This window comes from Pseudotamlana agarivorans (assembly GCF_001642835.1).
In the GTDB taxonomy this organism is placed as follows: Bacteria; Bacteroidota; Bacteroidia; order Flavobacteriales; family Flavobacteriaceae; genus Pseudotamlana; species Pseudotamlana agarivorans.
This window is the reverse complement of record NZ_LXEI01000009.1, coordinates 57,672-115,342: the sequence shown is the minus strand read 5'-3', so window position 1 is coordinate 115,342 and position 57,671 is coordinate 57,672. Positions and strand designations below refer to the sequence as shown.

The following is a 57,671-nucleotide window of genomic DNA, read 5'->3' as shown; positions in this document are numbered from 1 at the left end:
TACAGCGTTTTATTTTGGCCCAAGTATTTGGTATAGAATTAAAAAGACATATTGATAGTAGAATCATTCAAATTCTAACGGGGTTTTCTTCTACGAAAGTGGTCGATTATTTAAAAAGTGTTTATGATTCTGAGTACGTCGATTACTTCAAAACCGATTTTTCGTTAGAGTATGAGTATATCAATCAGAGTCATTTAAGCTGTTCGCCGAATGCTGAGGATAATGTTGCTACATTTCAATTAGTATCTAATTATGAAGAGTATGTAGCACTTCGAAATCAGAATATTATAGCAGGAATCCTTACTGTTGAAGGAGCTCATGCTTTGGGAGAATACAACTCTAAGGATTTGGTGGGAAATAAAATGATTGATGACTTATCAGAAGAAAATAAAGCGAAGCTTAAGGCCAGTTTCATTAGGAATATTTCAGCATTAAAAGATAAAGAAAAGTTCGAATTTACACCGTTTTTCATCACGTTTGCGCATCACTTTAATAATTTACTTACGGGACATGCTAAAAGTTTTGGTGAAGCAAAAAACAAGAGTGTGCCTGGGTTTTCCAATGTTTTTAATCAGAAAAATGGCTTAGACGTGGGTATTAGTGAATTTGGAAAGCAACTCATCAAATCACATTTACTTAGCCGACATAACGGACAGCGTATTCTTATAGACACCAAGCACATGTCGTTGCAAGCACGAAATGATTATGCAGCTATTGTGAAAGCCCTAAGAGATGAGGGCGATGCTGTGCCCATCGTTATTAGTCATACAGCAATAAACGGCATTTCAACACGAGAAAAAGCAGCAGAACGTCTGGATACCAATCAACTAGATAAAAACTCCTATGTAAGCCGATGGGACATTAATATTACCGATGAAGACATTCGTGAAGTGTTTGATTCCAATGGTATTATTGGCGTTTGTATGCATGATGGTAGAATGCCTGGCGGAAAGTTTAAAGACCTACTTAAATCCTATAAAAAACGCTGGCCACAAAAAGAGTTTATAAGTAAACTGCATACGCAGATGTTTTTAACCAATGTGTTTCACATTGTAAAGATTAATTTAGATCACATTCGAACATTAAATGCCCAGATACCGATTGAGGAAAATAAAATTCCAGAAGTTCAGGCTTGGAAAAGCATTTGTTTAGGCTCAGACAATGATGGCATCGTAGATCCTTTCGATAATTTTAATACAGCCAGTACGCTTAAAGATTTTAAAACACGGGTAAAAAATGCCATAGATATGAATTTTGATCCCTGTTGGAAGCGCTTTAAAATTTTAGCTATTGAAGAGGAAACTTACCGTTTTTTCAATGAAAATGAAATTGCGGAGTTAAAATTAGGACTGACATCAGAAGATATTGTAGATCGTATTTTCTCTGATAATGTTGAAACATTCTTAAGCACCTATTTTATAAGATCCTACTTAGAAGGCACCGAAAATTAAGCGTAATTTGAAAAAGTAAGCCGTGTTTTGTAATGAAACGACATTTCTACGACTAGCTTAAGGGTTATGATGCGATAATTAAAACAGTTAAAAATCTTTTGATTTTTGTTCATATTAACGCATAAAAACGCTTTAATTGCTTTATAAAATTAGTGCTATGAAAAAGAAACTAAAAATTGATATGGTATCCGATGTGGTTTGTCCATGGTGTACCATTGGGTTTAAACGATTGGAAAAAGCCATTGCCGAACTTGGTATTGAAGACCAAGTAGAGGTGGAGTGGCAGCCTTTCGAGCTTAATCCTCACATGCCTAAAGAAGGCCAAAATGTTACCGAACATATTACCGAAAAATATGGATCGACTTTAGAACAACAAAAAGCCTCCCAACAACAAATGACTGAAATAGGTGAGGAGCTTGGTTTTAAATTCGATTATTTTGAAAATATGCGTATGGTTAATACGTTCGAAGCGCATATATTATTGGATTATGCTAAAAAATATAACAAGCAAACCGATTTAAAAATGCGTTTAACTACGGCGTTTTTTAGCGAACGAAAAGATGTTTCCGACCGTGAAGTTTTAAAGCAAGCTTTGATTGATGTAGGTTTAAACGCTGAAGAAGGCATGGCATTATTAGACAATGATGAAGTGCGTTATAATATTAAAAGTCAGGAAGCTTTTTGGCAGAATGCCGGCGTTCAATCGGTTCCAACGGTGGTTTTTAACAGAAAAAGTGCGGTTACTGGAGCTCAGCCGGTTGATGTGTTTAAGGAGGTTTTAAGCGAGATGCTTGAAAACGTATAGCAAGGTGTTCGAGCGAAGTCGAGAACAATTTAGCTTCAATAAATTAAAACTTCTCGACTTCGCTCGAAGACCTTATTATGTGAGCACTCCAATTAATTTGTAGGCTCTGTGAAACTCAGTGTATTCTCTGAGCAACTTCTGTGTAAAAACCGTCATGCAGAACAAAGTGAAGCGTATTACAATTACTAATAAAGCTCTGATACTTTGTAGCTATGAAACTCTGCAACTTTCTATAAACAGATTCTTCAGTCGTACATCCTTCTGAATAATACACCCTTTTGGTCTTTAAGAAAAGTGGAAGTGGATGTCATTTTGAACGCATTGAAGCAACTAATTAATTCTGACTATCTTCCAATCCCCATTTATCCAAACTTCTTAAAATATGCTCAAGAGATTTCCCTCGAATGGTTAATTCGTATTCCACTTTAGGAGGAACAACAGGGTAAACTTTTCTAAAAATAAGGCCATCTTTTTCTAAATCTCTTACTGTTTGGGTAAACATTTTATTAGAAATCCCCGGAATTTTCTTTTGTAATACTCCTGAACGCAAACCGCCCTCTAATAAATGAAATAGAATTAAAGGTTTCCATTTTGTTCCTATTAAATTCATAGTGTAATTCAACGGACAACTATTTTCTTTATTCAAAATTTAAACTTATATTGTTGATATTCTTTAATTTACTCGTTTTGGTAACTATATTACTTTTTGGTATGTTATTGCCAATAAGACAAATATAGACTAATTTTGCTTTAAAAATATAACATATGACAAGTAGTAACAATTATCCAAAATCATTTTCTCATATCGGAATAACCGTTCCAAATATAAAAGAGGCCGTTAAATTCTATTCGGAAGTTATGGGCTGGTACATCATTATGGAACCTTCAACAGTAAAAAAGGAAAAAGAAACTGCCATTGGTCAAATGTGCATTGACGTTTTCGGAGACGATTGGACAACATTTGAAATTGCTCATTTAGCAACTTCCGATGGTATTGGAATAGAATTATTTTCTTTTCCGAATGGCATTAAAGAAGCACCAGAATTTAATCCTTTCAATACAGGGTTATTTCATTTTTGCGTTCAAGACCCTAATATTGAAGAACTTATTGATAAAATTTTGTCTTATGGAGGAAAACAAAGAATGCCCATTAGGTCATACTATCCAAATGACAAGCCATTCAAAATGTGTTATGTTGAAGACCCATTTGGAATTGTTTTTGAAATCTACACCCATAGTTATGAACTAACATATTCTTCGGGTGCTTATTCAAAATAAAACGATTTTTCATTCGTGCCTTCTAATGAATGATATACTTCTTTTTGAAAGTTAACGTTTAATGGAGGTAGTTGTCGTACAGAACGCAGTGAAGCATCTATCAATAATAACAAAAAACTCAAAATCATGAAATCCCTCATAAACTTTATAGCATTACAATTACCCATAGGAACACCAAATCCAGACGACAATCAGCCTCTGGATTTGTCTGACCCATTTGAGGTCATTGTATTTATCATTTTACCTATAATTATTGCAATTCTTTATCTTCTTTGGAGAAAACAAAAGCAGAAAGATAAAAAATAAGCGTTTATTTTTCGTTACCCGGATCGGTGTCCAACTCAATATTTTCTATAGGCTCTTTTTTAGGTTTCTTATCTTCTTTCTTCTGATCCTGATGCCTATCATTGGTTAAAGGCCTAGCCGTTCTTCCGCCAGGAATATCTAAATTGTCCTTGGCGCTTTCGGGTTCATTTTCACTTTTTTTAAGAATCTTATTGTTTTGTACATCTAAATCTACCTGTTTGGATTTATCTTTTTTGTCCTGTTCCTTTTTCATGAGTTTTTTATTTTAAACGTTATTATTACCGTCTTATATCAAAAATAACTTGAATAAAAATAGACGGTTAGCTTGATTAAAATAAAGTTTGATGCTTTCAGTAAAGAAAAGAAACTTGTAAAACTATAGGAGTAAACTTGTGTTTATAAGGTGTTGAATAAATTTAAAATTTCTACACGATGCGCTTTGCTAACAGGTATTTTTTTGTCGCTAATAAACAGTATGTTACCTTCAAAACCGCTAACGGCCGAAATATTGACTAAATAACTTCTATGTACTCTAAAAAACATGTTTTCAGGTAGTTGTTCTTCGAAATTTTTTAAGCCTGTAGAGTATAAAAATTGGTTAGATTCTGTATGGATAATGGTATAATTACTATCCGCTTCTAAAAATTGAATGTCTTTCATGGCAACCCTTTCGTAGTGATTGTTCTTTTTAAGAAACAGATCGTTTTTAATGCTTATGGGTAGGTTATCCTTTTCGGGAAGGGTAGTGGCATCAGCTAATTTTTCTTCCTTTTTATTTTGATTTTTTTGCTGCTTAGAAAAATTAGACAAGGCCAATTCAATGGCGATACTTATTTGTCTGTCGTTAAAAGGTTTCAGCAAATAGGCATCCGGTTCAACCTGCTTAGCACGATCAATCACTTTAGCATCGGTGAGTGAACTCAGAAAAATTAAAGGAATGTTATATTTTTCATTAATTAAATGCGCTAATTCAATACCATCTTTATCGCCTTTAATCATGATATCCATAAGAATAAGATGAATATCGGTTGTTTTCTCTAATAAGGCTAAAGTACTTTCGGCAGAATCTGTAACCCCTACAATTTCATAAGACATATCTAGAAGTCGCCATGAAATGTCCTGAGCTAAGAGTTTTTCATCTTCAACAATAAGGATCCTAATATTAGAGCTTAACGGATTCATAAAAAGTTAAATTACTAAATTTATTTTCCACAAGGTACCATGATCGCTTTCAACGGTAACATTTCCGTCTAGCTGATCAATTAATGAGTTAATTAATTGCAGTCCTAGTGAGTTCTTTTTGTTGCGTTGTGAAGGCCCAAATCCTTTACCATTATCTTTTACTTCAATGTGTAAGCCTTTTTCATTAGCATGTGCCAAGATGTCAAGCTTAGGGTCGGGATTGTCTTTAAAAGCATGTTTAATGGCATTGGTAACAATTTCATTAATAATTAAAGCAATAGGTATGGCTTTATCAACTTCAACAGTAATATGTTCAATATTAAAGTTTGTTTTTAACTCTGTACCGTAGCCATAAATCAGGTTTAAAACAAGCTCTTCAACATAATCTTTTAATTCAATTTTTGTTTCTAAACCATCTTGATATAACTTACTATGCACGAGAGATAGCGCTTCAACTCTGTTTTTTCCCGAAACAATAATTTCTTTATCCGAATCTTCACTTAGCGATCTGCTTTGCAAATTTAGTAAGCTTGCTACCATTTGCAAATTGTTTTTAACACGATGATTCAATTCTTTAAGTAGAAAAGCTTTGTCTTTTTCTCTTTTAGATAAATCAACATTAACAATACGCAGGCGTTTAGATAAGATGAACAACCAATAACTTAAAAGAATAAATATTAAAATGCCAATGGAAAGCCCAATAACAATGTTTTTTCTATTAGCACTAATCACATTAATACGTTCTATTTCAAGCTCTCTTTTATTAATAATGTATCCAGCCTTAAGTTGTTCTACTTTCTTTATGTTTTCTTTATTTACAAGGCTATCATGATAAACTTGATATATTTTCTGAAATTTTAAAGCCGCTTTATAATCCTGTTTTTCCTGATTAAATGAAACTAGCGTGTTACTAATATCTTGTATTTGTTCTTTTAAACCTGCCTTTTCGGCTATATTAAAAGCATTAATAAGGTGTTTTTCGGCCAATTCTTTGTTGCCTTCCTTGTTATAGATTTCACCCAGTTCTGCAAGACAAATAGAAACGAAATAATCATCTTCTAACACTTTTAGGATTTCAATACCTTTTTCTAAGGCTACTTTGGCTTTATCAAACTCATTTTTATCTGAATATACCATGCCTAAATTTCCAGAAGTATACCCTAAAACTGGCTCGTTATCTAGGTCTTGATTCAGCTCTAAGACTTCCAATAAAGTGCTTTCGGCAAGATCGAGGGAACCGCTAATTCTGTAAGTTTCACCAAGATTAATTAAGGTAAGGGAATATCTTAATTGGTCGTTAAGACGTTTATAAATAGATGCAGCTTTTTTTAAATAGGTAATAGAGGAATTAAACTCATGTAAAACACTATAAACCGTCGCAATTTGTGTTTGTACTGCAGCTTGATTTTCAGTTAAATGAAGCGCTTCATATATGGTTAAGGCATTAAAGGCAGCCGATAAGGCATTGCTATAATTACCCAACCCTTGTTCAAGCATGCCAATACTTTCTAAGGCTTCTGCCTGTAACTTTTTGGAGTTAATTTCTTTAGAAATCTTTAAAGATTCTTCAGCATAAAAAAGCGCGCTATCTAATTTAGGGTGGGAATAAGCAATTGACTCTAATAATGCAGCGCGCTCTTTTTTTGTGAGCTGTTTTGTTTTTAATAGATGAAGTAAACTATCCGATTTTTGTCTATCCTGACTGTAGCATATCATATGCAATAGACAAAGGAAAAAACAAAAAAAGAACTTTAGTTTACAATACATCTCTTAAATAATCAGTGGTCTTTTGAGTGAATTCTAACAAAAGGATCTATTTTGAAAAAATATTCTTTATTATCAATTTCGAAGGATAAAACAATGGTGTAGTAAAGGTATAACCCTTTGACGTCACAATCTGGTTTTGCTTTACTTTTAACTAAAAAATATTCTTCGTTACTATCTTTATAAGTTCTAGGCGTTACATAAAGCCCGCCATCTGGCGCTACCGAGGTATATTTGTTATTTTTTTTAAAGATGATGTATTCTTGCCAATCTTGTAAAGTCATAAAAGATTTAGAAGCCTTGCTTAGGTTAACAAACTTTAAATAGTGTAATTTAGGTTGAATATCGCTGCCAGAAAAGTTTATTTTAAACTCTACTTTTTCACCACATTTAAGATTAAAAAAGAAGCCTTTTGAATTACATTTTACAAAAAAGTCTAACAATATAGGGTTATGGTGGGAGCCTTCTCCAATATAAGTGTTTTGAATGGTTTCTTTTAGTTCGTGAAAATCTAAATCAAGATCTAATACAACTTCTTTAGTAGTAACCGTTTTCTGTGTCATAAATTTATATATGGTTTGGTTAAAGTATTCAAATATATAGAAATATTTAACGAATCTACAGTTAAAATTATTCACTGGATAAAAGGGTGCATTTACTAAAGTTTTTGGGTCATTCACACATTTATTTTTTTATTGCCTTGTAAGTACAGTATGTTTGATATAATCAAAGTTAAGAAGGGTGCTATCTGTAAACCAGAATGGAGTAGGAGTTAATTTAAATTATAAGACTATGAAATCATTGAGTTCAGAAGCCATCATAAACGTAAATGATTTTTACAATATTTGTATGAATGATATTGGTAAGTTAGTTTCGGGAGTATCAAAAGGATCTGCAATTATATTTAACGATACCGGAAAACCAGTAGATTTTTATGTTTATAATTCTATGGATTCCATGTGTTGGTTACCCACGCAAAAAATCAATATTACTCATGGTAATTATGGTACGATAACAGCATCTGGTAAATACTTCAAAATTCATCCAGATAAAAACAAAATTAATGAATTTTTAGTAGTTCCTAACGAAGCCTATATTTACAAAGGGCCAGGGGTGTTGGTTCACATTGAGAAAGTATAAAAATACTTTTAGATGGAAACGTTCCTTTCCTACAGCGGTTTATATTTAGAAGTCTCTCACATAAATATGTAAAGGAAGGTAGTGTTACACTAATCTTTGAAGTTATTTGATTTTTGTGTTTTTAAAAGTGTTGAAGGGATTAAATATTATTGCTAATTAAATTTTTTAAAAACACAGTTATTAACGAATCCCGAAGAAAACCGGTTTTGCTATTAACGGTTTCTTTGGGATTTTTTAGTATACTTATCTATAAATAAGTTACATAGTTTTCTCTTCCTGAATTTATAACATAATTTTATTAATTAGCACCTAAATGGTGTGACATAACAGATGTATTGTTATTGAAAGCCTAAGCTGTTGCGTTATAAAATTATGTAAAATCCGAAATTATTATCTGAATTGAGGATGAAAGTTAAAGATAAATCAACTATTGAGCGAGTTAAAACAAAATTAGCGTATTTACTAATGCAATCCCAGAATTAAGCAAATATGCTTTAGAGAATATGGTTGACAAACTTTAAATCATATCTATAAACATAGTGTATAGAAATTTTAAAGCAAGGATTTGAGCGATGGAAAATTTTATACTCTTGTGGCAAGTCAACGAGAATCTTCTGAAAAAAATTAAAGCAGGATTTTTCAAGTTTAAGAGAATTTCAATAACATCTAAAAGCTAGCTTTTTTTTGGCGGCTGCAAGCGATGGATAATTGAATTTTAAAAATGATTGCAATAACAATTATGTTTTAAATAAACAATCGAGCGTTTGAAGGCGGCAATTTTACATAACGACTAATTATAGTATAAAATTTGTAGTTACGATGTTTCTTGAGAATCGCGTATTTAAAAAAAGTTGAACAATTGTACAGAATATTAAAATTAAACGCTTAATAATATCTATAATTATGTTAAATACACAGTATTCGTCATTTTTATCACACAACACATTTGTACTATAATTTATATTATGTAAAATAGAATATTTCGTTCTCCATCTACTATCCTTCATTTATTTGATTTATGAATTAAAATGAAATATCCCATTGGATTCGAAAACGGAAACCATCTGCAGGATCAAGAAGCGAATTATCGTCAATTTGGAAATAAGTAATCTCTGAGGTTAATTTATTCCGGTGTCCATTAAAAAACCAATTAATAGCCAAGCCGAATTCTTGTTCTAAATCTTTTGGAATTTCTGTGTTCGGATTATAATTAGCAAATCTACCTGCAACTTCTAATGGCTTTGGTATAAAATCAAAAACATTTGAGAAAAAATAACCGGCTTGTACATACAAACCACTTAAATGGGTTTCAGTATGGTTTATGTTGTCAAAAATAGTTTTTCTATGTAGTTCACTTTGCCATGAAAACCCTTTGTATTTAAATGCACTTTCAATCATAAATTGATTCACCTTATATTGTCCAGCTACACCTTCAGCAAAACCCTCCAACTGACCACCACCAGCTTGAGAAAATCTGGTATACGGACTTGTATTGGTCGCTGCAGCAAAAGCGATTAAAGCTTCTGGTTTCTGTAAGTTTTCTAAATCGGAACCAGACATGGAGACTTCTCGTCCTAATAAGTTCCACTGAAAGCGTCCTACATACATCATTTTATTATCATCATTTTCTGTAGAACCTCTACCCGTTCCAGTTAAAAGCGATAAATGGTAAGTGATATCGGCTGGGGTTTCTTCAAATAATCGTCCGTAAAATGAAATCCCTTGTTGGCGGTCTAAAGTAAACGGACGGTTTATAATGGAACGATCAACCATTTGCTGTTTACCCGACGAAATAACGCGTTCTCGATTATAATAAGTTTTCCACTGACCAATTTTAATGTTAAAACCTTTCCATTTTTCAAACATGATTCTAAAGTCCAACAAGTTAGATTGAGATAACTCGTATTCAAAATAATATTTTAAATAAGGTTGAAAGGCATGCCCCCCTATTTTTAAACGCGCACGATTAATTTTATAAACGGCGTTATTTGTTGGAAATATATCATCGTAATCTAATGGATTTTGGTCTCCAGGTGTTGCAAAACGAAACTGTAATCGGGACTCAATATGAAGTAAATGTTTATTATCGGTGGTTTTAAATTGAAATCCTTTATTGGTGTAATCAATTTCAATCTTTTTTAATGAAATTGAATCCTTATTAACCTCTTGGGAATAAGCGTTATTAAAGATTATAATAAAAAGTAGAATAAATTTTATTGGGGTGCCTAGATGAAAAACAGGAATTCTAATTTGCATTAACTTTTTGGTATAACGTAAATTCAAAATATTTTGTTTAAAAAACTCAGTGTTTATAGTCCAATTATAAATGTTTGGAAAACAGAAAGGTAATCCAATTTTATACGTCAAAGTTACATATATAGTCATTAACATTTAACATAAAACACATATAAATGTACAGTTTAATTTATGTAAATATTAGAGTTAACTGTATATTTGCATCTTAATTTAAAGCATGAAAAACAGCTCGAAATCTAAAAGTGAAAAGTCTCGTATTAAGCTATTACATCAGTATTACAGCTATACGGGGTTTTATAATTTTGTTTGGCAAGCCGTTAAGAAAGCATTGCCCATTATTATTGGTGTCGTTGTTTTAGTTTATGTGATTAATCATTTTTTTGATATCAACAAGGCTTTAACCGAACTTACCGAAATTCTTCCTGCTTGGGGTGTTTTAAGTTTCTTTTTCGTGTCTGAAACCCTTTTAGGACTTATACCTCCCGAAATTTTTATTGCTTGGGCCGGAAAAATGTATAGTCCATGGTTTTTTCTCGGACTTTTAGCCGTGCTCTCTTATGTCGGTGGATTACTGGCGTATTGGATGGGCCGTACCATTACAAAAATACCTTCGGTGCATAACTACTTGGAAGTTAAAATGGAAAAACAACTTAAAAACTCCCGAAAATGGGGTGGTTTTTTAATTGTTGTTGGAGCTTTATTGCCACTACCCTTTTCAATATCATGTATCGCTGCCGGAATTATTAAATTTCCATTTAGAGCGGTAATCCTTTATGGTTCACTGCGCTTATTACGATTTGTAATCTACGGATTGGTTATTTTCCACGCCTTGTAATAGCTGACATTTAGTGTGGTATTGGTCAAAAATTAATAAAATTATTTAAAAAAGATATCATGTTTTCATCAATCAATATTTTCAGACTTATTGCCTTATTAGAAGGTGTTTCCTATATTTTATTGTTGTTTATCGCAACACCAATAAAATATCTATATCACGATCCGCAATATGTTAAAATGCTAGGTATGCCTCATGGTTTACTATTTGTAGCCTATGTTGCTTTTGCATTTATGTTTAAAAAAGAATTTGCTTGGAACACCAAGCAATTCCTAACCGTATTAATTGCTTCAGTGATCCCTTTCGGAACTTTTTATATCGATAAAGTGTACCTGAAAAAATTAAGCGCGAAATGAATATTTTAAAACGTCGTTTTTTTGATTATTTAATTTCAATGGGTTTAGATGAAAACTTAGCGCAATACATCAATGCCTTCGTTTTTCTTCTAGGGTTATTAATAATAATTTTCATAATAGATTTCATTATTAAGAAGATTATTATTCAAGCTTTTGCACAGTTATCAAGTCGTACTAAAACCAATTTCGACGATTTATTAATCGCTAATAAAGTGCCGCGTAACGTCGCTCATATTATTCCCTTTATTATTGCCTTAGAATTTATTCCAGATATTTTTGAAGATTTTTCAGATTTCGAAATAATTATTGAAAAAGGGCTTCAAGTTTTCGCTATTATTCTCACGCTTTGGGTGGTTAGAAGTGTTTTAAATACAGTTAAAGATTATTTTAAAACCTTACCTCGATTAAGAGATAAACCTATCGATAGCTACATTCAGGTTTTCATGATTTTTGCGTGGACCGTTGGTGTATTTTCGGCAATTGCCATTATGACCGGTATTCCGTTTATAAACTTTATTACAGGTATGGGAGCTATTTCTGCTGTAATTTTGTTGGTTTTCAAGGATACTATTTTAGGTTTTGTTGCCAGTATTCAAGTGGCTATCAACGATATGGTACGTATTGGCGATTGGATCACGGTTGAAAAATATGGTGCCGATGGTGATGTTATTGAAATCAATTTAGCTACGGTTAAAGTGCAAAATTTTGATAAAACCATCACCACCATTCCGCCTTATGCCCTAATTTCTGATTCGTTTAAAAACTGGCGTGGTATGTCAACTTCTGGTGGCCGACGCATTAAACGTTCTTTAATTATCAAGCAAAGTGGTGTTAAGTATTTGTCTGTTGAAGATGTGGAAGCTTTAAAGAAAATACAGTTGTTGACCGATTATCTTGAAACACGTCAAGGCGATATTGATTCATATAACTCGTCTAATCAAATCAATAAAGAGGTGTTGATTAATGGACGAAATCTTACCAATTTAGGCGTGTTTAGAAAATACATCGACTCGTATTTAAACAACCATTCTGCTATAAATAAGGATATGATGATTATGGCGCGACAATTAGCACCATCCACACAAGGTATTTCTTTAGAAATTTATGCTTTTAGTAGCGATAAACGTTGGGCAAATTATGAATACATCATGGCTGATATTTTCGACCACTTAATAGCGGCCCTACCCTATTTTGGTTTGGAAGTGTTTGAACTACCAAGTGATTCTAGTTTTAAACAAGCTTAGTAATCAATTTCAATGATTTTATAAGGTACTTTAAATTAAAGGTACAAGTTTCTTCGATTAAACAACTAAACATGTAAACGAATAAACAAGCAAAATTCTTATTCTTTAACTACAATCACCGTAGCTTTAACACCAGTAGCTAAATTCCATTGGTTATGCGTTACTACATTACCCATGTCGTCAATAACACGAAATTCGGCGGTATTAGGACCAGATTCTCCTTGATTAAGAGCTACAAAATCAATTTTATTTATTCCTGGTTTTAAGTCTAATTTAAATCCTTTAAATGAATTTGATAAAAACACTCTAGCATGTACAACATCGTCGTTTACACGAACCTGAATAATATCGCCGTCCATGTAACCATGATCACGGTATACTACATTTACAAATTTACCATTGCTATTAAAATCTCCTAAATATTGATCGACAGTACTGCCGTTTCGAAGTTCAATTTCTTCTTTACTCAACTTTAAATGATCTAGGGTTTTATTGATTTTATCGACGTATAATTCACCTGGATCTCCAAATTCCTCCTCTGCAAACATCGAAAATTCCTTTTTTGGAAAAGGTGTATTAGGTGTTGGTTTCGGTAAATCTAAATTTTCCTCAGGCTTGATTTCCGGAGTTTCAGTTTTTGTGTCTTGTGGGGCTTCAATAGCAGGAATATTAAAGGATTTTTTTCGACTATCAATCTGAGAATAAGCAGATAGTGAAAATAAAATCACAAAGAGATATAAGATGTAAGATTTCATTAATCTTCTGTATTTTATTTGAGAATTTTGCCTGTTATTGATAGCAAAGATATTTTTTTCTTTGAAAATCAAAAGGTTCTCATTCATATTTAGTAGATGTTTAACAATAAGTATTCCGAAAATAACGCGTTTAGGTACAAGGTTCGTATGTATTCAGGCTTTATATGAAGAGCATTGGATTAATAAGCTAGTAGTGCTAATAAAGCTTTTTCAAAACGTTCTTTAGGTAAATACTGATTTTCTAAATTTTTAGTAAAAGGTATAGGGGTTTCTAAACTCGCAACGCGTTTTACTGGAGCATCTAAAAACTCAAAACAATGCTCCATAATTAAGGCGGAAATATCACTCGCTATTCCTCCAAATAGTGAATCTTCCTGTAAAATAATGACTTTCCCCGTCTTTTTAACAGAATCGTAAATCGCTTCGGTGTCTAATGGTTGAAGGGTTCTTAAGTCAATTAAATCTGCCGAGATGTCTAGGTGTTTATCTAAAGTATTTAAGACCCAATGTACACCTGCGCCATAAGAAATGATCGTAACATGCTCCCCTTTTCTTACGACTGATGCTTTGCCGAAAGGTAAGGTGTAATAATCCTCTGGAACATCTTGCTGTATCGTTCTATAAAGGGCTTTATGCTCGAAAAACAACACGGGATTTGGATCGTTAATGGCCGTAGCAAGAAGGCCTTTGGCATCGTAAGGAAACGCTGGATAAACCACTTTTAATCCTGGAGTTTTAGTAAACCATGCTTCGTTGGTTTGTGAGTGAAAAGGTCCAGCGCCTACATCACCCCCGCAAGGCATTCTAATCACCACATCGGCATTTTGCCCCCATCGGTAATGCGATTTTGCTAATAAATTTACAACGGGGTTAAATCCTGACGAAATAAAATCTCCAAACTGCATTTCAACAACACTTTTCATTCCGGCTATAGATAATCCCATAGCGGCTTCAATGATGGCGGATTCGCAAATGGGCGTGTTGCGTATTCTGCCTTTTCCAAACTGCTCAACAAAACCCTTGCTGATTTTAAAAGCCCCACCATATTCAGCGATGTCCTGTCCCATCATTATGAGATTGTCATGACGCTCCATGCTTTGCTTTAAACTTTCTGAAATAGCATCAATAAATCTTATGTTGTTAAAATTATTTTTAACACTAACTTCTTGATATTTATATTGTTGATAAACATCATTTAATTCTAAACTTTCACTAGGTGTTATGTCACTTTCTTTAAAACTAGTCGCTATAGCTTCATTAATAATATGACTGAAATCGGTTTTAATTTCATTTTTTAAATCTTCCGTAAGCACAGATTTATTTTCCAAAAACTGCTCAAAATTATCAATGGGATCTTTGGTTTTCCATGTTTCAAAAAGGCTGTTTGGCACATAATCGGTTCCGCTAGACTCCTCATGACCACGCATCCTAAAAGTTTTAAACTCGATTAAAACAGGTCTGTGATTATGACGAATACTTTCGGCAATGGCTTTCACTTTAGTAAAAACATCTACAATATTATTGCCATCAATAATATGTGATTCCATGCCATAACCTATAGCCCTATCAGCTAAATCCTTACAATTATATTGCTCGTTGGTAGGTGTTGAAAGTCCGTAGCCATTGTTTTCAATACAAAATATAACAGGCAGTTGCCAAACCGAAGCGACATTCAAAGCTTCATGAAAATCACCTTCACTCGTACCGCCTTCCCCAGTAAACACCGCAGTAATTCGATTTTTATTTTGTAATTTATGTGCTAATGCTATGCCATCGGCCACGCCTAATTGCGGACCTAAATGTGAAATCATTCCAATAATCTTATGGGCTTGAGAACCAAAATGAAAAGAGCGATCGCGCCCTTTTGTAAAGCATGAAGCCTTACCATTCCACTGCGAAATTAATTGTTTAAGCGGTATTTTTCGAGTTGTAAATACACCTAAGTTTCGGTGCATAGGCAAAATATACTCATCAGACTTTAAAGCCATGGTCACGCCTACTGAAATCGCTTCTTGCCCGATACCCGAAAACCATTTGCTAATTTTACCCTGTCTTAATAAAATCAGCATTTTTTCCTCTATCATTCTAGGAAACAGCATGTTTTTGTACAATGCTATTAAATCATTTTCATGGAGATGTTCTGCTTGATATGGCATGTCAAATCGACCGTTAAAAGTGTTTTAAATTACTATTTTTAAGCAAATCAAAGATACCATAAAATGCACTGCTTTCTAAGGGTTTTAAGTCTCAAAAGCGAGCCTGAATTTTTCAATGTTTTTCTTACATTTGTTTAAATACACATCATAAAATAAAACTCATGAATAGGATTCCGAGTGTCGATTTAAAAGATTTTATTTCTAATGACGCTGCCAAAAAACAAAATTTTGTAAATGCTATTGGTAAAGCTTATGAAGAGATTGGTTTTGTGGCTTTAAAAGGTCATTTTTTAAACCAAGAACTTGAAGAAAATCTTTACAAAGAAATTAAAAACTTTTTTGACTTACCTATTGAAACCAAACAGAAATACGAAATTCCTGAAATTGGTGGACAACGTGGTTATGTATCTTTTGGAAAAGAGAGTGCCAAAGGTAAAAAAGAAGGGGATTTAAAAGAGTTTTGGCATTTTGGGCAATATGTTGAGGACGATGATGCATTGAAGGCTGAATACCCTGATAATGTTATGGTTGAAGAGCTTCCTGGTTTTAATTCAACAGGAAAAGAAGCTTATCAAATGCTTGAAAAAACCGCCAAATATGTATTGCGTGCATTAGCGATTCATCTCAATTTAGAAGAAACCTATTTCGACCAATACATCCATAATGGAAACTCTATTCTAAGACCTATTCACTACCCTCCTATTAGCGAAGAACCTAAAGATGCGGTACGTGCCGCGGCTCATGGCGACATCAATTTAATTACCTTATTAATGGGAGCTCAAGGGCGTGGTTTACAAGTTCAAAATCATAAAGGCGAATGGATTGATGCTATTGCAGAGCCTGATGAACTGATGATTAATGTTGGTGATATGCTGTCAAGACATACTAATAACAAATTAAAATCCACCATACACCGTGTTATCAATCCGCCAAAAGAACTTTGGGGAACTTCACGTTATTCCATTCCTTTTTTCATGCACCCCATAAGCGCTATGAAATTAGATGTCCTAGAGGATTGCGTGGATGCCGAAAACCCAAAAGCTTTTGAAGATATTACTGCTGGCGAGTTTTTAAGAGAGCGTTTAATTGAATTGGGCTTGATAAAATAATTAGCTTCCTGAAAAAGCATTCTAAAAAAACTACCTTATACCCTATTAAAAAATAGAAAATGGATTTACAAGATCAATTAAAAAATTTATTTCCAGATCACATTGAAGAAACTCCAGAAGACACTACAAATAGTGATGATAATATCTGGATGCAGGACGATCCTATTTTATGTAAATACGAGAAGCGTAAAGGTAAACCTATTACCATTTTAGAAGGTTACACCGGTGCTACTGAGGATTTTAAAATATTAGCCAAGGAAATAAAAACCAAGCTTAGTGTTGGTGGTAGTTTTAAAGATGATAAAATTATCATTCAGGGAGATTACCGTGATAAAATCATGCAAATGCTTAAGAAAAAAGGATTTAACGTAAAACGCGTAGGCGGTTAATTTATGGAAAAGAAGATACTTCACATTACCAATGGTTCTGTTTTAACCAACTTTTTAAATGAGTTGAAAGTTGAAGGTGAATTTCTAACATGGCAGGCGATGTTATGTGAAGGTCCTACTACTGAAAAGGTTTTTTCAGAAGAATTTTTAGAGTTGCGTAGAGTACATTTTAAAGACTTTTATGATGTTGAAGTAGATAATGATCTTATTAAAAGTGAATTAGAAAAACTTAATCATCCCGATGATTATTCTGAAATTGTATTGTGGTTCGAATACGATTTATTTTGTCACCTTAACATGGTAGCCATTATAAGTCTGCTAAAACAAAAAAAGTTGAAACTGCCCGTCTATTTGGTCTGTAGCGGCCGTGTAAAAGGTAGTAAAACTTTAAAAGGCCTTTCAGAACTTAGTTCGGAACAACTTCTAGCACATTATAAAAATAAGGTACGCCTTACCGAAGAAGATTTAGAACTTGCACGAAATGTGTGGAGTATTTATTGTGGTGTCGATCATAATTTATTAAAACCACTCATTGTAAAAAGTTCATCGTTTAATTATCTAAGCAATTGCTTAAAAGCCCATTTAGAGCGTTTTCCAGATTCAGTTTCAGGTTTAAATGACCTGGAAAAGAACATTCTTGAAATCATTCATAAAAACAAAATTACTTCTAAAAATCACCTGTTAGGTTATATTCTAAATTATCAAGGCTTTTTTGGTTATGGCGATCTTCAACTCTCTAGGATTATTGATGAATTGGAGGTTTTATATACTATTAAAAAAGATCATATTGAACTGAATAGAGATGGCTATTTGGCCCTTGAAAATCAGCTTAATTGTGCTGATAAAATTGAAAACCACATGATGTATGGCGGTGTTAAAAAAGCAGCATTCTATTTTAGTCGATCGGAAAATAAACTTATAAAATCTGTGCATTATGACGATTAAAGAGTCTGAACTGATTCTGAATCCAGATGGTAGTATATATCATTTGAATTTAAAACCTGAAAATATTGCGCATACCGTTTTATTAGTGGGTGATCAAAATCGTGTAGAAAAAATATCAAAACATTTTGATCATATCGAATTTACAACTCAGAAGCGTGAGTTTAAAACCCATACAGGCACCTATAAAGGAAAACGTATCACCGTGTTATCTACGGGAATTGGTCCCGATAATATTGATATTGTCTTGAATGAATTGGATGCTCTGGTAAACATCGACTTTAAAACCAGACAGGTTAAAGAATCGCTTACTAAGCTTGACATTATTAGAATTGGTACCTCAGGATCGCTTCAAGACAATATTCCGGTTGATGCTTTTGTTTTAAGTACGCATGGTTTAGATATTAATGGATTACTACGTGCCTATCAAATAGATCATATTGCAAATCCAGATATCGAAAAGGCCTTTATTAAACACACCAACTGGAGTTCTCATAAAGCGACACCCATAATTATTCGTGGTAGTGAAATCCTAGAAAAGAAACTAGAAAGTGACTTAATCCATAAAGGATTAACGGCTACAGCAGGTGGTTTTTATGGTCCACAAGGTCGTGTGTTAAGATTAGATATTCAAGATCCCGATTTAAATGCCAAAATGGATAATTTTAACTTTAATGGTGTTGTAATTTCTAATTTTGAAATGGAAACCTCAGCCATCTATGGCTTGTCAAAATTACTAGGCCATGATGCCTTATCTTTAAACGCCATAATAGCCAATCGTGCGAATGGTACTTTCAGTAAAAATCCTTTAGCGGCTATAGAAAAATTAATTAGTTACACTTTAAATAAACTTGTAGAATAGTTTTATCCTGATATGAAAAAAGTAAAGATTGGTGGCGTTCCGGAACATTTTAACTTAGCTTGGTACCTGACTATAAAAAATGGTGAATACAAAGCAGAGGATATCAATTTACGATGGCAAGATTATCCCGATGGCACTGGTGCGATGTGTAAAGGATTAAGAGCTGGTGATATAGATATGGCTGTCATTTTAACGGAAGGCATTGTCAAGGATATTATAGCAGGTAATCCTAGTAAAATTGTACAAACTTTTGTGCAGTCGCCATTAATTTGGGGCGTTCATGTGGCTAATGATTCTACTTTTAAAGTTGTTGAAGACCTTAAAGGTACTAAGGCTGCTATTAGTCGATACGGTTCTGGTTCACATCTTATGGCCTATATTAATGCTGAAAATCATCATTGGAACTTAGACAAAGATTTAAATTTTGAAATCATAAATAACCTTGAAGGTGCTGTAATAGGTCTTACTGAAAGTAAGGCAGATTATTTTTTATGGGAAAAATTTATGACCAAACCTATTGTAGATCAAGGTGTTTTTAGACGTATTTCCGATTGTCCAACCCCTTGGCCCTGCTTTGTTGTGGCTGCGAGAGAAGATTTTATTGAAAATCATTCTGATGAACTCAAAACCATTCTAGAAATTATTAATAATACTACTGCGGACTTCAAAGGTATTCCTAGTATCGACAAAACCATTGCAAACCGATATAATTTGCAATTGGAAGATGTTCAAGACTGGTTAAACCTTACGGAATGGTCTCAAGAATTAATTGATGAAAAAACACTCACCGAAATTCAAGAGCAATTACATAAATTAGGCATTATTTCTAAAATAGTTGGTTATGAGACCTTAACGCATAGTTTGTAATTTTCTTCTAAGTTTATACCATTTCACCTCATTTTTAAGGCTTTGATAATAAATTTTATCGTTTTCAAATGTACTTCCGAATAGCAATATCGTTGTCTGTTTTATTTAGATTAGTAGGGTTTCATTTTATTTAGTTTGTCTATTTAGCTTCTTTTATATAAATTCGCTACTTCACGAAAATTGGTAAACCAGTTTTCGTGACAAACCAATAACCCTAAACTATAACAAATGAAACTAAATTTACTTAAGATCATGCGATTGTTTACAATCTGTATGATGTTTTTTGCTTTTAACCCAGTGTTAACAGCCCAAACAATTCCAGCTGATTTGATGAATAATTGTAGTCAGTGGAAAATCACAAAACCTGATGGTTCAGAACAAAAACCATTGTGTCAATACCCCGAACAAGACTATTATTTTTTGAATACAGCGAAAGATGCTATTGTTTTTCGAGTAGAAATTAACGGAAGCAATGGTTCTACAGCCAACTCTAATTACATCCGATCAGAACTTCGCGAAAGACTACCTGATGGGAGTTTAGATGTGTATTGGACAACCGCTGGACAACATGTTATTTATGTCGAGCAAGCTATTACCCACTTACCTACTTACAAAAATCATTTAGTGGCTACTCAAATTCATGGCAACAAAGATGATGGTATTGATGATGCTATGGTGTTAAGATTGGAAGGTCAACACTTATTTTTGTCATTTAACGGTGGCAAATTAAGACCTGATTTTACTATTAAAACAAATTATCAAATAGGAACAAAACACGAAGTTATTTTTGAAGTTATTGATGGTAAACATTATTGTTATTATTCAGAAGACGGTAATCTAAAAGCAAGTTACGATGCTGGAACTGCATCCCAGTATTTAGTTAAGGATATAGCCAATGGGACTGATTATGTCATGGATTTAAACTATAACCAAACCTATTTTAAAGTTGGAAATTATACCCAATCTAATGTTTCTAGAGAAGAAGAGTACGCTAATAAAGCTGGACTAACTTACGATCCAAATGCCTTAAATTACGGTGAAGTTGAAGTTTATAACTTTAGTGTGATTCATGATGGTGTTGTTGATGGTGGTTCTGAAGGTGGTGTAGACCCTCCGGCTCCAGGAACGACTCCACCAGCAGAAGATGAAATAACTATTTTAGATGCAATAGGTGTAGGTACCGAAACAGGTAAAAATAATGTAGGTTCACCTTATGCCTTTGATGATGTTGTAACAGCAGATTTCTATTGGGCTGCTGATGCTTCAGTAGGTGAAGCTTCTATTACTTTCGATTTAGGTTGTAACCGTGACTTAACCGAAATAGGTATTCATTTCCTAAAAGCAGATGCTAGAACTACAAAATTTGATGTTGCTGTTTCAAATGATGAAGGTGCTACATATACAAATGTAATTACTGCACAAGATAGTTATGCGACAGGTTACACGGTTGATGATGAACAAAAATTTGATTTAACTGGTAGTAATGGTCGTTATGTTAAAATTATCGGACATGGAAACAGTGCGAATTCTGGTTGGACCAGTATTGCCGAGGTACATATTTATGGAGAAAATGGAAGTTGTTCAACATTAAGCACTGGTGATGTACATGCTAATAACAATGCATTATCCATTTATCCTAACCCTGCTAGTAATGTTATAAATATTGCTAATGCAAAAGATTTTGAAACTGTTGAAATTTACAACTTAGTAGGTAAATTAGTTTCAAAACAAGCTATTCCAGGAAATTCAATGGATATATCAAACTTAAAATCTGGTTTATACATCTTCAAATTTTCAGGAAAAAATAATACAGTAAACAAACGCGTTATTAAAAAATAAGGTTAATAACATACTTTTAAAAGCAGATGGAATTTTTCATCTGCTTTTTTTTATGCTTTAAAATCACCTTAGCAGTGATATTAAATTATGGTTTATAATATAATAGCTTGTCATTCAGTACTAACCATAAAAACAAAATGTTAATATAAATCTAAAATAGTAACAAGCCTATTTCAAATTATTACATTTGGGCAAAACCAATAAAAACAATGAAAAAACTCCTACTTTTAGCTTTAGCAGTATCTGCTTTCAGCTGTAAAACAGAAACAAAGCCAGATTATATTGTGATTTCTGGGAAAATAACAAATAAATTACCTGCAGAGTTATCAATAAACACCCAAGACCGTTCATTTACTGAAGTTATAGAGGTTGCTGCCGATGGAACTTTTACTGACACATTAACTGTTGAAAAAGGTTCTTACGTTTTATATGATTCTAAAAACCCTGTTTTTTTATACCTAGATTCTGGTTATAATTTAAACATTAATTATGATGCAGCCGATTTTAAAAATTCCTTAGCCATTTCTGGTGAAGGTGCTGCTGAAAATAACTACCTTAAAGAAAAAAGAGAAAAAACACCATTGTTAATGGGTGATAACGCTAGTTTTTATTCTTTAAATGAAGCTGATTTTAAAAGTAAACTGCTTAGTATAAAGGACTCATTATCGACACTTTTAACTAATACCCCTGGAATTTCTGAAAATTTCAAAACTTCAGAACAAAAGGAACTTCAATACAATTATTTAGCTGGTTTAAATGTTTATGAAAAAGCGCATAGATATTTTGCTAAAGACCAAGAATTTAAAGCCTCAGATGATTTCTTAAAAGAGTTTGATGGTTTCGACTATTCTAATGAAGCAGATTATAAAGGGTCTCCTAGTTATAAGAAAATTGTAACCGATCATTATGTTACAGAAATGACTGATTTAATGGCTAAAGATTCATTATCTCAAGAGGAAGCATTTTTCAAAACAGCAAAATCTATTCCATCAGAACTTATTAAAAACACCTTCTTATTTGATTTTGCAAATCAGTCTTTAGCACGATCAAAGGATATTGAGACGTTTTATAAAGAGTTTATGAGTATCTCAACAAATGAAGATAATAAAGCCGTAATTACTGAAAAGTACAACAAACTTACAGCTGTAGCTGAAGGTAAGCCTTCTCCTAAATTTGTAAATTATGAAAACTACAAAGGGGGTACAACTTCATTAGACGATTTAAAAGGTAAGTATGTTTATATCGATGTTTGGGCGACTTGGTGCGGACCATGTAAACGTGAAATACCTTTCTTAAAGGAATTGGAAAAAACATACCATGACAAAAACATTGAATTTGTTAGTCTTTCAATAGATAAAGTTTCAGATCGTGATAAATGGAAAAAAATGATTGAAACTGAAAATTTACAAGGTGTACAGTTATTAGCTGATAATGACTGGAAATCTAAATTTGTACAAGATTATCAAATTCAAGGTATTCCACGATTTATTTTAATCGACACTGCTGGAAACATTGTTGATCCTAATGCACCAAGACCTTCAGATCCTAAATTGGTTGAAATGTTTAGCGCATTGAATATATAATTAGAAACATTCTAATACTCTAAAAAGCCATTTTAAAGTGATATAATCCTTTAAAATGGCTTTTTTTATTGATACCAATTAAAATGTATCTAAGTCTATTTGAAATTTAATGGCGTTTCTTAACTTTCACCTGTTTTGGTGTACCTGCTTCTTCCTTTTCTGTAGGCGTTGGGTTAACAGGTTGTTCTGGTTGTTTAAATAAATCTATAAAAGCATCTCCTATATACGCTATAACATGGCTAGCGGTTAAACTCTCAAATCCGCATTGTAAAACAGCAAGATCTGCTGATTTTCCATGTAAGTAAGTTCCAAAAATGGCCGCAGAAGTTGGGTGGTATCCTTGCGATAATAACCCTAGAACAATGCCTGTTAGCACATCCCCACTACCTGCTGTAGCTAAGCCAGGATTTCCTGTGGTATTTACATAAAGCTTATCATTAAAAACAGTGATGCTAAAGGCGCCTTTTATAATGACAATCAGTTTGTATTTTTTTGTAAATGCTTTTACCTTACTAAGCTTATCGAAATCATCCGTCCATGTACCAATTAAACGTTCTAACTCTTTGGGGTGTGGTGTTAAAATACTGTTTTCAGGAAGTAATTTTAATAATGTTTTTTTCTTCGCTAATATATTTATGCCATCGGCATCAATCACTAATGGTTTTTTATTGGTTTTTAGATAAGCTTCTACAGCCTTTATAGTATCATCGTGGGTTCCCAATCCTATGCCTAAACCAATCACGGTGGGATTGATATCAAACTGAATATCACTAATTTTTTCTTCATCACCATCTGTAATCACCATGGCTTCAGGAAACGAGGCTTGTAAAGGGATATATCCGCATTTAGGTGTGTAGGCTGTCACCAACCCGGCTCCAGTCGTTAAAGTGGCTTTACTCGTTAAGGTGACTGCACCAATTTTACCATAACTTCCACCAATTACTAAAGCATGTCCAAAATCACCTTTATGGGAAAATTTTTCCCTTGGGATGTAGTTTGGGATCACTTCAACCTTGCTAATTAATTCGGCTTCAGTTTCTGTGGTTAGCAAATAGTCTGGATCTAGTCCGATATCCAATACTTCCCACTGCTCGGTATATTTAGCGGTTTCTGGTAAAAAGAAGACCAATTTAGGAGTAGCAAAGCTTAAGGTAAACCCAGCCCAAACTACATCATTTTCATCGGCTACAGGTTTATCTACAAAAAGTCCGGAAGGCACATCAATAGACAAAGTAAAAGCTTTTGTTTTTCTAAAATAAACGAACAATTCTTTAACCCAATCGGTAACCGGACGATTTAATCCAATTCCAAAAATAGCGTCAACAATAATGTCTTTTTCATTAATTTCAGGAAAATCATCACTGTCATCAATAGGTTCTGGCCAGGATTTTGTAACGCCTTTAAGTCTTTCATAGTGCGCTAAAAAATCATCGGAACGCTTGTTACTATAACCTACAATATAGGTTTTTACATGGTAGCCGTGTAAAACCAAATGACGTGCTAAAACCAATCCGTCGCCCCCATTATTACCTATACCGCAAAAAACATGTATAGGCACCGGTGCCCCTTGCATACGTAAATGCATCCAATTGAAAATTTGTACGCCCGCACGCTCCATGAGTTCAACCGAACTTATTTTTTGTCTTTCAACCGTTAATTTGTCTCCTTCGTAAATTTGTTCTTTAGAATATATTTTCATCTGTGATTTATTATTGTGGATTTTTCAGTTCTCACAAAGGTTTCTCAACTTTTTTCTACGAAAAACCAATCTATATAAGAATACTGTAAAAAAGTTCTTAAAGTTTTTTTATAAGGTTAAAAATAATACTTTTGAAATGCACTATGTAATTATAATGAATCATTTCAACCAAAATATTAACGGCATTAATTTCCTTTCAAACAAAGGAAACATGACTATTTTTGGTACAACTACAAACATTACAACCCTTTGGGGTTGCTAATTACATATTCTTCGGGCATTATTTGTGATTTAAAAAATCACATCATTTCAATTATTATTTTTAATTATCAATTCATTAAAAAATGAAGGTTTTAAAATTTGGGGGAACTTCTGTAGGTTCTTCAAAAAACATAAATAAAGTTATAAGTATATTAGAAAACTACGGTAAAAGTGACACGGTAATATGTGTAGTTTCAGCCGTTGGAGGTATAACCGACAAATTACTTTTAGCTGGAAAGCAAGCACAAAATAAAGAACAGGTATTTTTAAATACTTTTAATGATATCAAAGAAAAACATATCGATATTGTTAAAACGCTAAATCCTGAAAACAGTGCATCTATTTTAAACGAGGTTGAAGAAAAACTTAACGGTTTAAAAAGTTTATTAGAAGGTATTTTCTTGATTAATGAATTATCTCCAAAAACATCAGACAAGCTGGTAAGTTACGGGGAACTATTGTCATCTTACATTATTGCTGAAACGATGAGAAACCGTGGTATTTCAGCTGAAAGAAAGAATTCACAAGAACTTATTGTAACCAATTCAAACTTCACAAAAGCTGAAGTAGATTATAAGGCTACAAACAAAAATATTCAAGATTACTTCAAATCTGATTCCAAAACAGTTACCATTTTACCTGGTTTTATTTCGAAATCTAAAACAGGAGAAATAACAACTTTAGGTCGTGGTGGATCTGATTTTACTGCTGCTATTGTTGCGGCGGCATTACAAGTAGAGCAGTTAGAAATTTGGACAGACGTGAGTGGTATGTACACGACCAATCCTAAATTGGTAAAACAGGCCTACCCTATCGATAAAATTTCATATCAAGAAGCCATGGAATTATCACATTTTGGAGCTAAGGTTTTATATCCGCCAACGGTGCAACCTGTATTGAGTTTAAGTATTCCAATTCATATTAAAAACACTTTAGAACCTGAAGCAGCAGGAACTATTATCTCTAATGATGAAGTAACTTCAACAAAACCGGTAAAAGGGATTAGTAATATTAGCAACATCGCCTTACTTACTTTAGAAGGTAGCGGTATGGTTGGTATTCCTGGTTTTTCAAAACGTTTGTTTGAAACCTTATCACAGGAAAAAATTAATATCATCATGATTACTCAGGCTTCTTCTGAACATTCTATTTGTTTAGGAATTGAAGAGAAAGATGCTGAAAATGCCAAAGTAGCTATTGATGCCGTTTTTGAAAATGAAATCGCTCTAAACAAAATTGAACCTATCATTATAGAAACTGGTTTATCTATTATCGCTCTTGTGGGGGATAATATGAAAAATCACCAAGGCATTAGTGGTAAAATGTTTAGCAGCTTAGGAAAAAATAACGTGAACGTTAGAGCTATTGCTCAAGGGGCTTCAGAAAAAAATATCACGGCTGTTATTGCTGAAAAAGATGTTAAAAAGGCATTAAATACGCTTCATGAACAGTTTTTCGAGTCTAAAACAAAGCAACTTAATGTGTTTATTACAGGTGTTGGAAATGTTGGAGAGCGTTTGGTAGAGCAAATTCATCAGCAAAAGAAATTCCTTAAAGACAACTTAAAAATAAAAATGCGTGTTGTTGGTTTATCGAACTCTAGAAAAATGATTTTTGCTGAAGAAGGTATCGATTTAACCGACTGGAAAGCACAATTAGAAGAAGGTGAAGCTGCAACTTTACAAGGTTTCTTTGAAAAAACTAAAAGTTTGAATTTACGCAACAGTATTTTTGTTGATGTGACTGCGAATAAAAATGTAGCCGACCTTTATGCTCAGTATTTAAGAGAAAGTATTGGTGTGGTTGCTTGTAATAAAATTGCTTGTTCTAGTGATTTTGAAAACTATAAATTACTAAAACGTTTATCTCTAAAATATAATGCACCATTATTGTTTGAAACCAATGTGGGTGCTGGATTACCAATTATTGATACCCTAAATAATTTGGTAGCTTCAGGAGATAAAATACATTCTATTCAGGCCGTTTTATCGGGAAGTTTGAATTTTGTATTTAATAATTTTAATGATCAAACGAAATTCTATGATGTGGTTAAGCAAGCTGGAGCTGAAGGCTATACCGAACCAGATCCTAGAATTGATTTAAGTGGTGTTGATGTAGCTCGTAAAATCTTAATACTTGCTAGAGAAAGTGGTGTTGAGATGAATTTAGATGACATCGAAAACAAATCATTTTTATCTGAAGCTGGATTAAAAAGTGATACGGTTGATGATTTCTATGAAACTTTAATTGCTGATGAAGCACATTACCAGAGTTTATATGCTTCCGCGAAAGCGAATAATTGTCAGTTAAAATACGTAGCAAAATTCGATCAAGGAAAAGCAAGTGTAAGTTTACAAGAAATCCCAGAAGGGCATCCTTTTTATAACTTAGAGGGAAGTGATAATATTGTGATGTTCTACACGCAACGTTACCCTAAAAACCCTATGATTATTAAAGGAGCTGGTGCTGGAGCCGACGTAACGGCCTCAGGATTATTTGCCGATATAATTAGAATTGCAAACGACTAAATCATGTTACATAAAAAAGATTCTTGTTTTTGTTCTAGCGCCCCAGAGGGTTATTTGCTAGACAGTATGAACGAAATAAAAATATTTTCGCCGGCAACGGTTGCTAATGTGGCTTGTGGGTTTGATGTATTGGGCTTTTGCTTAGACAGCGTTGGCGACGAAATGGTGATAAGAAAGGTTGAGAAAAAAGGCATTCATATTACCCATATAGAAGGTTTTGATTTACCTAAAGAAGCCGAATTAAACGTAGCAGGTGTATCCGCTTTAGCGATGTATAATACCTTATGTATTAATTATGGTTTTGAAATTGAAATATACAAAAACATAAAACCAGGAAGTGGTATTGGAAGCAGTGCGGCAAGTGCCGTGGGGAGTGTTTTTGGTATGAATGAGCTTCTTGGAAGACCATTTAATAAAACAGAGCTTACGGAGTTTGCTATTAAAGGAGAAGCTTTAGCTAGTAAATGTGAGCATGCCGATAACTTAGCCCCTGCCCTTTTTGGTGGTTTTACATTAGTTAAAAGTGTATCGCCTTTACAAATTCTAGAGATTCCAACACCGGATGATCTTTATGCGACGATTATTCATCCGCAGATAGAAATTAAAACTTCTGAATCTAGAGCCATTTTACCAAAAGAAGTGGCTTTATCTGATGCCATTACACAATGGGCAAATGTTGGAAGTTTGGTACATGCATTACACACAAGCAATTACGATTTGATTCAAGATGCGCTCCACGATGTAATTGTCGAGCCTCATAGAAGTCAGTTAATTCCGCATTTTAGCGAGGTAAAAGCAGAAGTTTTAAAAGCTGGTGCATTGGGTTGCGGTATTTCAGGTTCTGGTCCTTCAATTTTTACCTTAAATAAAGGTTTGGAAACGGCTAATAAAGTTAAAGAAGCGATGGAAAATGTGTACGCAAAAACAGATATTGCTTTTGAAGTTCACGTTTCGAAGATAAATACTAAGGGTGTGAAAGCCATATATTAAGGTTAAAATAGCTATACTGCAATTTCTAAAAATACTGAGAAATTACAGCATAAAGATTACTAATAATTAATAAACAGATTCCTGCCTTCGCAGGAATGACAAACAATGAACTATTACTCACTAAACCATAAAGCCCCGAATACAACTTTTGAAAATGCTGTTGTAAAAGGTTTGGCTCCAGATAAAGGCTTATATTTTCCTGAAAGCATTACGCCATTACCAAAATCGTTTTTTGAAAATATTGATAATTTATCAAATACAGAAATTGCTTTTGAAGCGATTAAACAATTTGTTTCACCAGAAATTCCTAAGGATGTCTTAAAAACTATTGTTGAAGAGACCTTATCTTTCGATTTTCCTGTTGTTAAGCTGAATGAAAACATTTCAACTCTAGAATTGTTTCACGGACCAACCATGGCATTTAAAGATGTGGGAGCACGCTTTATGGCACGTTGTTTAGGTTATTTTAACAAGGATAACAGCAATGAAGTTACTGTTTTGGTTGCGACTTCTGGAGATACTGGAGGTGCTGTAGCCAACGGTTTCCTTGGAGTAAAAGGGGTTAATGTAGTGATCTTATACCCTAGCGGAAAAGTGAGTGACATACAGGAAAAACAACTTACCACGCTTGGTCAGAATATCAAAGCTTTAGAAGTTAACGGTACTTTTGACGACTGTCAGGCTATGGTTAAAGAAGCTTTTTTAGATGAAAGTTTAACGAGTAAAATGCAGTTAACTTCTGCAAATTCTATAAACGTTGCACGTTGGTTGCCACAATTATTCTATTTTATGTTTGCTTACAAGCAATTACATAACAAGTATGAGGATATTGTATTTTCTGTACCTAGTGGAAACTTCGGAAATGTATGTGCTGGCATGATGGCGCAACAACTAGGTTTACCAATTAAACATTTTGTAGCCTCAAACAATGAAAATAATGTGGTAACTCGTTATTTGGAATCTGAATTATACGAGCCAAAACCTTCAGTGCAAACCATTAGTAATGCTATGGATGTGGGGGCACCAAGTAACTTTATTCGTATTCAGGAAATATATAAAAATAACTTCGAAAGTTTAAAAAACAATGTGTCTTCTTATAGTTTTTCAGATGATGAAACTAGAGAAGCTATGTTAGAAATTTATAATAACTACAACTATGTAGCCGATCCGCATGGCGCTGTGGGGTATTTAGGTTGTAAATCACATTTAAAAAACAATCCTGAAGCGCATTGTGTATTTCTAGAAACGGCTCACCCAACAAAATTCTTGGATGTTGTAGAAGATGTTATTAAAGAAGAACAGCCTTTACCTGAGCAGATCCAAGCCGTAATGGGTAAAGAGAAAGAAGCTTCTTTAATTTCTAGTTACGAAGACTTAAAAACGTTTCTTTTAAAGAGATAACAGTATATAAAATAAAAAGGCTGTGTTAATGGTTTAATCAATCGTCATTCTGTGCTTGACACAGAATCTCATGATATTGGAATTCAATTATTATGAGAATCTGAAATAAATTCAGATTGACGTAAATTCAACTTTTAAGACAGTCTTTTTTTAATAGCTTAATTTTCAATATTCAGTTACCGACCCCCAATTTTCTCCTGATTTTATACGGTAAAGTTGCATTTCAGAGATTCCAAATTGTTTGGCAATCATTTTCAATCGCGTTCTTCTATTAGGATCATTTATTTTGCGTTTAATTAACCGCACTCTGGTTTCTGTCAGTTTTGAGTAAGTTCTTTTCCTAGGTTTATTTTTATATTCCGGATTACTGAATTGATGCGTTTCTTTTTCTCTTTTGGTTGCCCATCTTAAATTGTCAACATGATTGTCTGTTTTGTCATAATTTAAATGGATCACATAAATACCATCATTCTGTTCAAGGAAATGTTCTGCTACAAGTTTATGAACATATCTACTGGTCCATTTCCTTTTTTCCTTCAATTTTAAACGTATAGCTTCATAACCATTAACTAGTGATTTCTTTTGCTCGATATCTTCATCTCCTTTACAGTTCAAAATTCGACCGTAATTGGAAATCTTGTATTTCTCTTGATCAGAGATTTTATCGTCAAACACAATCTCTTTCCATGCTTCTTTCCAGTAGTTTCTAATCATTTTTCTGCAATTTTATCAAAAATACTAAAACTATTGGGTTAAACCTCTAATTTTCACTAGTTTGACTATAAAAATTTCAAAAGAGATAAGTGAAATTTCGTTTTTCAAAAAAATTGTAAAAATTTTCACCTCAAAAAAATGAAATGCTTTAGGAGTCAATATGTTAAGATTCTAGTTCAAAAAGTTATTTCCAAAGCCACCATTCTGCTTTAAATCCGAAATAATACCCCCATTGCTTTTCTCCTGCAAATTGTAAATAAGGTGAGTACAACGTCTCCTTTGCAAAATCGTTATAGTAAGCTAGAGAAGCTACAAAACGTAAATGTGGTCTCGCCCAGAAGTCGCGTTGTCCTGTAGGTACTAAAACAGGTGCAAAACTTAACTTAGTCATGCTTGCATAAGGATTAGTACCGTCTTTACGCTGTGAATAATGCAATTCGGCTAATAAAAGAAAATAATCTTTTAAATAGAATTGGTGTCGTGTTCCTACGGTAAAGTCGATCTTTTTATTATAAACCTCCTGCTCAAAATAGGTTGGTGCAAGATTATTGGATGCAGCACCACCTTTGCTATTTGTATAAATGACATAAGCATTTAAAGTGTAATTATCGGAAAAATTAAATACTGAATGGTTTACTAGAGCCACCGAATAGGCGTTTTTGTACCGTAATGTATTTTCATCAGGAGCCCCAAAAGTAAGCCAGGTTTTAGATAAACCGCCATCACCGCCATTAGCAATACCGCCGCCGTACCTTAATGTAAAATCATTAAATGAACCTGGCATCAATTTTTTTAAGTTACGGTGATATCGAACCCCTAAAACATATCCATAATCGGTTGGGAAGTTTTCGGCATCTGAAACATCAGGATTAGCATCTTCAGGAATGGTGTGGTCCTCACCTTCTTCCATGTGATGATATTCTGCTAGGGCCGTAATACTATTGTTTTCATCGATATCAAAATCGTGTTCACCAACAAACACGGTGCGTTGTCTTAATGCTGCGCTTGGCGTACCCGTTTTAAAATTGAGATAAAAATATGGTGGTAAGATTGAAGTAGTATCTACGGAAGCGACAAAAATAGTTGATAATCGACTCTTCTTATATTCTACACCAACCCCTTGTCCGGAGTGATCATTAAAATAAAAGTGATCGGCAATATGGGCATCAGGACCACGATAAAACCGAGAACCAATCCAAATATTTAGCCCAGAGCCTCTAATATTTCTAGCTTCGGCATAAATTTCTGGCATGGCAAAAGTTAAGCCCCCAACACTACTAGTGGTTGAGTTTCCAATGGTAGTTAAGCTTGTAGAATAAACTGCTAAACGTATTTGAACATGTATTTCTGTAGAGTCTCCTTTTTGAGGGTTGAAGGTTAAATTTGGGGCTAATTCTAAATAATCTTGTTCTTCCAATCGACCTCCGATACTTCCCATATTGTTAAGGTTTAATTTGCGTCCCACAGCGCCACCATTATCGAAGGACCAACCTACACCTACCCGACCATAAGATCCAATATTTAGATTCTTACTTTTGGCATACTCATAATTAATTTGAGAAAAACCATTAAAACTGGAGATAAAAAAAAGGAACATTAAAAATGAACTTCCAAAAAAACAATTGTTTTTTCTTCTTGCTGAGGGTAGTTTTTTGCTCATTTATTAGGTTGGTTTCTAACAAATATACAAGGAAACTTACTGATTAACAATGTGTTTTTTTAATAAATCTCTTACAATAGTAGCGGAATTTGTTTAAAGTATTCTTCGAATATCTTATTAAATACATTACTCCAATGATTTAATAATCAATATGATGTATGGATTTTTAAGAAACCGCTTCTTTCGAGTAATTTTTTAAAATTTCAAATAAGTCTTGTTTACTAAATGGCTTAGAAAGAATATCATCAAAACCTAGGCTATCTAATTTGGAAATAAACTCTGTACTCGGAATATTAGCTGTAAAGGCAACAACATTAATATTAGGTCGCAGCTTTTTAATATGTTTAATAGCTTTAAAACCATTCATTTTAGGCATTTCAAGATCCAACAGCACTAAATTTATTTTTTTATGCTCTTTAATAGATTCAATGGCTTCAATACCGTTGTTGGCTTCATGAATTTTTAAAACATGTTTTTCTAGTAGCTTTTTGGCATACATCATACTTACCATGTTGTCCTCAACCAATAGAACATTTAGTTTTAATAAAAAGTCATCATTAAAAGCATCTTCAAATTTTGAAGTTTTAGAAGTTAAAATACCGCGCTCTAAATTTAATGGAAATTGAAAACGAGTTCCTTTCTTTAAAACACTCTCTATTTGTATCTCAGAGCCCATGGCTTTAATTATGGATTGAGAAATTGACAATCCTAAACCAGTACCACCATAAACCGGATTCTTTTCATTTTTAATTTGATGAAAACTCTCAAATACCTTTTTTAAATTTTTCGGTGCAATTCCCATACCTGTATCTTGCACCATAAACTGTATACTTACCTTATCTTCCTCGGTATTATTTATTTGAGCAGAAAAGGTAATGCTACCTTGTTCTGTAAACTTTATAGCATTAGAAATAAGATTGTAAATAACCTGTGCTAACCTTTTTTCATCAATATTAACAACTAAATCTTTCAATTTAGGATCGATATAGGAATGTAACTCTAAATTTTTTTCTTCGGCTTTATTAATAAAAGGAACGGTGATTTTGGATAGGAAATCAAATAATACTTTGGGTTCATAGGATAATTCAAATAGCCCTGATTCAATTTTATGCATGTCTAACATGTCGTTAACCAACAATAGCATATTGTTATTACAATGATCTAAAATTTCAAAATAACGCTTGTTTTTAACCTCTTCCGATTCATTATCTAGAATAAGTTTTGTAACACCATTAATACTGTTTATTTGTGTTCGCAATTCGTGTCCTAAATTAGATAGCACTCGGGTTCGTCTGTCTTTTTCGCTTTCAGCATTGATTTTATCGAATGATATTTTATTTATAACCGATTTATTATAACTCAGTGCTTGCAGTGAAAACACCATCATCACACCAAAATTTACAGCCGAATTTAACATAAAACGATAATGAATTTGCTCCTCAGTTAAGTCTTTGTAATACTCCGAATACATTGGTGAAACTAAAAAGGTAAGCAGTATAAAAGCCAAAATTATGGCGTACAATGTACTGGTGTGTTTTTTAAAATAAACCTCCCTTCGAATAACATAAGGCAATGAAAAAAGGAGTCCGAATTGAAACCAATAATAACCAGCCATAATTCCCTCCAAGTAGGTCAATCCTAAAGTTGCAGAGCCTAAACAAACAAAAACGAAGTAAGGTCCGAAAAGGTAATTACGCTTAACTACAAAAGCATATATACTTAATGAAAATCCTAAAAGTGGTAACAGCATGAGTATGAAAGACTCGATATAGCCATTTTTATAACTCAAATAAGCATAATATAAATTAAATAGAATAGCAGCGATATAAACATTCATTGCTAATCTAAATGAAGTTTTCTGTAAAAGTTCTTTAAAGTTAAGGGTTCTAAGTGGCTGTGTCATTGAGAGTTTAAGAGAAATCAAATGTAATAATTATTATATTTTATTGATTCATAATGGACTTTTCTTTTTGTTAAAAATTTTAAAGGATAATTTCATTAAAACAAATAAACCTCTTAAAATCTTATGAAAAAGCTAAACAACGGATATATTATAAATAAATAATGGACATGCTTTTGATTCAATTCATATTTGAAATTCATTTTTTATAATCCCTTTTTACGCCTTTATTTAACGCTATTTAACAATTCATTCAATCTTTAAACCAGATTAATTTCTATACTTTTGTGCTGCATATAAAACTAAAACAATGAAAAATACAGCCTTAACAGAAACTCATACATCCCTTGGAGCTAAAATGGTTCCTTTTGCAGGATATAACATGCCCGTACAATATGAAGGGGTAAATATAGAACACGAAACCGTTAGAAAAGGTGTTGGTGTTTTTGATGTCTCTCATATGGGTGAATTTCTTATTGAAGGTGAAAATGCATTAGATTTAATACAAAAAGTATCTAGTAATGATGCTTCAAAATTAACGATAGGAAAAGCACAGTATAGCTGTTTGCCTAACGATGATGGTGGTATTGTAGATGATTTAATCATATATAAAATTAAAGATGAAACTTACTTGTTAGTAGTAAATGCAAGTAATATTGATAAAGATTGGGATTGGATTCAATCTAAAAATGATGTTGGAGCCAATATGCGTAATTTAAGTGACGACTACTCTTTGTTAGCCATACAAGGACCAAAAGCTATTGAAGCTATGCAAAGTATTACAAGTCATGATTTAGCAGCTATTAAATTTTACAATTTTGTTGTTGGTGATTTTGCTGGTATTGAGAATGTTATCATTTCGGCAACAGGATATACTGGTAGTGGCGGATTTGAGATCTACTGTAAAAACAGTGAAGTTAAGCAAGTTTGGGATAAAGTATTTGAGGCTGGAGCAGATTATGGCATTAAACCTATTGGTTTAGCAGCGCGTGATACGTTGCGTTTAGAAATGGGTTATTGTTTATATGGCAATGATATTGACGATACCACCTCTCCTATTGAAGCTGGATTAGGTTGGATTACAAAATTCACTAAAGATTTTACAAATTCTGAAGCCTTAAAAGCCGAAAAAGAACAGGGTCCTAAAAGAAAACTTATTGCTTTTGAATTGGATGAAAGAGGTATTCCACGTCATGGTTATGATATTGTGGATTCAGAAGGATCTGTAATTGGTAAGGTAACTTCGGGAACTATGTCACCAAGTTTAGGAAAAGGTATCGGTTTAGGGTATGTTCCTACGGAATTAGCAGGTGTCGATAGTAAAATTAGTGTTCAGATTAGAAAAAATGCAGTGCCTGCAACAGTTGTTAAATTGCCATTTTATAAATAATAATGGTTGATTTTCAAGCCATTTTAAATAGTATATATCAAGATGCTAGAGCAGTTAAGGATAAAGGTGTTGTAGCATCTTATATCCCGGAATTAGCTCATGTAGATCCTGAAGCTTTTGGAATTCATTTACGGACTTCCGAAGGTGAAAATTATGGTGTTGGCGATTTCGACAAATTGTTTTCAATTCAGAGTATCTCTAAAGTTTTTGCCTTATCTAAAGCCATGGCCTTAATAGGTGATGCTATTTGGAAACGTGTCGATGTTGAACCTAGCGGAAATCCGTATAACTTTTTGGCTTTATTAGAGATCGAAAACGGTATTCCTAGAAATCCGTTTATAAATTCTGGAGCTATTGTAATAGCCGATATTTTGCTTTCTAACTTAAAAAATCCGAAAGCAGATTTTTTAAATTATGTACGAGAGCTCGCTGGTGATTCTTCTATCAATTATAATGAGGAGGTTGCCTATTCTGAAAAGATTACTGGTTTTAAAAATTACGCCTCGGCAAACCTTTTGAAATCGTTTAATAATTTAGAAAACCCAGTAGATGCTGTTCTAGATTTCTATTTTCATCAATGCGCTATCGAAATGACTTGTAGTCAGCTGTCAAAAGCCTTTTATTTATTTGCAAATAAAGGCAGTTGTATGCAGCAAAAACAACATATTAGCAACCAGCAAGTTAAACGTATTAATGCATTAATGTTAACTTGTGGGTTTTATGATGAAGCTGGAGAATTTGCTTTTGAGGTGGGTTTACCAGGAAAAAGTGGTGTTGGCGGAGGCATCGTAGCCTTACTACCCGATCAATTTATTGTGAGTGTTTGGTCTCCCGGATTAAACAAAAAAGGCAACTCAAAATTAGGTATGCATGCTTTAGAGCAGTTTACTACAAAAGCAAAATTATCTATATTTTAGGTTGCTCCAAAGTGCCCTTGTTATATGATTGAACGAGAAAACAAACATACTATTTTAATTTTAGGAGCTAGTGGTTTTCTTGGTGGTGCACTTTACAAAGAGCTCTGCTCCTATTTTAGAACGTTTGGCACCTATAATATTAGTAACCGTGCTCTAGAAAAAAACAAACATTTTTTTCAATATAATTTTGAAGAGGATGATATCTATGAAATATTAGAAATTGTAAAGCCTACCATTATCATTTCTGCCCTTCGTGGTGATTTTTCAAAGCAAGTTTTACTTCATCAACATCTAGCCGATTATGTGCTTATAGAAAAAATAAAGCTTATATTTTTGTCTTCTGCCAATGTTTTCGATGCCTATAGCAAATACCCAAGTTACGAGTTAGATAAAACTTATAGCAATAGTATTTTCGGACATTTTAAAATTAAAATTGAAAACATGCTGCTGCGTTTGCCTAAAAAGCAAATCGTTATTATTAGACTCCCCATGGTTTTCGGAGCACAATCGCCAAGAATACAAGAAATTCTTCATTTCTTAAAAGCAAAAGAGCCTATTGAAGTATTTCCAAATTTGGTTATGAATGTTTCTAGCGATTCCAAAATGACGCAGCAAATTCATTATATCATCAACCGTAATAAATATGGTGTTTTTCATTTGGGAAGTGAAGATTTAGTGCATCATGACGATTTCATTAAGGAAATTATAGCCTCCTACGATTTAGAGCAAAAAGCCATTTTTAAACAGGTTTACACGACTAATGATGAACGTTATTTGGCTGTTTTACCAAAATTCAATAAGCTTCCGAAACATTTACAGTTAAAAAGCGAGGATATTTTAAGTGATTTGAAATTATAGTTGATAAGCCCCATACAATTCCTTAAATTGTCATTAAACTTTAAAAAGACATAAAATCATGAGTAAACTTTCTGAACAAGACATCGAAAAAAAATTATTACAATTTCCAGATTGGGATTATTATGATGATGCCATTCATAGTGAATTTGAATTTGAAAATTTCAAAGACTGCTTTAGTGCCATGAGCCGTATTGCTTTCGAATGTGAAGCACTAAACCATCACCCCAATTGGACAAATGTATACAATGTGCTTACAATCTCATTATCAACACATAGTGAAAATGGCGTTACAGAAAAAGATTTTAAGTTGGCCAAAGCCATTGAATTTATAGTAGAACCAGAAGAAGATTAATACTATTTATTTGTTTTTGATTTGAAGGTTTTTAAATTTGTCAAATCATTTAATTTAATACAATTGCTGCCACAAGTAGCATAACACATATAATTATGGGAAGAGCTTTTGAGTTTAGAAAAGCAAGAAAGATGAAACGTTGGTCTGCCATGAGTAAAGCATTCACTCGTATTGGCAAAGATATTGTGATGGCTGTAAAAGAAGGTGGCCCAGATCCAGATAGTAACTCGCGTTTACGTGCTGTGATCCAAAATGCAAAGGCTGTTAACATGCCTAAAGACAATGTGGAGCGTGCCATAAAACGTGCTAGCGACAAAAGTCAAGGTGATTACAAAGAGGTTATCTTTGAAGGTTATGCACCACATGGTGTGGCTGTTTTAGTTGAAACTGCAACCGATAATAATACCAGAACAGTAGCAAATGTTAGAAGTTATTTTAATAAATGTGATGGCAGCTTAGGGACTTCAGGATCTGTTGTTTTTATGTTTGATCACACTTGTAATTTTAGAATTAACGCTGAAGGACTTGATCCAGAAGAATTAGAGTTAGAGTTTATAGATTTTGGTGCAGAAGAAGTTTTTGCTGATGAAGACGGTATTTTAATTTACGCCCCTTTTGAAAGTTTTGGTGCTATTCAATCGGAATTAGAAAGCAGAGGTATTGAAATTTTATCTTCTGGGTTTGAACGTATTCCGCAGGTTACTAAACCTTTAACTCCGGAACAAGCCGCCGATGTAGAAAAGCTATTGGAAAAACTCGACGATGACGATGACGTTCAAAATGTTTATCATACGATGGAAGAAAGTGCAGAATAAAAAATTAAAAAAAGAGAGCTCAAAAAGCTCTCTTTTTTATTTGGGAAAATTACTGATTCAAAACTTCTCCATAGTTTTAATTTTATAAGAAATTTCTATAAAATCATTTTCTTGATTTTACTGAGTTTGTCTGTTTTTATTAGTATTTTAGTAGTTATAACTAACTAAACAACGATATGATTCTCCTTACCAACAGAATCATATAAACTATTTCTTGAAACTAACAAAAACTACTAAACAACAATGAAGTACGTATCTAAAGTAATTAAATGGGGCATTATAGGATGCGGTAATGTCACAGAAGTTAAAAGTGGTCCTGCTTATAAAATAACATGTGGGTTTACGATTTCTGCCGTAATGAGGCGCGATGCTAAAAAGGTAAAAGATTATGCAAAACGTCATCAAATTGATACTTATTACACAGATGCCGATCAACTTATTAATGATCCCAATGTAGATGCTGTTTACATTGCCACACCACCCGATAGTCATAAATATTATGCGTTAAAAGTAGCAGCTGCAGGAAAACCATGCTGTATTGAAAAACCTTTATCTCCAAGTTACGCTGACAGCCTTGAGGTTTATAATGCATTTAAAGACAAAAACATCCCCTTATTCGTTGCCTATTATAGACGTTCTTTACCTAGATTTTTAAAAATTAAATCTTGGATAGATACCGGACTAATTGGTCAAGTTAGACATATCTCATCCCATTTGAGTAAACCACCAAGCGAAAAAGATTTATCAAAGGCATACAATTGGAGAACCGATGCTAAAATTGCTCCAGGTGGTTATTTTGATGATTTGGCAAGTCATGAATTGGATTTATTTACTTATTACTTCGGCAATATTAAAGATGCCCATGGGGTAAGTGTTAATCAACAAAATTTATATTCTGCAAAGGATGCCGTTACTGCAAGTTGGGTACATGAAAATGGTGTAACAGGGTCTGGAACATGGAATTTTGGATGTAGCGAACACTTAGATAAAGTAATTATTTATGGTTCTAAAGGCACCATTAAATTTTCTGTATTTCACGATAACTCTATTGTGCTTAAATGTGAAGACAGAAGAAAAGAAGTGTATATTGAAAACCCAAACCATATTCAATTTCCTCATGTTGAAAACATGAGATTCTATTTTGACGACCCAGCTCAAACACATCCTTCAACTGGAGAAACAGCATTACATACCAGTTGGGTTATGGATAAAATATTAGGACAGATTTAATGTTTATTTTTTACATAAATCAATTTAAAACGACCATTCGTTTGATCGCGTTGTTCTAACTCAAATTGATCTAAAGATTTAAAAAGTGGTGTTAATTTTTGAAAACCAAAATTACGGGAATCAAAATTAGGCTGCTTTTTAATGATTAAAGAACCTACATCACCAAGAAAAGCCCAGCCATCGTCATCTGCACAATCATCTACAGCATGAGATAAAAACTGAATAACTTTAGGTGTAATATTGTAAAGGTTTTCTTTTGATTTAGTAGAACCATCAACTTGTTTAGGACTTGTTGTCTCCTTCTTTAAAATTTCAAGGTAAATAAATTTATCACAGGCTACGATAAAGGGATCAGGTGTTTTCTTTTCTCCCATGCCATAAACCACTAAACCTGCTTCACGCAATCGTGTGGCTAGTTTTGTGAAATCACTATCTGAAGAAACTAGGCAAAAACCATTTACTTTTTCTGAATAGAGAATATCCATGGCATCAATAATCATAGCCGAATCTGTAGCATTTTTTCCTGTGGTATACCCATACTGTTGTATAGGTGTTATAGCGTTTTCTAATAAAACGTTTTTCCATTTGGCTAAATAAGGCTTTGTCCAGTCCCCATAAATTCTTTTTATGGTAGGTGTTCCATATTTAGTGATTTCTTCCATCATTTCTGAAATATACTTGGCAGGGATATTATCGCCGTCAATTAATACGGCTATTTTAGTGTCTTTTATCATATTTTTTAAAAATAAACAAAATCGTAACCATTATCACGATTTTGCCTTTTAATATTTTTTAACTTTTTTTTATTATTTAAAAATTTATAACTAATTACATTTATAGCGACTAATTCAAATTTTATTCATACATAATCATTAATTTAAACCATGAGTTTACCAAAAAAAACCTTTAGACTTGTCTGTCTACTGTTTCTTTCTTTGTTGATTTTTTCGCCTCAAAATGCTGAAGCACAAAGAAAAAACAAGAAAAAAAAGAAAGACAAAACCGAAACCGAAGCGCCATCTTCAGAAAAAAAATCAAAAGAAAAATCTATTGCAGATTTAACCAAATCTAGTAAAAAATCGGAAGGTTTATTTACTATATACCAAGATTCCATAACGGGTTCTATAAAAATGCTGATTTCAGAGGACCAAATTGGAAAGGAATTTATTTATTTCAGCCAGATTGCCGATGGGGTTATGGATGCTGGAAGAATAAATAGAGGATCCTACAAAGGTTCAAAAGTATTTAAAATTGAGAAATATTTTAATAAGATAGAATTCGTAACTCAAAATACCTCTTTCTACTTCGATCCGGAAAGTCCACTTTCAAAATCTGAAAATGCTAACATTAGTAACGGTACTATGGCAAGCATTAAAGTAGAAAGCTACGATAAAGACAAAGGATTGTATTTAATTGATGCTAACGAACTATTTCTAGACGAGACCTTAGCCCAAATTAAACCTGCAGCACGCCCTGGACAATCTCCTACAGCTTTTAAACTTGGAAAATTAAGTAAGGATAAAAGTAAAATTAATGCTATTAAGAATTATCCTGAAAACACTGATGTCGCTATCGAATACGTATACTCCTCACCTTCCGTATTAAACAATGGTTCTGATGCTGTTGCCGATGGTAGAAATGTGAGTATTAAAATATATCATAGTTTTATTGCAATGCCTGAAAATAATTACCAACCTCGCTTTGACGACCCGAGAGTTGGTTATTTTTTAACTGAAGTTAATGATCAAACTGCTACAAATTCTACACCTTTTAGAGATTTAATACACAGATGGGATTTACAAAAGAAAAACCCTGAATTAGCGTTATCTGAACCTGTTGAACCAATTACTTGGTGGATTGAGAATTCTACGCCATTAGAGTGGCGTGAAACCATTAAAGAAGGTGTATTACAGTGGAATGTTGCTTTCGAAAAAGCAGGATTTAAAAACGCTATGGTTGTTAAAGTACAACCTGATGATGCCGAATGGGATGCTGGAGATATTCGATATAATGTTTTACGTTGGACGTCTTCTCCTAAACCACCCTTTGGAGGTTATGGACCAAGTTTTGTAAACCCTAGAACAGGACAAATTTTAGGAGCTGATATCATGCTGGAATTTGTACATTTCACAAACCGTGTATTCTATGATAAAGTTTATAACCTTGCTACTCCTGAAAAAGCTTATAATGCCGATGATCATGAGTTTGAAGAAGAAAGTATGCATTCTTGTGCTTTTGCCGACACCATGCATAATGAATTTATGATTGCTAATGCTGTGGCTGAAGCTAATGGTGCTTCAGATTTAGAGCTTGAAGGCATTAAAAAGGAGTCTATGTTAGCGCTTATCATGCATGAAATTGGACATACCTTAGGTTTAAATCATAACATGAAAGCAAGTCAGTTATTTTCTCCAGAACAACTTGCAGATGCTGAATTTATAAAAGGAAAATGTTTAACAGGATCTGTTATGGATTATGCTGCTTTAAACATAACAAGAGATCGTAGTAAACAAGGGCAGTATAGTGATGTTGCTGTAGGACCATACGATGTATGGGCTGTACAATTTGGTTACACACCGTTTAAAACCGCTAAAGAGCGTCACGATTTATTAAATGAATCGACTAAACCAGAACTTATTTTTGGAAATGACGCTGATGATATGCGTGCACCAGGAAAAGCTATTGATCCTCGTGTTATGATTGGCGACCTCTCTAACGATGCTATTAGTTATTCTATCGACCGTATTGAATTATCTAATGATTTGATGAAAACAGTAAAACATAATTTTACAAAGACTGATGAATCTTACCAAGAACTTCGTCGTGTTTACTATCTATTAAGTGGACAAAAATCGACTGCTGCAGGTGTTATTTCTAGATATATTGGTGGGGTTTATGTAGATCGTGCTATGGCAGGACAAGAAGGCGGTACACAGCCTTATACTCCCGTATCCTATGAAGATCAAAAAAGAGCTATGAAAGCTTTAAGTGATTATGTATTTGCTCCAGATGCTTTTACTGCACCAAACGATTTGTATAATTATTTAGCCATGCAACGACGTGGTTTCAATTTTAGAGAACCCGAAGACCCTAAAATTCACGAGCAAATATTAACTTATCAAAAGAATGTATTAACACACCTTTTACATCCACATACGTTACAACGCATTTCAGACTCCGAACTTTATGGTAATACATATAAATTGTCGGCTGTAATGAGTGATTTAAATAATGCTATTTTTAAATCGGATATCAGTGGTAATGTAAATTCATTCAGACAAAATTTACAGTTGGAATACACCCAAATGTTAATAGATATGTTGACAGGTAAACAAAGTGGTAGATATACTAACAATGCGAAATCTATGGCACTATACAACTTAAAAAATATTAGAAATTGGTCTGCACCTTCAGGTGATGTTTCTTCGAAAGCACATAAGCAACACCTAAAAACTTTAATAGACAATGCGACTAAAGAAGTGAAATAGTAGATAAAAATATATCACAAAAAAGCCACACATGTCGTGTGGCTTTTTTTTTGTTTACTACTTAAAATTACAACATTCTCCAAGCTGTGCTCGACTCGGTATCTCATCACATCAAAACTTTAGGTTATAAGGATCTGAAAAAATTATGATTAACACATAATGCAGTTTTAGTGTTAATTACTTGTTTTTTAGTAGTTTGCGTTGCTTTTGTGAAAGCCTTAGTTTAGATAGGTGTTTTGCTTTAAAATAATTTAAAAGGAATAATTCAACTAAGAATACTCTGAAATTTTCCCTTTCACATTTTCAAAAAAACTATAAATATATTTGAAATCAGCTTCCATATCATGTGTGGGATAAAAAGGCTCGGAAACTAAGTTTTGTTTGTTTTCGTAATCCAAGGTAAACATGATAATAGGTACATTGGCTTTTTTAGCGATATAGTAAAATCCTGTGCGGTATTTTTCAACTTTTTTACGTGTCCCTTCTGGAGCTAAAGCAATTCTAAACTCATCAGTTTCATCAAAAAGTTTAGCAATAGCATCGACCTTGTTTTCATTTTCATGACGGTTAATAGGACGCCCACCAAGCCATCTTAAAAACCAACCTAATGGAAACACAAACAATTCCTTTTTCCCTATAAAATGACTTTTAAGCTGTACTGAAGCTCGCATTAAAACACCAATGTAAAAGTCATGCCAACTAGTATGAGGTGCTGCTATAATAATGGCTTTCTTTACGGTATTTTTAGAGAAGTCTGTATTACCAACAATACGCCAGCCCAACCATTTAAAATAAATTAATTTAGCTAGCCGCTGCATGGTTTACATTTTTTGATAAAGTGCTTTTAACTTGTCTCGGGTAATAATTTTTTTCCAGTTTTTACCAACGGCATTTTCCCAAAGCGGTTCAAGTCCTAATGCCACGTTAATCATGATTTCAAATTCTTCATCGGTTAATTGAGCACATATGCTTTGAGGGAGCTCAATACCATGCAATGCTTTCATCTTTTTAAATAAAGCAACACCTTCTGGGTAAAATTCTTCCAAATGATCAAAAACAATACAATTCCCAATACCGTGCTTAGTCCCTAATAAATAAGACAAGCCATAACTCATGGCGTGTGCTACTCCAACTTGGGAATACGCGATACTCATACCTCCGTGCCATGAAGCCATCATAAGGTTTTCTTGAGCTTCAATGTTGGATGGGCCTATATTATCCTCCAGAAATATTTCCTTGCATAAGTCTAAAGCTTTTTCACCATAACTTTTACTGAAAGCATTTAAATAAGAACCATTTAATGATTCAATACAGTGAATATAACAGTCCATACCCGTATAAAACCATTGGTCTTTTGGTACATCTTTAGTAAGTTCGGAGTCTAACACCACTTGATCAAATGGTGTGAAATCTGAATTTATGCCCAGTTTTTTTTCTGGCCCTGTTAAAACAGTTGTTCTAGATACCTCTGCCCCTGTTCCAGAAATGGTTGGAATTCCAACATGGTAGATAGCTGGATTTTTCACTAAATCCCAGCCTTGATAATCTTTAGACTCACCTTCGTTGGTTATCATAATGGAAACAGCCTTTGCTAAATCCAAAACAGAGCCTCCTCCAATACCAATAATTCCTGAAGGACGTGCTTTTGTTTTTAAAATGATGTCTTCAACAAGTTCATCCACTTGAGTTGTTTTTGGCTCTTCTTTGGTAGATACAAAAATTATTTTATCGTCGTAAGACAAAGAAATTCTTGAAGTTAACCAAGTAGTGTTCTTAAAAACATCATCAACTAAATAGATAAATGGAGCGTTTATACTTTGGCGCTTTGGCGCTAAAATGTCGTTCAATTGATTAAAACTACCTCTACCAAAAATAACTCTTGGTACCATTGGAAAGTTCTTATAACTCATTTAATAGGTTTCTTTTTAGAATTGACAAAAATACTATAATTTTAAATTCTAAGGGTTCAAATTTAGTTTAAATAATAGACAACGTCTACTTGAAAATGGTGCGTCAAATCAATTAAAAAATTTTATTTTAAAAGTTTTAAAACATCCCTTATATTTTCTATGGTATGGTAAGATTTACCGTTTTTTTCCTTTTCTTCTACCTCTTCATGTGCCCAAGTGGTATGGAATGGCACATGAATCGCTTGAGCACCAATGTTTACTAAGGGTAAAACATCAGATTTCAAAGAATTTCCAATCATTAAAAATTCTGAAGAATCTACTTTTAAATGCTTCAATAATTTTGAATAATTGTTTTCTTTTTTATCACTTAACACCTCAATATGATGAAAATATGGGCTTAATTTCGACCTTTCTAATTTTCGTTCTTGATCCAGTAAATCACCTTTGGTAGCTAAAATAAGTCGGTATTTTTTTGATAAAACCTCCAAGACCTCCTCAACACCATCTAACACTTCTACAGGTTGATTTAACATGGTTTTCCCAATATTTAAAATGGCTTCAATCGTTTTTGGAGAGACATTTTTATTCGATAAGTCTAAAGCACATTCTACCATAGAAAGCGTGAATGCTTTTACTCCATAGCCATACAGACCAAGGTTACCGATTTCCATTTTAAATAACTCTTGGTCTATTTTATTAGGTGTCTCGTATTTGCTTAAAAGTTTAGAAAATTCTGCTTCCGCATCTCGGAAATAGGTTTCGTTAACCCATAAGGTGTCATCGGCATCAAAACCAATAACTTTTATGTTTTCGTAGTCTACCATATTTTTTTGGCACGTTCTAAATCTTCAGGAGTATCGATTTCAACACCTTCAACATCCGTTTCTACCATTTTTATACGTTTTCCATATTCCAAGTAGCGAATACATTCAATTTTTTCTGAAGCTTCTAAAGGCAACATTGGAAGTCTATAAAAATCTAAAATAGCTTCTTTTCTAAAGGCGTAAACGCCCTTATGTTTAAAGTATTTCGCACCCGCTTCCTTATCACGTAAATAAGGAATAGGACTTCTAGAGAAGTACAAAGCAAAATTGAATTTATCGACAATAACTTTTACGGTATTCGGATTTTGAATTTCCTCTTCATTAGTGATATGAACCATTAAAGAAGCTAAATCGATATTTTTATCAGTGTCCGTTTTAAAAACTTCAATAAGTTTACTTAAGGATTCTTTATCTGTAAACGGCTCGTCACCTTGTACATTAATGACAATATCAACATCCATAAACTCAACAGCTTCAGCAATGCGATCGCTTCCACAATCGTGTTCTTTTTTACTCATCATCGCTTTTCCGCCATTATTTACAATTTCTTGATAAATAATATCGCTATCGGTAACCACAAACACATCGTCAAACAAGCCAGTTGCTACTGTGGCCTCGTAAGTACGAAGGATAACCGTTTTACCACCAAGATCTTGCATAAGTTTTCCCGGAAAACGCGAAGCCGCATATCGGGCAGGAATCATTGAAATTATTTTCACAAGTTTAATTTTTAAAATTTGTTAATAGCCATCTAAATTCAAATCAAAAGTACTTAATTTTAAAGCTATTCTTCAAAAAAATCATCTTTAAAACCTATGAGGTATAATTTTTCTTTAGCTCTTGTAACCGCGGTATAAAGCCATCTCAAATAATCTTTATCGATACCATTCGGTAAATAAGGCTGCTCCACAAAAACAGTATCCCATTGCCCACCCTGAGATTTATGGCAGGTTATCGCATAGGAAAACTTTACTTGTAAAGCGTTAAAATGCTTAGAAGCTTTAACTTTTAAAAACTTTTTATAGTTACTCCCCTCGTTTTCAAAATCTTTAAGTACTTCTTGATATAAACGGTTAGAGTCTTCGTAGGTTAGTGACGGACTTTCAGCCTCAATAGTATCTAGAAGTAATACGGTTTCAATGGGAGCCATTTTAGGATAATCGACCATTCGTACTTTAACTTCAGCAAAACGAAATCCGTAAAGTTCTTCAATTTTAAAAATTTCTAAAACTTCAATAATATCGCCATTCGCAATAAATCCAGCTTCTGTAGTGGGTTTAATCCAGAAATAATTGTTTTTAACAACCATTAAAAAATCTCCTGCAGACAATTCATTTTCGTTAAATAAAATTCGACTTCTAATTTGTTGGTTGTATAAATTAGCACGTTTATTACTTCTTACAATAATTGCTGTTTCTTCATTACCTAACTCGCTATAAGCGTCGTTAATGGCTTCCATAATTTCATAACCATCAATCAACCTTATAACATCTTTAAAAGGTGCAATATCAAATTTAAAACTGTCAAAAAAGCTACTTGCTAAGGTTTCTCTTAACACCGTCGCATTAACGAGAATACCAGAATCTTGTTCCTGACGTACAACTTCATCCAGTTCCATTCTTGTGACTTCCTTATTGTAATTTAAAGCCAAGTTATTTTCATCTAACGCCGGGCTAACATCAACTTTTACCGGAGGTAACTGTGCGGTATCACCTATTAAAAGTAATTTACACTGATGTCCAGAATACACATATTGGATCAAGTCGTCTAATAAAGAGCCGTTTTCCATAAATTTAGATTCTCCAGGTGTGTCTGGAATCATCGACGCCTCATCTACTATAAAAATGGTGTTTTTGTGCTTATTAGGCTGAAGAACGAACTTAACCCCTCCTCCCTTTTCTTTTTTAGGAAAATATATTTTTTTATGAATGGTAAAGGCTTCTTTTCCTGAGTAATTTGAGATGACTTTTGCAGCTCGACCCGTTGGTGCTAGTAAGACGGCGCTCTTTTTTACTTTCCATAAATTGGATACAATGGCGCCTACAATTGTTGTTTTTCCGGTTCCGGCATACCCTTTAAGCAAATAAAGCACATCTGTAGATTTATTTAAAATAAATTCAGAAAGTTGCTGTAGAACAATATTTTGTTTTAGCGTTGGTTGGAACGGAAACTGCTGTTTTATAAGCAAATAAAATTGAGAAGCATTCATTAAGGAAGGGGGCGCGTTTTTTTTTATTCAAAGATAGAAATGATTTTTACTCTCTTTGTTTTTACGGTTAAAAAAAAATTGTAGATTTGCTAAATACCTTTAAAATAAATTTTTAATTAAATAGCATACTATGTTAACATTTATTCTTATTACAGTTGCTGTGATACTACTTACAATTGGCTTGGTTAAGTTAATTGACAAAATTATTCCATCTAAACTTAAACCTGTCTTAACTATCGCCCTTTGGATTTTAATTGGCTACCTAGGGTATTTAACATATATGTCTATTTACGAGCCAATTCAATTTAATAAAGTAAAAAACAAGCGTTACGTTCAAGTTATTGAGAGTTTAAAAGATATTAGAGATGCTGAATTAGCACACAGACAAGTAACTGGAAAATTTGAAGGAGATTTTAATAAACTAATTAAGTTTATTGATACTGCTAAATATACCATTACACAACGTAGAGATTCAACCATTTTAGATGAAGAAAAAACAAAATTATATGGTGTTGATTCTTATAAAGAAATTGTAGTTATTGATACTTTAGGATTTGTATCTGTAAAAGATTCTTTATTTAAATCATCTAACAGATATAAAACAATGATGGATGTTCCTGTTGGAAAGCCTGGTACAAAATTCAATTTACAAGCTGGTTTTATCGAGCAAAACAAAATTAACATTCCTGTTTTTGAAGCTTCAGTTAAAAAACGTGACTTATTATTTGATCAAAGCAATGATCTTATCATTCAAGAGAATCAAGTAATTTCTGTTGATGGAGTTAACGGTGATGCGCTTAAAGTAGGTTCTATGAATGAAGTTAAAACGACTGGAAACTGGCCTAAAACATATGGCGATAACGAATAATAATTCTAACGAATTAACAAATATAGAATTGTCCATTCAAATTAGTTTGAGTGGACTTTCTTTTTGTATACTGAATCGTAAGTTAAATACGATCATTCATTTGAATGACATTCAGTTTGAAAAGAAACTCAACCCCTTAGAATTATTAGACCGATTAAAAGGTCTTTTTGATTCTGAAAAAATGTTGTCTTACAACTTCTCTAATGTTTTCGTTGTATATGATAACGACTTATCGTCTTTAGTTCCTGAAACTTTATTTAGTGAAGATTGCCTAGCCGACTATTTAAAATTCAACTCTAAAATTCTTAAATCTGATTACATCACCTATGATCGTATTTCAGAAAACAACAGTGTAAATGTCTATGTCCCTTATATAAATATTAATAATTTTATATATGATAAATATGGGGCCTTTACTTTTAAACACATTTCCACGGTACTTATTGAAAAGATCCTGCAACTTGAAAAAATTAAGATGAACACACGTATGTATGTTCATGTTAACAAAAATCATTTTGAAATTATAGTGGTGGAGAACTCTAAATTAAAGCTCTTTAATACCTTTGGGTACAGTTCTAAGGAAGATTTTATTTACTTTATATTATTCACTGCAGAACAATTAAATTTAAGTCCCGAAACACTAAAGCTTGTCTTCTTAGGACAAATTGAAAAAGAGGACTCCTTATATCAAATAGCCTATAAATACATTAGAAACATTAGCTTTGGTAGTCGTAATGACCGATTTAAATTTGAAAGCGCTCCCAAAACACCTTATGCTCACTTCACCTTAATAAACAATTTTTAATGCGAATTATTTCAGGATTATATAAAAGTAGAAAAATCATTGCTCCTAAAAACTTGCCTGTACGCCCTACAACAGACATGGCTAAGGAGTCGTTATTCAATATTATTAACAACCTTTATTATTTTGATGATATTTCTGTTTTAGACCTTTTTGCAGGAACCGGAAATATAAGCTATGAATTTGCTTCACGAGGCACTGAGCAAATTACTTGTGTGGATCAAGATTTTGGCTGTATTAAATTCATTAATTCAACGGCTGAAACGTTTGATATGCCCATTCAAACAATTAAAAGTGATGTTTTTAAATTCCTAGAATCTTCTAAAATTCAAGCCGATATTATATTTGCCGACCCACCTTACGATTTTACTGTAGAGCAATTTTCTAAGATTCCAGATTTAGTATTTTCAAACGAATTATTACTTGATGGCGGTTTACTTATTGTAGAACATTCTAAACACACAGACCTATCAGGTGTAAGTAATTTCTCGTATTCTAAAAGCTATGGTGGTAATATGTTTAGTTTTTTCGAAATTGCCGAATAAAATTTTATTATAATTCACTTTTTTTCAGTACTTTAGGAGTATCCCTAAGCACGTAGCAATACAAATAGCCTTAAAAACAATCTACATGAAACACTTAAAAATGTAGAATTGTAAGTATTGTTTTTATAGTTAAAGCTAAACTGAAAAACCATTAAGCATATTAATGTGACTTTTTAAAGATTATAATTATTAGTTAGTCACTAGTTTTTAAATGATAAACCCTTCTTTAAAACAAAGAAGGGTTTATTTATTTGAAAGTAAATCTATAAGCCGAATCCTGTATGATTTTAATTTAAAATAAAACTAAAATCACCCTTATCATTTATCTGAATGCATAGTTACCCATACACTTTAGCTGCCTACCCTCTAGCATCAGACGTGCAGCCTTCAAACGCTAGTTTACATGACATTGCACCACATAGAGTTTACCCGGTTTCACTACAGCATTACCTGTACATACTTTCTGTTGCACTTTTCCTAATCTCACGACTGGTGGCCATTAACCACTATGTTGCACTATGGTGTTCGGACTTTCCTCCCTTCATACTAAAACAAGTTTAGCAAAAGAGCGATAAGGCGATTTACTTGGCGGCAAAAGTACGTAAATTGTTAATAACTCCTATTAAATTTAAGCTTCTGAATTCAGATTTAAGCGTTGAATTTTTAACTTTGTTGCTCTAATATTTTTCAATGGAACATTTTGTTGTATCGGCTCGAAAATATAGACCACAAACCTTCAAGGACGTTGTTGGTCAGCAAGCCATTACCAATACTTTACTAAATGCCATTGAAAACAATCATTTAGCCCAAGCTCTTTTATTTACAGGCCCTCGAGGTGTTGGTAAAACAACTTGTGCTCGTATTCTGGCTAAAATGATTAATAGTGATGGTGAAGTAACAGGCGACGAAGATTTTGCTTTTAATGTATTTGAATTAGATGCCGCCTCGAACAACTCTGTTGATGATATTAGAAGTCTAACAGATCAGGTTCGTATTCCACCTCAAGTTGGAAAGTATAAAGTTTATATTATTGATGAGGTACACATGCTATCTCAAGCGGCTTTTAATGCCTTTCTTAAAACTTTAGAAGAACCACCAAAGCATTGTATTTTCATTCTCGCAACTACTGAAAAACATAAAATCATTCCAACTATTTTATCGCGTTGTCAGATTTTTGATTTCAAACGAATTACCGTTAAAGATGCTAAAGAATATCTAAAATATATTGCAGAAGAACAAGGTATAACTGCTGAAGATGACGCTTTACACATTATCGCTCAAAAGGCAGATGGTGCCATGCGTGATGCGCTTTCTATCTTTGACAGGGTTGTTAGTTTCTCTGGAAAAAATTTAACCAGACAAGCCGTTACCGAAAACTTAAATGTTTTAGATTACGAAACGTATTTTTTAAGCACCGATTTAATCCTGGAAAATAAAATTCCGGATTTACTCATTCAGTTTAATAATACCTTATCAAAAGGTTTTGATGGACACCATTATATTGCTGGCTTGGCCTCTCACTTTAGAGATTTATTGGTGAGTAAAAATCAAGAAACCATCGAGCTTCTTGAAGTTGGCGATCAAACTAAAGCCAAGTATTTAGAACAAGCTAAAAAGGCCTCACAAGACTTTTTAATGCAAGGTATTAACCTCGCCAATGAATGTGACCTGAAGTATAAAACCAGTAAAAACCAGCGACTCCTCGTTGAATTATGCCTCATGCAGCTTGCCTCTATCACTTTTGATGGAGAAAAAAAAAATGGTAAACATTACATAATTCCTGCTTCATATTTTAAAAGTAAAGGCATTACTCCTATAGCAGTTCAAGTTCCAGAAAAGCAAGAACAGACAACAGAAAAACAAGAAAATCCAGTTGGTACTGCTTCAAATACCACAAACAAGGTTGTGGAACAATTTCAAGAAAAGAAACCACCTACCATTGTTTTAAAAAAAGAAACCAAGCGTACATCTGGACTTTCGCTTAGCAGTATAAGAGCTAAAAAAGAGCACCAAATCAAACAGATGGAAGTGGTCGTAGATGAGGAAAACCTACCTACTGAACCCTTTACCGAAGGTGAGTTTTTAAAAGTTTGGAATGAATATATCAGCTTTTTAAGAAAGGAAGGTAAACATAACTTAGCTTCTATTTTGGCCATTGACACGCCCAAACTAAAAGGAACCACGGCTCATCTAGAGTTCCCTAATGCTACAAATAAGGTAGAAGTTGAACGTCAGCAATATGATTTATTACTTTACATTAGAAAGACTTTAAGTAATTATGACATTGCTTTAGAAATTACCATAAATGAGGTTAAGGAAAAGCAATACGCCTATACTACGGTTGAAAAATTTGAAAAATTAAAGGAAAAAAACCCAAGTATTGATCTTTTGAGAAGAACTTTCGACTTAGGTCTTTAATCTTACTAAAAAATAAAATTATGCTCGGATTAAAACTACCAACAGACCCAAGATGGGTGAATATTGTAGAAAAGAATATTGAAGAAATTTTAACCGATCATGCTTTCTGCGAACAAAAAGCTACCAGTACCGCCATATCCTTAATTGTTAGTTTTCCTGAGTACACCGATTTAGTACAAGAAATGACCGCTTTGGTTAAAGAAGAAATCAGTCATTTTAAAATGGTACATGACAAAATTATTGAACGCGGTTGGGTATTGGGAAGAGACAGACGTGATGAATACGTGATTCAACTTTTAAAATTTTTCCCTAAAGGTGGTAGCAGAACCACACAACTAGTTCACCGTTTATTATATGCAGCACTAATCGAAGCTAGAAGCTGTGAACGTTTTAGATTACTATCGGAGGAATTAGAAGATAAGGAACTCGCAACTTTCTATAGAAATTTAATGGTAAGTGAAGCAAATCATTACACCATGTTTTTAGGATTTGCTAGAAAATATGGGAATAAAAAAGAAGTAGATGCCAAATGGCAAGATCTTTTGGAGTATGAAGCTGAAATCATGAGAGATTTAGGAACCTCTGAAACCATTCATGGTTAAAACTTATAGCCAATACCTATTTGAAAGGTTCTATTTTTAGCGTTTAAACCAGAATCATCATCATATACATTATTTAGTCCGTTGGCATGTCGTATATCGGCAAAAAGAGCTTGATTTATACGGTATTCTAGTCCTAAAATGGATGAAAAACCAAAATTTTTAGCCATATCATCAACTTTATGCACTTTTAAACCAACTTGCGGCCCTAGGTTTAAAAAGATTTTCTTAGTCAATTTAACACTTATTAAAACAGGCATTTGAATGTAATCAAATTGTAAATCGTCTGCTTTAGAGCCTTCATAAGAAAATTGAAGTTCAGGGATAATTGAAACAGTTTTAGATAAACTTACATCGGCTAAAAAACCTATGTAAAAACCATTTCGGTGTTTGTTTTCTTCAGGAATTTCAGAAGAAAAGTCTAAGCTTGAAATATTCATACCAGCACGAACACCGTATTTTACGTTTTGTGATATCCCCTTTAAGGACAAAAACATGACCACGACAAAAAAGTAGAACTGTTTCATAAATAGGTATTTTGGGATTGAATATTTTTTAATTTTCAATTAATGCTCCGAACATTTTTTTCCATTTAGGAAATATAACTTCTGGAAACAGTCTTAAAACATTTTTATGGGTAGTAGGTCCCAATTATTTTTTAGCTTTTAGATTTTCAATAAACTTCTTTAAGGCTTGAAAAAAGGAACTCGAGTCATTGACATTTACGAGATATCTTTGTTCTACATTTTAAAGAATTTCTTAATTCCAGTATCCAAAAACTTATTAGGGCGAATATATATTATAATTATATTGCTTTACAACAATACAAGGTGAAGTGCAAAATTTTACTGTGTATTGCTAGAAACCGTATCGTAGTAAATACTTTTTATCACACCATCTGCCAATCCTATTTTAGGCACATAAATGTTTTTAGCACCACTCCATTTCATGGCCGATAAATAAATTCGCATAGCAGGAATGATAACATCGGCACGGTCTTGATTTAAATCTAGTTCTGTGATACGCTCTTCATAAGAGTAATTTTGAAGGGTGTTATAATAAGAACTCATATAAAAGTAGCTAAGCGGTTTTCCCATAGCTTTTCCTGAGATCTTGAAGATTTTATTAATATTTCCTCCAGAACCGATCACGGATATTTTATCGAATTCTAAAGCGTTGGAAGCAATCCACTCACGAAGTTCTTGCCAGGCTTCATTTCTAACCATGTCATTTAGCAATCTTACAGTCCCTATTTTAAAGGAACGTGAGGCTATGGATTTACCTTGATCTATAACTGTAAATTCAGTGCTACCACCACCTACATCAACATACAAATAGGTTTTATTAGGGTCGATGTATTTATTTAAATCGGTAGCAGCGATGATAGCTGCCTCTTCTTCACCTTCAATAACATCAATTTTAATCCCCGATTGCTCTAAAACCAAATCAACTATCTGACTTCCATTTGAAGACTCACGCATGGCTGAAGTTGCACAGGCTTTGTATTTTACAACCTTATGCGACTTCATTAATAGCTTAAAAGCAAGCATAGTATCTAAAATACGCTGCGTATTTTCTTTAGAAATTTTACCTTTCACAAAAACATCTGCACCTAAACGAATAGGAACCCTAACTAAAGAGTTTTTCTTGAATTGCACAGGACGCCCTTTTTGTTCAATAATATTTGAAATAAGTAAGCGAACTGCGTTGGAACCAATGTCTATAGCAGCATATTTTTTTAATGAAAGCATATTAATCTTCTAATTTTTTAAGGTAATAATCGTAAATAGCGTATTGCGATCTAATTTTTTTATTGTCGTTAACACGGTAATTATTTTCTTGAGAATCACTTAATACTCTTGCCTTTACATTGTCATTCCAACAAATATTAAAGGTGTCAATAATTTCTTGTTTAATTTCTTCATCATAAATAGGACAACTCACTTCTACTCTATTTTCAATATTCCTTGTCATCCAATCGGCTGAAGAAATGTATAATTTAGGGTTGCCGTTATTTCCGAAGATATAAATTCTTGAATGCTCTAAAAACTTATCGACCACACTTATCACTTCAATGTTTTCACTCATTCCAGGAACGCCAGGAATTAAACAACACAATCCGCGCACAATCATTTGCACTTTTACACCAGCTCTACTCGCTTCATAAAGTTTATCGACCATATCATAACTAGAAATACTATTCATTTTTAGTCTAATAAGGCCTTCTTTTCCTAAACTAACGTTTTCAATCTCTTTATCAATAAGTTTAAACACTTCCCTTTTCGTGTAATGCGGCGAAACAATTAAATGTTTGTACTTATTAATTTTATAATTGGTTTCAAAGAAGCCAAAGATTTTATCGACATCTTTTAATATTTTTTGATTGGCGGTAAAAAGTGTATAATCGGTGTAAATTTTAGCTGTAGATTCGTTGAAATTACCTGTACTTATAAAGCCGTAGCGATGGAATTTCTTCCCTTCTTCACGCTCAATAACACACATTTTACTGTGTACTTTAAGTCCAGCAACTCCAAAAATAAGGTTAACACCAACTTCTTCCATTTGTTTCGCATAGTTGATATTCGCTTGCTCATCAAATCTTGCGCGCAACTCTATAGACACCGTAACTGTTTTTCCATTAATCGCCGCATTAATTAATGAACTTGCGATATGAGAAATCTCAGCCAATCGGTAAATGGTGATTTTTATAGTTTTAACCTTCGGGTCTAAGGCTGCTTCCCTTAAAAATTTAACAACGTATGAAAACGTTTGGTAAGGTGCATGAAGTAAATAGTCCTTTTTAGCAATGGCTTCAAAAATACTAGTTTGTAGGCTCAAACCTTTTATAGGTAGCGCTTCAATTTTATCGTATAATAAATCAGTTCTCCCTAAACTTGGGAATCCCATATAATCTCTTCTATTATGATAACGTCCTCCAGGTATGATACTATCAGTTTCATCGATACCCATTTTAGACATTAAAAATTCTAAGGTGTCTTTATCGATGGTTTTGTCGTAAACAAACCTTACAGGTTCGCCAACTTCACGATGTTTAACACTATCTGAAATTTTATCTATAAAACTTTTACTTAAATCACTTTCAAAATCCAACTCACCATCGCGGGTAATTTTAATCATGTGCGCTGAGATACTCTTATAGTCGAAAATATTAAAAATATCGCTTAAACAATGACGTAATAAATCATCTACAGCAATTATAAAGAACTTTTCTCCTTGTTTTGGTAAAACCACAAAACGATTAACAGATTTAGGAATTTCTATCAAAGCAAATTGTTTGGTATCATCAGGCATTAGCATTTTTACAGCCAAATAAGCACCACTATCCTTTAAGTTTGGAAGCACCACCTCATCATTAAGAATGATGGTTACTAAGGCTGGACTTACTTCTTTTAAAAAATATTCTTTTATAAAATCGTGCTGAGCATCATCAATTTGAGTTTCATTGATGATATAAATATTTTCATTTTTAAGTTTCTTAACGATATCGTATAAAATATCTAAACTTTCACTCTGTTGATCAATTACAATCTGTGTAATAATTTCGAGTAGCTCTTTAGCTCGAATACCCCCAAGTTCATTTTTGGCACCTTTTCCAGCCTCCACAATACGTTTTACAGTAGCATATCGTACCTTAAAAAACTCATCTAAATTATTAGAAAATATACCTAAAAACCTTAACCTTTCAATTAAAGGAACGGTTTCATCTTCTGCTTCTTGTAAAACTCTGGCGTTGAATTGTAACCAACTTATCTCTCTATTTATATAACTATTATGTACTGAGGATTCTAATTTAGTCATTAAAGGTATTTTTTAATAATCATAACAAATATATCGTATTTAGCTTGAATAATGTTAACAAATACGTTTGGTTATTGACAAAAAAAATGAAGAATTAATGATAATTTAAGATTAGGTATTATTTACTGGTAATCTGAATTATTTCAAATCTCTCGGAAATAAAATCTGAATAGTTTTACCTTTTTCGATGTCTTTCCAATGCTCGATATCAAATTCAATTTTTACGAATCCCGAAGTTGGCACATTATCAATTATTTGATTACCAAAAGTGTTTACAAAATCGGTAATAGCATGATTATGACCAAAAATCATAAGATTGTTGATTTGGTCATCACAAGATTTTATGAAGTCAATT

52 protein-coding genes and 1 other RNA gene (2 of these 53 cut by a window edge) are annotated in these 57,671 nt (G+C 33.2%); 30 read left to right on the top strand and 23 right to left on the bottom strand.

Annotated features, from left to right (window positions below; genetic code table 11):
• Both A6I66_RS11065 and A6I66_RS11060 read left to right on the top strand, forming a co-directional pair.
• A protein-coding gene (locus A6I66_RS11065; protein WP_067149242.1) for an amidohydrolase family protein crosses the window boundary here: on the top strand, window positions 1-1,451 show its 3' portion. 301 nt of this gene lie to the left of the window's left edge; only the last 1,451 of its 1,752 coding nucleotides appear in the window; its start codon lies beyond the left edge, outside the window; the stop codon is at window positions 1,449-1,451.
• 157 nt (window positions 1,452-1,608) lie between these two features.
• On the top strand, window positions 1,609-2,256 hold the full coding sequence (locus A6I66_RS11060) for a DsbA family oxidoreductase (protein ID WP_067149240.1): 648 nt from the start codon (window positions 1,609-1,611) through the stop codon (window positions 2,254-2,256).
• A 334-nt stretch (window positions 2,257-2,590) separates the two neighbouring features.
• On the opposite strand, the gene A6I66_RS11055 is transcribed toward A6I66_RS11060, so the two are convergent.
• Entirely contained in the window at window positions 2,591-2,866 is a 276-nt protein-coding gene (locus A6I66_RS11055; RefSeq protein WP_067149238.1) for a winged helix-turn-helix transcriptional regulator, read from the bottom strand.
• Window positions 2,867-3,021: 155 nt separating this feature from the next.
• On the opposite strand from A6I66_RS11055, the gene A6I66_RS11050 reads away from it, so the two are divergent.
• Both A6I66_RS11050 and A6I66_RS11045 read left to right on the top strand, forming a co-directional pair.
• Entirely contained in the window at window positions 3,022-3,534 is a 513-nt protein-coding gene (locus A6I66_RS11050) for a VOC family protein (protein WP_067149235.1), read from the top strand.
• 126 nt (window positions 3,535-3,660) lie between these two features.
• On the top strand, window positions 3,661-3,840 hold the full coding sequence (locus A6I66_RS11045; protein WP_067149233.1) for an adenylosuccinate synthetase: 180 nt from the start codon (window positions 3,661-3,663) through the stop codon (window positions 3,838-3,840).
• A gap of 4 nt (window positions 3,841-3,844) precedes the next feature.
• Here the strand turns inward: A6I66_RS11045 and A6I66_RS11040 are convergent, their stop codons facing one another.
• The 4 genes from A6I66_RS11040 to A6I66_RS11025 form a co-directional block, all read right to left on the bottom strand.
• The gene (locus tag A6I66_RS11040; RefSeq protein ID WP_067149231.1) at window positions 3,845-4,093 is read right to left on the bottom strand and encodes a hypothetical protein; all 249 of its coding nucleotides are present in this window, start codon (window positions 4,091-4,093) and stop codon (window positions 3,845-3,847) included.
• A gap of 143 nt (window positions 4,094-4,236) precedes the next feature.
• A complete protein-coding gene (locus A6I66_RS11035; RefSeq protein ID WP_067149229.1) occupies window positions 4,237-5,022 on the bottom strand; it encodes a LytR/AlgR family response regulator transcription factor in 786 nt (261 codons plus the stop codon).
• A gap of 6 nt (window positions 5,023-5,028) precedes the next feature.
• The gene (locus tag A6I66_RS11030; RefSeq protein WP_067149228.1) at window positions 5,029-6,738 is read right to left on the bottom strand and encodes a tetratricopeptide repeat-containing sensor histidine kinase; all 1,710 of its coding nucleotides are present in this window, start codon (window positions 6,736-6,738) and stop codon (window positions 5,029-5,031) included.
• A 62-nt stretch (window positions 6,739-6,800) separates the two neighbouring features.
• Window positions 6,801-7,349 (bottom strand): hypothetical protein, encoded by a 549-nt coding sequence (locus tag A6I66_RS11025; RefSeq protein WP_067149226.1) that lies wholly within the window; start codon window positions 7,347-7,349, stop codon window positions 6,801-6,803.
• Between the two features lie 229 nt (window positions 7,350-7,578).
• Here A6I66_RS11025 and A6I66_RS11020 point away from each other — a divergent pair, with 229 nt between their 5' ends.
• On the top strand, window positions 7,579-7,926 hold the full coding sequence (locus A6I66_RS11020; protein ID WP_067149223.1) for a hypothetical protein: 348 nt from the start codon (window positions 7,579-7,581) through the stop codon (window positions 7,924-7,926).
• Between the two features lie 1,023 nt (window positions 7,927-8,949).
• Here A6I66_RS11020 and A6I66_RS11015 read toward each other — a convergent pair.
• Window positions 8,950-10,209 (bottom strand): OprO/OprP family phosphate-selective porin, encoded by a 1,260-nt coding sequence (locus A6I66_RS11015; protein ID WP_245683455.1) that lies wholly within the window; start codon window positions 10,207-10,209, stop codon window positions 8,950-8,952.
• Between the two features lie 190 nt (window positions 10,210-10,399).
• Here A6I66_RS11015 and A6I66_RS11010 point away from each other — a divergent pair, with 190 nt between their 5' ends.
• The 3 genes from A6I66_RS11010 to A6I66_RS11000 are packed head-to-tail and all read left to right on the top strand — an operon-like array spanning window position 10,400 to window position 12,617.
• Window positions 10,400-11,017 (top strand): YqaA family protein, encoded by a 618-nt coding sequence (locus A6I66_RS11010; protein WP_067149219.1) that lies wholly within the window; start codon window positions 10,400-10,402, stop codon window positions 11,015-11,017.
• Window positions 11,018-11,076: 59 nt separating this feature from the next.
• Complete coding sequence (locus tag A6I66_RS11005) at window positions 11,077-11,373, top strand: DUF3817 domain-containing protein (protein ID WP_067149216.1); 297 nt, start codon at window positions 11,077-11,079, stop codon at window positions 11,371-11,373.
• Window positions 11,370-12,617, top strand: a complete 1,248-nt coding sequence (locus tag A6I66_RS11000; protein WP_067149212.1) for a mechanosensitive ion channel family protein — start codon at window positions 11,370-11,372, stop codon at window positions 12,615-12,617. Before A6I66_RS11005 ends, A6I66_RS11000 begins: the two co-directional genes overlap by 4 nt.
• A 98-nt stretch (window positions 12,618-12,715) precedes the next feature.
• Here A6I66_RS11000 and A6I66_RS10995 read toward each other — a convergent pair whose 3' ends face one another.
• Window positions 12,716-13,372, bottom strand: coding sequence for a hypothetical protein (locus A6I66_RS10995; RefSeq protein WP_067149423.1), 657 nt, complete (start codon window positions 13,370-13,372; stop codon window positions 12,716-12,718).
• Window positions 13,373-13,551: 179 nt separating this feature from the next.
• Window positions 13,552-15,528 (bottom strand): alpha-ketoacid dehydrogenase subunit alpha/beta, encoded by a 1,977-nt coding sequence (locus A6I66_RS10990; protein WP_067149209.1) that lies wholly within the window; start codon window positions 15,526-15,528, stop codon window positions 13,552-13,554.
• A 161-nt stretch (window positions 15,529-15,689) separates the two neighbouring features.
• Between A6I66_RS10990 and A6I66_RS10985 the strand changes: the two genes are divergently transcribed.
• The 7 genes from A6I66_RS10985 (at window position 15,690) to A6I66_RS10955 (ending at window position 23,119) form a co-directional block, all read left to right on the top strand.
• Window positions 15,690-16,637, top strand: a complete 948-nt coding sequence (locus tag A6I66_RS10985; protein WP_067149206.1) for an isopenicillin N synthase family dioxygenase — start codon at window positions 15,690-15,692, stop codon at window positions 16,635-16,637.
• Window positions 16,638-16,696: 59 nt separating this feature from the next.
• The gene (locus tag A6I66_RS10980; protein WP_067149203.1) at window positions 16,697-17,026 is read left to right on the top strand and encodes a translation initiation factor; all 330 of its coding nucleotides are present in this window, start codon (window positions 16,697-16,699) and stop codon (window positions 17,024-17,026) included.
• A 3-nt stretch (window positions 17,027-17,029) separates the two neighbouring features.
• Window positions 17,030-17,971 (top strand): DUF1835 domain-containing protein, encoded by a 942-nt coding sequence (locus tag A6I66_RS10975; RefSeq protein WP_067149200.1) that lies wholly within the window; start codon window positions 17,030-17,032, stop codon window positions 17,969-17,971.
• Window positions 17,961-18,830 (top strand): nucleoside phosphorylase, encoded by an 870-nt coding sequence (locus A6I66_RS10970; protein WP_067149197.1) that lies wholly within the window; start codon window positions 17,961-17,963, stop codon window positions 18,828-18,830. Before A6I66_RS10975 ends, A6I66_RS10970 begins: the two co-directional genes overlap by 11 nt.
• A 12-nt stretch (window positions 18,831-18,842) precedes the next feature.
• Complete coding sequence (locus tag A6I66_RS10965) at window positions 18,843-19,697, top strand: substrate-binding domain-containing protein (RefSeq protein WP_067149193.1); 855 nt, start codon at window positions 18,843-18,845, stop codon at window positions 19,695-19,697.
• Window positions 19,698-19,925: 228 nt separating this feature from the next.
• Window positions 19,926-21,536 (top strand): polysaccharide lyase family 7 protein, encoded by a 1,611-nt coding sequence (locus A6I66_RS17060; RefSeq protein WP_084399630.1) that lies wholly within the window; start codon window positions 19,926-19,928, stop codon window positions 21,534-21,536.
• A 209-nt stretch (window positions 21,537-21,745) separates the two neighbouring features.
• Window positions 21,746-23,119 carry a redoxin family protein gene (locus A6I66_RS10955; protein WP_067149187.1) on the top strand — a complete coding sequence of 458 codons (1,374 nt, stop codon included), beginning with the start codon at window positions 21,746-21,748 and terminating at the stop codon, window positions 23,117-23,119.
• A gap of 106 nt (window positions 23,120-23,225) precedes the next feature.
• Here the strand turns inward: A6I66_RS10955 and A6I66_RS10950 are convergent, their stop codons facing one another.
• Entirely contained in the window at window positions 23,226-24,818 is a 1,593-nt protein-coding gene (locus tag A6I66_RS10950) for a bifunctional ADP-dependent NAD(P)H-hydrate dehydratase/NAD(P)H-hydrate epimerase (protein ID WP_067149184.1), read from the bottom strand.
• 344 nt (window positions 24,819-25,162) lie between these two features.
• Here A6I66_RS10950 and thrA point away from each other — a divergent pair, with 344 nt between their 5' ends.
• The 3 genes from thrA to thrC all read left to right on the top strand — a co-directional run bounded on the left by thrA (window position 25,163) and on the right by thrC (window position 29,998).
• Window positions 25,163-27,607 (top strand): bifunctional aspartate kinase/homoserine dehydrogenase I, encoded by a 2,445-nt coding sequence (thrA, locus tag A6I66_RS10945; RefSeq protein ID WP_067149181.1) that lies wholly within the window; start codon window positions 25,163-25,165, stop codon window positions 27,605-27,607.
• Between the two features lie 66 nt (window positions 27,608-27,673).
• Window positions 27,674-28,597, top strand: coding sequence for a homoserine kinase (locus A6I66_RS10940; RefSeq protein WP_067149421.1), 924 nt, complete (start codon window positions 27,674-27,676; stop codon window positions 28,595-28,597).
• A gap of 105 nt (window positions 28,598-28,702) precedes the next feature.
• Entirely contained in the window at window positions 28,703-29,998 is a 1,296-nt protein-coding gene (gene thrC, locus A6I66_RS10935; protein ID WP_067149177.1) for a threonine synthase, read from the top strand.
• 165 nt (window positions 29,999-30,163) lie between these two features.
• Here thrC and A6I66_RS10930 read toward each other — a convergent pair whose 3' ends face one another.
• From A6I66_RS10930 to A6I66_RS10920, 3 genes are all read right to left on the bottom strand, one after another.
• The gene (locus A6I66_RS10930; protein WP_067149174.1) at window positions 30,164-30,712 is read right to left on the bottom strand and encodes an HNH endonuclease; all 549 of its coding nucleotides are present in this window, start codon (window positions 30,710-30,712) and stop codon (window positions 30,164-30,166) included.
• Between the two features lie 184 nt (window positions 30,713-30,896).
• Window positions 30,897-32,309, bottom strand: coding sequence for a carbohydrate porin (locus A6I66_RS10925; protein WP_067149419.1), 1,413 nt, complete (start codon window positions 32,307-32,309; stop codon window positions 30,897-30,899).
• 229 nt (window positions 32,310-32,538) lie between these two features.
• Window positions 32,539-34,275, bottom strand: coding sequence for a hybrid sensor histidine kinase/response regulator (locus A6I66_RS10920; protein WP_067149171.1), 1,737 nt, complete (start codon window positions 34,273-34,275; stop codon window positions 32,539-32,541).
• A 307-nt stretch (window positions 34,276-34,582) separates the two neighbouring features.
• Here A6I66_RS10920 and gcvT point away from each other — a divergent pair, with 307 nt between their 5' ends.
• The 6 genes from gcvT to A6I66_RS10890 all read left to right on the top strand — a co-directional run bounded on the left by gcvT (window position 34,583) and on the right by A6I66_RS10890 (window position 39,834).
• The gene (gcvT, locus tag A6I66_RS10915; protein ID WP_067149168.1) at window positions 34,583-35,662 is read left to right on the top strand and encodes a glycine cleavage system aminomethyltransferase GcvT; all 1,080 of its coding nucleotides are present in this window, start codon (window positions 34,583-34,585) and stop codon (window positions 35,660-35,662) included.
• A 2-nt stretch (window positions 35,663-35,664) separates the two neighbouring features.
• The gene (locus tag A6I66_RS10910) at window positions 35,665-36,579 is read left to right on the top strand and encodes a glutaminase (protein WP_067149165.1); all 915 of its coding nucleotides are present in this window, start codon (window positions 35,665-35,667) and stop codon (window positions 36,577-36,579) included.
• A 24-nt stretch (window positions 36,580-36,603) separates the two neighbouring features.
• Window positions 36,604-37,437 (top strand): sugar nucleotide-binding protein, encoded by an 834-nt coding sequence (locus A6I66_RS10905; RefSeq protein WP_067149162.1) that lies wholly within the window; start codon window positions 36,604-36,606, stop codon window positions 37,435-37,437.
• 58 nt (window positions 37,438-37,495) lie between these two features.
• The gene (locus tag A6I66_RS10900; protein ID WP_067149159.1) at window positions 37,496-37,789 is read left to right on the top strand and encodes a 4a-hydroxytetrahydrobiopterin dehydratase; all 294 of its coding nucleotides are present in this window, start codon (window positions 37,496-37,498) and stop codon (window positions 37,787-37,789) included.
• Window positions 37,790-37,884: 95 nt separating this feature from the next.
• The gene (locus A6I66_RS10895) at window positions 37,885-38,604 is read left to right on the top strand and encodes a YebC/PmpR family DNA-binding transcriptional regulator (RefSeq protein ID WP_067149156.1); all 720 of its coding nucleotides are present in this window, start codon (window positions 37,885-37,887) and stop codon (window positions 38,602-38,604) included.
• Between the two features lie 243 nt (window positions 38,605-38,847).
• On the top strand, window positions 38,848-39,834 hold the full coding sequence (locus A6I66_RS10890; protein WP_067149153.1) for a Gfo/Idh/MocA family protein: 987 nt from the start codon (window positions 38,848-38,850) through the stop codon (window positions 39,832-39,834).
• Here the strand turns inward: A6I66_RS10890 and A6I66_RS10885 are convergent.
• Window positions 39,831-40,568: an NYN domain-containing protein gene (locus tag A6I66_RS10885; RefSeq protein WP_067149151.1), complete on the bottom strand. Its 738-nt coding sequence runs from the start codon at window positions 40,566-40,568 to the stop codon at window positions 39,831-39,833. The genes A6I66_RS10890 and A6I66_RS10885 overlap by 4 nt on opposite strands.
• 150 nt (window positions 40,569-40,718) lie before the next feature.
• On the opposite strand from A6I66_RS10885, the gene A6I66_RS10880 reads away from it, so the two are divergent.
• A complete protein-coding gene (locus A6I66_RS10880) occupies window positions 40,719-43,322 on the top strand; it encodes a zinc-dependent metalloprotease (protein ID WP_067149148.1) in 2,604 nt (867 codons plus the stop codon).
• 269 nt (window positions 43,323-43,591) lie between these two features.
• Here A6I66_RS10880 and A6I66_RS10875 read toward each other — a convergent pair whose 3' ends face one another.
• From A6I66_RS10875 to A6I66_RS10855, 5 genes are all read right to left on the bottom strand, one after another.
• Window positions 43,592-44,140, bottom strand: coding sequence for a 1-acyl-sn-glycerol-3-phosphate acyltransferase (locus A6I66_RS10875; RefSeq protein ID WP_067149144.1), 549 nt, complete (start codon window positions 44,138-44,140; stop codon window positions 43,592-43,594).
• Between the two features lie 3 nt (window positions 44,141-44,143).
• Window positions 44,144-45,232 carry an iron-containing alcohol dehydrogenase family protein gene (locus tag A6I66_RS10870; protein WP_067149141.1) on the bottom strand — a complete coding sequence of 363 codons (1,089 nt, stop codon included), beginning with the start codon at window positions 45,230-45,232 and terminating at the stop codon, window positions 44,144-44,146.
• Window positions 45,233-45,354: 122 nt separating this feature from the next.
• Window positions 45,355-46,056 (bottom strand): HAD family hydrolase, encoded by a 702-nt coding sequence (locus A6I66_RS10865; protein ID WP_067149138.1) that lies wholly within the window; start codon window positions 46,054-46,056, stop codon window positions 45,355-45,357.
• Window positions 46,050-46,760 carry a 3-deoxy-manno-octulosonate cytidylyltransferase gene (gene kdsB, locus A6I66_RS10860; protein ID WP_211267549.1) on the bottom strand — a complete coding sequence of 237 codons (711 nt, stop codon included), beginning with the start codon at window positions 46,758-46,760 and terminating at the stop codon, window positions 46,050-46,052. Before kdsB ends, A6I66_RS10865 begins: the two co-directional genes overlap by 7 nt.
• An 80-nt stretch (window positions 46,761-46,840) precedes the next feature.
• The gene (locus A6I66_RS10855; protein WP_067149132.1) at window positions 46,841-48,265 is read right to left on the bottom strand and encodes an ATP-dependent DNA helicase; all 1,425 of its coding nucleotides are present in this window, start codon (window positions 48,263-48,265) and stop codon (window positions 46,841-46,843) included.
• Between the two features lie 130 nt (window positions 48,266-48,395).
• On the opposite strand from A6I66_RS10855, the gene A6I66_RS10850 reads away from it, so the two are divergent.
• From A6I66_RS10850 to A6I66_RS10840, 3 genes are read left to right on the top strand one after another with little or no spacing between them, the layout of a single operon-like run.
• Window positions 48,396-49,133, top strand: a complete 738-nt coding sequence (locus tag A6I66_RS10850; RefSeq protein ID WP_202664134.1) for a hypothetical protein — start codon at window positions 48,396-48,398, stop codon at window positions 49,131-49,133.
• Window positions 49,117-49,938 carry a DUF3822 family protein gene (locus A6I66_RS10845; RefSeq protein WP_067149129.1) on the top strand — a complete coding sequence of 274 codons (822 nt, stop codon included), beginning with the start codon at window positions 49,117-49,119 and terminating at the stop codon, window positions 49,936-49,938. The genes A6I66_RS10850 and A6I66_RS10845 overlap by 17 nt, the downstream gene beginning before the upstream one ends.
• Window positions 49,938-50,480 carry an RsmD family RNA methyltransferase gene (locus tag A6I66_RS10840; RefSeq protein ID WP_067149126.1) on the top strand — a complete coding sequence of 181 codons (543 nt, stop codon included), beginning with the start codon at window positions 49,938-49,940 and terminating at the stop codon, window positions 50,478-50,480. The genes A6I66_RS10845 and A6I66_RS10840 overlap by 1 nt, the downstream gene beginning before the upstream one ends.
• Before the next feature lie 250 nt (window positions 50,481-50,730).
• Here A6I66_RS10840 and rnpB read toward each other — a convergent pair.
• An RNA gene (gene rnpB / locus A6I66_RS10835) (RNase P RNA component class A) lies at window positions 50,731-51,068 on the bottom strand.
• A 102-nt stretch (window positions 51,069-51,170) separates the two neighbouring features.
• Here rnpB and dnaX point away from each other — a divergent pair.
• Window positions 51,171-52,898: a DNA polymerase III subunit gamma/tau gene (dnaX, locus tag A6I66_RS10830; protein WP_067149123.1), complete on the top strand. Its 1,728-nt coding sequence runs from the start codon at window positions 51,171-51,173 to the stop codon at window positions 52,896-52,898.
• A 20-nt stretch (window positions 52,899-52,918) separates the two neighbouring features.
• Window positions 52,919-53,500, top strand: coding sequence for a tRNA-(ms[2]io[6]A)-hydroxylase (miaE, locus tag A6I66_RS10825; protein WP_067149120.1), 582 nt, complete (start codon window positions 52,919-52,921; stop codon window positions 53,498-53,500).
• Here miaE and A6I66_RS10820 read toward each other — a convergent pair.
• The 4 genes from A6I66_RS10820 to A6I66_RS10805 form a co-directional block, all read right to left on the bottom strand.
• Window positions 53,497-54,024 (bottom strand): porin family protein, encoded by a 528-nt coding sequence (locus A6I66_RS10820; RefSeq protein WP_067149117.1) that lies wholly within the window; start codon window positions 54,022-54,024, stop codon window positions 53,497-53,499. The two genes, miaE and A6I66_RS10820, sit on opposite strands and share 4 nt — an antisense overlap.
• 318 nt (window positions 54,025-54,342) lie before the next feature.
• Window positions 54,343-55,248: a Ppx/GppA phosphatase family protein gene (locus A6I66_RS10815; protein WP_067149114.1), complete on the bottom strand. Its 906-nt coding sequence runs from the start codon at window positions 55,246-55,248 to the stop codon at window positions 54,343-54,345.
• Window position 55,249: 1 nt separating this feature from the next.
• Entirely contained in the window at window positions 55,250-57,316 is a 2,067-nt protein-coding gene (ppk1, locus tag A6I66_RS10810) for a polyphosphate kinase 1 (protein WP_067149111.1), read from the bottom strand.
• Between the two features lie 138 nt (window positions 57,317-57,454).
• Window positions 57,455-57,671, bottom strand: partial view of a SixA phosphatase family protein gene (locus A6I66_RS10805; protein WP_067149108.1) — the 3' end only. The gene runs 269 nt beyond the window's last position; the window shows 217 of its 486 coding nt (coding positions 270-486); its start codon lies beyond the right edge, outside the window; its stop codon occupies window positions 57,455-57,457.

Bases quoted from the DNA above. Each gene is read 5' to 3' on its own strand.
- A6I66_RS10975 (WP_067149200.1), top strand. From the start codon at position 17,030: ATGGAAAAGAAGATACTTCACATTACCAATGGTTCTGTTTTAACCAAC.
- A6I66_RS10965 (WP_067149193.1), top strand. From the start codon at position 18,843: ATGAAAAAAGTAAAGATTGGTGGCGTTCCGGAACATTTTAACTTAGCT.
- A6I66_RS10855 (WP_067149132.1), bottom strand. From the start codon at position 48,265: ATGAATGCTTCTCAATTTTATTTGCTTATAAAACAGCAGTTTCCGTTC.
- ppk1 (WP_067149111.1), bottom strand. From the start codon at position 57,316: ATGACTAAATTAGAATCCTCAGTACATAATAGTTATATAAATAGAGAG.
- A6I66_RS11000 (WP_067149212.1), top strand. From the start codon at position 11,370: ATGAATATTTTAAAACGTCGTTTTTTTGATTATTTAATTTCAATGGGT.
- A6I66_RS11055 (WP_067149238.1), bottom strand. From the start codon at position 2,866: ATGAATTTAATAGGAACAAAATGGAAACCTTTAATTCTATTTCATTTA.
- A6I66_RS10820 (WP_067149117.1), bottom strand. From the start codon at position 54,024: ATGAAACAGTTCTACTTTTTTGTCGTGGTCATGTTTTTGTCCTTAAAG.
- A6I66_RS10995 (WP_067149423.1), bottom strand. From the start codon at position 13,372: ATGAAATCTTACATCTTATATCTCTTTGTGATTTTATTTTCACTATCT.
- A6I66_RS10905 (WP_067149162.1), top strand. From the start codon at position 36,604: ATGATTGAACGAGAAAACAAACATACTATTTTAATTTTAGGAGCTAGT.
- A6I66_RS10940 (WP_067149421.1), top strand. From the start codon at position 27,674: ATGAACGAAATAAAAATATTTTCGCCGGCAACGGTTGCTAATGTGGCT.
- A6I66_RS11040 (WP_067149231.1), bottom strand. From the start codon at position 4,093: ATGAAAAAGGAACAGGACAAAAAAGATAAATCCAAACAGGTAGATTTA.
- kdsB (WP_211267549.1), bottom strand. From the start codon at position 46,760: ATGATTCCTGCCCGATATGCGGCTTCGCGTTTTCCGGGAAAACTTATG.
- A6I66_RS11020 (WP_067149223.1), top strand. From the start codon at position 7,579: ATGAAATCATTGAGTTCAGAAGCCATCATAAACGTAAATGATTTTTAC.
- A6I66_RS10840 (WP_067149126.1), top strand. From the start codon at position 49,938: ATGCGAATTATTTCAGGATTATATAAAAGTAGAAAAATCATTGCTCCT.
- A6I66_RS11045 (WP_067149233.1), top strand. From the start codon at position 3,661: ATGAAATCCCTCATAAACTTTATAGCATTACAATTACCCATAGGAACA.
- A6I66_RS10980 (WP_067149203.1), top strand. From the start codon at position 16,697: ATGGATTTACAAGATCAATTAAAAAATTTATTTCCAGATCACATTGAA.
- A6I66_RS10815 (WP_067149114.1), bottom strand. From the start codon at position 55,248: ATGCTTTCATTAAAAAAATATGCTGCTATAGACATTGGTTCCAACGCA.
- A6I66_RS10930 (WP_067149174.1), bottom strand. From the start codon at position 30,712: ATGATTAGAAACTACTGGAAAGAAGCATGGAAAGAGATTGTGTTTGAC.
- A6I66_RS11005 (WP_067149216.1), top strand. From the start codon at position 11,077: ATGTTTTCATCAATCAATATTTTCAGACTTATTGCCTTATTAGAAGGT.
- A6I66_RS10985 (WP_067149206.1), top strand. From the start codon at position 15,690: ATGAATAGGATTCCGAGTGTCGATTTAAAAGATTTTATTTCTAATGAC.
- A6I66_RS11030 (WP_067149228.1), bottom strand. From the start codon at position 6,738: ATGATATGCTACAGTCAGGATAGACAAAAATCGGATAGTTTACTTCAT.
- gcvT (WP_067149168.1), top strand. From the start codon at position 34,583: ATGAAAAATACAGCCTTAACAGAAACTCATACATCCCTTGGAGCTAAA.
- dnaX (WP_067149123.1), top strand. From the start codon at position 51,171: ATGGAACATTTTGTTGTATCGGCTCGAAAATATAGACCACAAACCTTC.
- A6I66_RS17060 (WP_084399630.1), top strand. From the start codon at position 19,926: ATGAAACTAAATTTACTTAAGATCATGCGATTGTTTACAATCTGTATG.
- A6I66_RS11010 (WP_067149219.1), top strand. From the start codon at position 10,400: ATGAAAAACAGCTCGAAATCTAAAAGTGAAAAGTCTCGTATTAAGCTA.
- A6I66_RS10970 (WP_067149197.1), top strand. From the start codon at position 17,961: ATGACGATTAAAGAGTCTGAACTGATTCTGAATCCAGATGGTAGTATA.
- A6I66_RS11025 (WP_067149226.1), bottom strand. From the start codon at position 7,349: ATGACACAGAAAACGGTTACTACTAAAGAAGTTGTATTAGATCTTGAT.
- A6I66_RS10950 (WP_067149184.1), bottom strand. From the start codon at position 24,818: ATGAAAATATATTCTAAAGAACAAATTTACGAAGGAGACAAATTAACG.
- A6I66_RS10870 (WP_067149141.1), bottom strand. From the start codon at position 45,232: ATGAGTTATAAGAACTTTCCAATGGTACCAAGAGTTATTTTTGGTAGA.
- A6I66_RS10955 (WP_067149187.1), top strand. From the start codon at position 21,746: ATGAAAAAACTCCTACTTTTAGCTTTAGCAGTATCTGCTTTCAGCTGT.
- A6I66_RS10900 (WP_067149159.1), top strand. From the start codon at position 37,496: ATGAGTAAACTTTCTGAACAAGACATCGAAAAAAAATTATTACAATTT.
- A6I66_RS10865 (WP_067149138.1), bottom strand. From the start codon at position 46,056: ATGGTAGACTACGAAAACATAAAAGTTATTGGTTTTGATGCCGATGAC.
- A6I66_RS10895 (WP_067149156.1), top strand. From the start codon at position 37,885: ATGGGAAGAGCTTTTGAGTTTAGAAAAGCAAGAAAGATGAAACGTTGG.
- A6I66_RS10910 (WP_067149165.1), top strand. From the start codon at position 35,665: ATGGTTGATTTTCAAGCCATTTTAAATAGTATATATCAAGATGCTAGA.
- A6I66_RS11060 (WP_067149240.1), top strand. From the start codon at position 1,609: ATGAAAAAGAAACTAAAAATTGATATGGTATCCGATGTGGTTTGTCCA.
- A6I66_RS10850 (WP_202664134.1), top strand. From the start codon at position 48,396: ATGTTAACATTTATTCTTATTACAGTTGCTGTGATACTACTTACAATT.
- A6I66_RS10925 (WP_067149419.1), bottom strand. From the start codon at position 32,309: ATGTTCCTTTTTTTTATCTCCAGTTTTAATGGTTTTTCTCAAATTAAT.
- thrA (WP_067149181.1), top strand. From the start codon at position 25,163: ATGAAGGTTTTAAAATTTGGGGGAACTTCTGTAGGTTCTTCAAAAAAC.
- A6I66_RS11035 (WP_067149229.1), bottom strand. From the start codon at position 5,022: ATGAATCCGTTAAGCTCTAATATTAGGATCCTTATTGTTGAAGATGAA.
- A6I66_RS10885 (WP_067149151.1), bottom strand. From the start codon at position 40,568: ATGATAAAAGACACTAAAATAGCCGTATTAATTGACGGCGATAATATC.
- A6I66_RS10890 (WP_067149153.1), top strand. From the start codon at position 38,848: ATGAAGTACGTATCTAAAGTAATTAAATGGGGCATTATAGGATGCGGT.
- A6I66_RS10990 (WP_067149209.1), bottom strand. From the start codon at position 15,528: ATGCCATATCAAGCAGAACATCTCCATGAAAATGATTTAATAGCATTG.
- A6I66_RS10845 (WP_067149129.1), top strand. From the start codon at position 49,117: ATGGCGATAACGAATAATAATTCTAACGAATTAACAAATATAGAATTG.
- A6I66_RS10880 (WP_067149148.1), top strand. From the start codon at position 40,719: ATGAGTTTACCAAAAAAAACCTTTAGACTTGTCTGTCTACTGTTTCTT.
- miaE (WP_067149120.1), top strand. From the start codon at position 52,919: ATGCTCGGATTAAAACTACCAACAGACCCAAGATGGGTGAATATTGTA.
- A6I66_RS10920 (WP_067149171.1), bottom strand. From the start codon at position 34,275: ATGACACAGCCACTTAGAACCCTTAACTTTAAAGAACTTTTACAGAAA.
- thrC (WP_067149177.1), top strand. From the start codon at position 28,703: ATGAACTATTACTCACTAAACCATAAAGCCCCGAATACAACTTTTGAA.
- A6I66_RS10875 (WP_067149144.1), bottom strand. From the start codon at position 44,140: ATGCAGCGGCTAGCTAAATTAATTTATTTTAAATGGTTGGGCTGGCGT.
- A6I66_RS11050 (WP_067149235.1), top strand. From the start codon at position 3,022: ATGACAAGTAGTAACAATTATCCAAAATCATTTTCTCATATCGGAATA.